Source organism: Burkholderia sp. MSMB1459WGS (assembly GCF_001534535.1).
Classification (GTDB): Bacteria; Pseudomonadota; Gammaproteobacteria; order Burkholderiales; family Burkholderiaceae; genus Burkholderia.
In genome coordinates, this window is record NZ_LPMU01000002.1 from 57,672 (window position 1) to 115,342 (window position 57,671).

Here is a 57,671-nt window from a genome sequence, read left to right on the forward strand (position 1 = left end):
GTGTGGTGGGACGCGGCGCCCGGCAGCGATGCCGCGTCGCTCGCGCACGTATTCCTGTTCGACCTCAATCTGCCGCGCGTCGCGGCTGCGCTCGTCGCGGGCGGTTGTCTCGGCATCGCCGGCGCGCTGTTCCAGTCGCTCACGCGCAATCCGCTCGCATCGCCCGACCTGCTCGGCGTGACGGGGGGCGCCCAACTCGGCCTGCTCGCGGCGATGCTCGTGCCGGCGCTGGCGGGCGTCGCGTCGGTGCCGCTGCTGTTCGTATGCGGGCTCGCCGCCGCCGCGTGCGCGATCGTCGCGGCGGGCGGCTGGCGCGCGACGCCGTTGCGGCTCGTGCTCGCGGGCAGCGTGTGCATGCTGCTGTTCGCCGCACTGTCGACGCTCGTGCTCGCGTTCTTCGAGCAGAACATCGCAGGCGCCGCGCTGTGGACCAACGGCAGCCTGTACCAGCCGGGCGCGACGGGCCTCGCGCTCGCCGTGCGCTGGCTCGTGGTGCCGCTGATCGCACTGCCGTTCGTGATCCGGCCGCTGAATCCGCTCACGCTCGGCGACGATGCGGCGGCCGCGGCCGGCGTGCGCGTCGATGCGACGCGACTCGCCGCGACGATCGTCGCGGTCGCGTTCACGAGCGTGGCCGTCAGCATCGCCGGCCCGCTGTCGTACGTCGGCCTCGTCGCGCCGAACCTGCTGCGCCAGGTGCGCGGCGCGCGCACGGCCCGGCTCGGCGTGCTGGTGCCGCTGTCGGCGCTCGCCGGCGGCGCGCTCGTGCTCGTCACCGACAGCGCGGTGCTCGCGTCGGGCCTCGACGCGACGCTGTCGACCGGCGTCGCGATCGCGCTGGTCGGCACGCCGCTGATGCTCGCGATGATCCGGCGCGGCGCCGCGTGGTCGGGCGTGCTGCACGCGGATGCCGAACGCGCGGCGGGCGGCGGCTCGACGCGGCTCGTCGGCTGGCTCGAACGGCTCGGCTGGCCGCTGCGCACCGCGCTGTTCGTCGCGACGGGCGTGCTGGTGGTCCTGGTCGGCGTGTCGGCCGGGCCGGAGTGGCTGTCGCCCGCGCGCTGGTCGGCCGCGCTGTCCGGTCACGATGCGCTCGCGCGCATGCTGATCGACCTGCGCATGCCGCGCCTGCTGTGCGCGCTGCTCGCCGGCGCGCTACTTGCCGTCAGCGGTGTCGCGATGCAGAGCGTCGTGCGCAATCCGCTCGCGGGCCCCGAAGTGCTCGGCGTCACGCAGGGCGCGGGGCTCGTCACGCTGTTCGCGTTGTCGACGTGGCCGCTGATGGGCCACGTGACGCTTGCCGCCGCCGCGCTGATCGGCGGCGGGCTGTCGCTCGCGATCACGCTCGCGCTGAATCACCGGCATCGCTACGCGCCGCTCGCGGTCGCGCTGACGGGCATCGTGATCGGCGCGTTGTGGACCACGCTCGCGCAGTGGCTGATCACGCAGGAAAGCGTGCAGCCCGCGCGCTTCGTCGTGTGGCTCGTCGGCGGCACGTATGGCCGCAGTTGGGGCGAGGTCTCGATGCTGTTGCCGTGGTGCGTGCTCGCGGTGCCGGTGTTCGCGTGGCTCGCGAAACCGCTCGACATGCTCGCGCTCGGCGACGACCAGGCTGCTGCGCTCGGCCTGCCGGTGGCGGCGCTGCGGCCGCTCGCGCTGACGATCGCGACGCTCGCCGCATGCGCGGCGGTCGCGGCGGTCGGGCCGGTCGGCTTCATCGGGTTGATGGCGCCGCACGTCGCGACGATGCTCGGCGCGCGCCGGCATCGCACGCGGCTGTGGCTCGCGGCGGCGTGCGGCGCGCTGATCCTCGGCGCCGCGGATCTCGCGGCGCGCATCGTTGTCGCGCCGCGCGAAGTGCCGGCCGGCGTGCTGACCGCGCTGATCGGCGCACCGTACCTGCTCGGGCTGCTGGTTCTCGAGGGGCGCCGCGCCCGGCGCGCGGGGCGATGACGCCGTCGCTCGACGGCGCGCGTGCCATGCGCTTTTCGGCGTTCGCGCCGCAACCGTTCGCCGAACACCTCGACGTCGTGTGGCTCGGCATGCCCGAGGATGCCCACGCGACGGGCCGCATCGTCGTGCCCGTCAGCGCGTTGCCCGCGCACCGCGACGCCGTGCTCGGCGCGATGGTCGACCATTACGGCGGCGATCCGACGCAGCATGCGCGTGCGCTGATGTCTCAGTGGAGCAAATACTATTTCGGCCGCGCGGCGACGGCCGGCGTCGTCGCCGCGCTGACGCTCGGTCGGCCGCTCGACATGACACCCGAGCGCACGTTCGTCGCGCTCGATGGCGGGATGCCGGCCGCGCTGTATTTCGCAAGCGACGCGCTCGGTGCGCCGTGCGACGATCCCGAGCCGCGCTATGCGGGGCTCATCGCGCATCTCGGCGCGGTGATCGACCGGCTCGCGGCGATGGGGCGCGTCACGCCGCGCGTGCTGTGGAGCAACGCGGGCAATCTGCTCGACTATCTGCTCGAGACCTGTCGTGCGTTGCCGTGCGCAGCCGATCCCGTCGGCGACGCGAACTGGCTGTTCGGTTCGACCTGCATGCACGGCGAGCCGAATCCGCTGCGCATGCCGGTGCGCGACGCGCTGCCGCGCTCGCCGCTGCTGCCGACGCCGTTTCGCGCGCGCCGCGTGTGCTGCCTGCGCTACGAAATTCCTGGAGAAACGCAACTGTGTGGAAGCTGCCCCCTGCTACTGACGATGGACGACGCGGCGCTGGCCGAGCAGGACGCGATCCGGTGACGCGCCCCGGCCGCCGGCACGCGCTCGGCGCACTCGCCGCGCTCGGCGCCGCGTGCTGCGGCGCGTTGTCCGCATCGGCGGCCGCCGTTTCCGAGGCCGGGGGCGCCGGCGGTACGCAAGGCGCCGTGTCGCTGGCCGGCAATCCCGTCGTGTCGCAGGCCAGCGCGAAGATGCCCGTGCGGCCGCAGCGCGTGGTCGCGCTCGACTTCATGTTCGCGGAAAGCGTGATCGCGCTCGACATCGTGCCGGTCGGGATGGCCGATACGGCGTTCTACCCGGGCTGGCTCGGCTACCGGAGCGAGCAGCTCGCACGCGTGACCGACGTCGGCTCGCGACAGGAGCCCGGGCTCGAGGCGATCGCGGCGGTCAAGCCGGATCTCGTCATCGGCGTCGGTTTCCGGCATGCGCCGATCTTCGACGCGCTCGACCGGATCGCGCCGACGATCCTGTTCCAGTTCAGCCCGAACGTGTCGGAGGGTGGCGTGCCGGTCACGCAGCTCGACTGGATGCGGCAGATCTTCCGGACGATCGGCGCGGTGACGGGGCGCGACGCGCGCGCGCAGGCAGTCGAAGCGCAACTCGACGCCGGCATCGCGCGCAATGCGGCGCGGCTCGCGGCCGCGGGCCGCAACGGCGAGCGCGTCGCGCTGCTGCAGGATCTCGGCTTGCCCGATCGTTACTGGGCCTATACGGGCAACAGTACGTCCGCGGGCCTCGCGCGGGCGCTCGGGCTCGATCCGTGGCCGAAGAAGCCGACGCGAGAAGGCACGCTGTACGTGACGTCGGCCGATCTGCTGCGGCAGCGCGATCTCGCCGTGCTGTTCGTGACCGCGTCGGGGATGGACGTGCCGTTGTCGGCCAAACTCGATTCGCCGGTGTGGCGTTTCGTGCCCGCGCTGAAGGCGCACCGGATCGCGCTGATCGAGCGCAACATCTGGGGGTTCGGCGGCCCGATGTCGGCGCTGAAGCTGGCCGACGTGATGACCGACACGATGTTGAAGCTGCCGGCCGTGCGCTGAGTGCGCGGAGGATGGCACCGGGGGGATGCCGGCAGGGCATCGTGCTGGCTTGACGACGCGTGACTTCCGCTTTTTCCTGTTCGCCAACGCATCAAGCCCCATTTCCTGCGAAACGACAATCCGACAATCGCCGACACACTGCCAGTGCAGCGTGCCGGCGATGTTTCGATCGACCGCCGCGTTACGCGCTCAGCGCATCGACGCCATCCTGCGCACGCACGCGCGCCGGTTGCGTGTCGCTGACGATGCGCCCGTTGTCGAGCTTCAGCAGACGGTCGGCGAGGTCGAAGTAGCGGTCGTCGTGCGTGATCACGATCACGGCCTTGCCGCGCGCGCGCAGCTCGGGCAGCAATTGCTCGTAGAACACGGCCTTGAACGACGGATCCTGGTCGGCCGCCCATTCGTCGAACAGGTAGAACGGACGATCCTCCAGGTATGCGACGACGAGCGCGAGCCGCTTGCGCTGCCCGGTCGACAGCGCGCGCGTCGAGAACGCGCCGTCGACCACCTTCACCTTGTGGTCGAGCGCGAGTTTCGCGACGAGCGCGTTCGCCCGCGCATCGGCCTGTGCGCGCGACGGATCGTCGGGGTCGACGATGCCGAGCAGCGCATCGAACAGATGGAAATCGTTGAACACCGCGCTGAAACGCTGCCGGTAGGCTGCGCGCTCGCGCCAGCCGATCGTGCGGCCATCGACCTCGATCGTGCCTTGCTCGGGCTCGTAGAGCCCCGTCAGCACCTTGGCGAGCGTCGTCTTGCCGCTGCCGTTGCCGCCGACGATGAACACGAGCTCGCCCGGCTTGATCGTCAGGTCGATCGGCCCGATGCTGAACATCCGTTCGTCCCGCTCGTGAAAATACGCGTGCGTGACGCCGCGCAGCGTGACGGCGCCGGCCGGCGGCACGTCGGGCGCATCGGCCGCGGGCGGCACCGTGCGCAGCGCGCCGAATTCGGCCATCACGCCTTCGATCCGCGTGAGCGACACGCGCGCCGCGTTGACGGTCGGCAGGTTGTTCAGCAGGCCGTCGAGCGGCACAAGCATGAACAGGAACACGACGACGTAGCCGGCGGCCGCGGCCGGGTCGGCATGCACGCCGAGCTGCGGCCAGAACGACGCGACGCCGAGGAACACGTAGAACAGGAAGATGATCCAGCCGACCCCGACCGCATACGCGCTGAATGCGCGGCGGCGGTGGTCGCGCACCTCGCCGATCGCGGCGCCGAGCTGGCCGTCGACGAACTGGCGTGCGCGCGCATCGTGCAGCTTCAGCTCCTTCGCGCCGGAGAACAGCGAACCGAGATAGCCGAACAGGCGGTCCTGCGCGTGGCCGGCGGCTTCGAGCGACGCGATCGCGCGGCGGTCGCCGGTGTGATAGCCGAGCGAGCCGGCGACGATCGCGGCCAGCGCCAGCACGCACACGGGCCAGGACAGCCACGCCAGATAGCCGAGGCAGCCGAACACGATCGAGCCGTGCATGACCAGGTTCGGCAACGCGAAGAACAGCATCGACACGTTGGTCGCGTCGTCGGTCAGCACCGACTGCACGGGTGCGGCGCCGATTCGCTCGATGTCGCGCAATTCGGCCGCGCCGACGCGCCGCGCCAGATGCACGCGCAGCCGCGCCATCGTGTCCTGCGACAGGCGGGCAAACAGCGTGCCCGACACGATCCGCGTGACGAGCGCGATCACCGCGCACAACGCGAAGCGCCACGCGAGCGATGCATCGGCCGCCCCCGGTTGCGACAGCGCGCGGTTCAGCGTCGCGACGAGCAGCACGCTCGCGACGCCGTTCAGCACGCATGCGGTGAGCGCCAGCGCGAGCGACACGCGGCTTTCGCGCAGCAGCGCAAGGATCAGGCGCGCCGCGGGGCGGGCGGGGGAAGCGTCGAGGGACGGCGGGGAGGAGGGCTCGTGGGCGGCTGTCATCGGCAACGTCGGTAAAGGGAAGGCGGGCAATAACGCGAAAAACGGCGAATCTGATGCGAACGCAGCGGGCGGGGCCTGCCCCGTTGCGGCGTTCCTCCCTGATAGACGAACGGGCCGCGCAAATATTTAGCCCCGTCGTCAAAAAAAGCGGTCGCACGCACTTTGCGCGCAAAACGGTAAAAAATCGGCCGCGTCGTTCGTCACACCAGTGAAGCCGCCCCAAGCGGCCCCGAGACTTGGCCGAAGCGGCCGGACCGAAGGACTTCACGCACATGACGAGTTTCCCGACTGCGCTGCATCACCGAATCCGCGCACTGGCGCGCATCGCGCCCGACGCACCCGCGATCGCGGTGCCTTTCCAGAACGACCTGCGCTTGTCGCGCGGTGCGCTCGACGCACGTGCATCGCAACTCGCCCGGCGCCTGCGCGCGGCCGGCGTCGGCGCCGAAGTGCGGGTCGGCGTATGTGTCGAGCGTTCGTGCGAACTGTTCGTCGCGCTGCTGGCCGTGCTCAAGGCGGGCGGCGTGTTCGTGCCGCTCGATCCGCGCCATCCGGCCGCACGCCTCGACTGGATCGTGCAGGACGCGCAACTGCGGCACGGCATCGTCGACGCCGCCGGCCGTGCGGCGCTCGGCACGCCGTTCGAACACGCGTTCGACGCGACGGCCGACGCATCGGGTGTCGCGCAGGACGATGCGTTCGATGACGACACGATGACCGTGCACCCGCGTTCGGCCGCGTACATGATCTATACGTCGGGCTCGACCGGCACGCCGAAGGCGGTGGTCGTCGAGCACGGGCCGCTCGCCGCGCATTGCGACGCGCTCGCGGCCGCGTTGCCGATCGAGGCGGGCGACCGTCTGCTGCATTTCGCGTCGGTCAATTTCGACGCCGCGCACGAATGCTGGCTCGCGCCGCTCGCGGTCGGCGCCGGCATCGTCGTCGCGCCGCCGCAGCCGTTCGCGCCGGACGCCGCACATGCGCTGATGGTGCGCGAAGCGGTCAGCGTCGCCGCATTTCCGCCCGCGTACCTGCGCGAATTCGCGGCCGTCGCCGCGCGCGACGGCGTGCCGCCGGCACTGCGCGTACTCGCGTTCGGCGGCGAAGCGCTGCCGCAGCAGGCGTTCGAATTCGTGCGCCGCACGTTCCCGGCAGTCCGCCTGATCAACGGTTACGGGCCGACCGAGGCCGTGATCTCGCCGATGCTGTGGCCGGTCGAGCCGGGCGAAACGCCGGTGCTGGCCGCGGACGACGCGTATGCGTCGCTGCCGATCGGCCGCGCGATCGGCCCGCGCGTGGCACGCATCGGCGGCGCCGCAGCCGATGGCGTGGGCGAGCTGCTGCTCGGCGGCGTCTGCGTCGCACGCGGCTATCACGGTCGCGCGGCGCTCACGGCCGAACGTTTCATTCCCGATGCGCACGGCGAACCCGGCGCGCGCGTCTATCGCACGGGCGACCTCGCACGCCTGCGCGACGACGGCGCGTTCGACTTTCTCGGCCGCCTCGACGATCAGGTTCAGGTGCGCGGCGTGCGCGTGGAGCCGGCGGAAATCGCCGCATGCCTGCGCTCGCACCCGGCCGTGGCCGACGCGGCCGTGGTGGCCGAAACCGCCAACGGGCCGACGCGGCTGATTGCGTGCGTCGCGCTGCGCGCGGCGGCCGACGATGCCGCATTGAAGGCGCACGTGGCCGCGCAATTGCCGGCCGCCTGGCAGCCGCACCGGTTCGTGCGTTGCGATACGCTGCCGTACACGCTGAACGGCAAGCTCGACCGTGCCGCGCTGCGCGAGCGGATTGCCGCCGCGCGCGACACGGCGCAAGGCGCAGGCGATGCGCCGCGCACGCCGACCGAACGGCAGATCGCGGGCCTCTGGCAGACGCTGCTGGGCCTCGACGTCACGCCGTCGCGCGACGATCGCTTCTTCGCGCTGGGCGCCGATTCGCTCGCCGCGATGCAGTTGCAGGCCGCGATCCGCGCCACCGTGCGCGTGAATCTGCGGCTCGATACGCTGTTCGCCGATCCGGCGCTCGCCGAACTGGCCGCAACAGTCGACCGGGCGGAACGCGAGACCGGCGAACCGGTGGCCACGATTGCCGCGCGCCGTGCGGCGGCCGATGCGGCGGCGCCGGGTGCGCAGGGTGCGCCGCACATCGACCGTGCGGCATCGCTCGCGCAGCAACGTTTCTGGGTGCTCGCGCAAACACGCGGCGCCAGCGCCGCGTATCACATCGCCGCACACTGGACGATCGACGGCGCGCTCGACCGCGACGCGCTGCAGCGGGCGCTCGATCACGTGATCGGCCGTCACGAAGCCTGGCGCACGACGCTCGTCGACAACGACGACGGCGTCGTGATGCAGCGGATTCATGCGCATCTGCCGGTGCCGATCGCCGCGGTCGACCTGCGCGACCAGCCGCCGGCCGCCCGCGACGCGCAAGCCGCCCGTCTCGCCGAGCGCGACGCGGCCGAGCCGTTCGACCTCGCGCGCGGCCCGCTGCTGCGCGCGACGCTGATCGCGCTCGCCGACGATCGTCATCGCCTGCTGCTGACCGCGCATCACGCGATCACCGATGGTTGGAGCTCGCGCTGCGCGTTCGACGAACTGTCGGCTGCGTATCGCGCGTATGCCGAAGGCCGCGAACCGTCGCTGCCCGAATTGCCGATCCAGTACGCCGACTACGCGGACTGGCAGCGCGACATGCTGGCCGGCGGCGAGGGCGAGCGCCAGCTCGACTACTGGCGCGGCGCGTTGCGCGACGTGCCGGGCCCGCTCGCGCTGCCGGTCGATCGCCAGCCGGGCGCGGTACGCACGCTGCACGGCGCGCGCGTGTCGGTGCGCCTGCCCGATGCGGTCGCGGCCGACGTGCGGCAACTCGCACGCGACGCACGGGCAACCGTCTTCACGGTACTGCTGGCGGCGCTCGACGCATGGCTGTCGCGCCTGACCGGCGAAACGGACGTCGTCGTCGCGGTGCCGGTCGCGCATCGCCAGCGTCCCGAAACGCGTGCGCTGCTGGGCCTTTTCCTGAATACGGTCGCGCTGCGCGTACGCGTGGCACCGACGCTGCCGTTCCGCGCGCTCGTCGACGCGGCGCGTACCGCGGCGCTCGATGCGGTCGCGCACCAGGACGTGCCGTTCGAGCGTGTCGTCGACGCGGTGAAGCCGCCCGTCAAGCGCGGCGACGAATGGCTGCGGGTGAAGTTCGCGCAGCAGTTCGACGCACGGCACGACAGCGTGCTGCCGGGCGCCACGGCGGTCGCGACGCCGGGCCCCGATCTCGCCGCGCGCTTCGACTTCGCGCTCGATTTCACCGACGACGCGAACGGGATCGAACTGGTCGCGGCGTATGCGACCGACTGCATCGACGCCGATACCGCGCGCGCATGGCTCGACAGCTATGCGGCGCTCGTCGGCGCGGCCGCGCGCGATCCGCAGCACATGACGGCCACGCTACCGTGCGATGCTTCGGCCGCGTCGCGCCAGCCGCGCGACGGCCGTGCGCTGCAAGTCGAACATGCCGATATCGTCGCCGCATTCGCCCGGCAGGCGGCCGCGTATCCGCATCGCATCGCGCTTTCCGACGCATCGACTTCGCTGACGTTCGCCGAGCTCGACGACGCATCGAACCGCATCGCGCGGGCGCTGGCGCAACGCGGCGTGGCCGCCGAGGCGGCCGTCGTCGTCTGCATCGAGCGCTCGGCGCGTTTCGTCGTCGGTCTGCTCGGCGCGCTGAAAGCCGGCGCGCTGGCCGTGCTGCTCGACCCCGCGCAGCCGGCCGCGCGACTCGCCGCGGCGGCGGCCGACTGCGGTGCGCGCTGGGCGCTCGTCGCGGAGCCGGCCGCGTGGCCGGCGGGCATCGACGCGCAGCCGCTCGACGTCGACGCGCTCGTGCAGGACGCGACGCTCGCCCATGCGGCCGGCGTGCGCACCGCGCCGCACCCGGAACAGGGCGCGTACCTGATCTATACGTCGGGCTCGACCGGCGCGCCGAAGGGCGTCGTCGTCTCGCACGGTGCGCTGGCCGACTACGTGCAGGGGATGCTCGACGAACTCGCGTTCGCACCCGACGCGTCGTTCGCGATGGTCTCGACCGTCGCGGCCGACCTCGGCCACACGACGCTGTTCGGCGCGTTGTGCGCGGGCCGCACGCTGCACCTGCTGCCGGCCGCGTGTGCGTTCGATCCCGATCTGTTCGCCGACGAAATGCGCCGTCGCGACGTCGGCGTGCTGAAGATCGTGCCGAGCCACCTGCAGGCGCTGCTCGATGCGCGCGCGCCGGCCGACGTGCTGCCGCGCCACGCGCTCGTCACGGGCGGCGAAACGCTCACGTGGGCGCTGGTCGCGCGGCTGGCCGCGCTCGCACCGGCCTGCCGCGTGATCAACCATTACGGGCCGACCGAAGCGACGGTCGGCGCGATCGCGTGCGACACGGCGTCGATCGCCGCCGGCGCGCGCGATCCCGCGAGCGGCGTGCCGCTCGGCGTGCCGCTGCCGAATGCGCGCGCGCTGGTGCTCGACGCGTTCGGCGCCTGCGTGCCGGCCGGCGCGATGGGCGAGCTGTATCTGGGCGGGCCGGGTGTCGCACGCGGCTATCTCGGACGCCCCGCGCAAACCGCCGAACGGTTCGTGCCCGATCCGTTCACACCCGGCGCGCGGCTGTATCGCACGGGCGACCGCGTGCGGTTGCGCGCGGACGGCCGGCTCGTTTTCCTCGGCCGTATCGACGACCAGGTGAAGATTCGCGGCTACCGCGTCGAGCCGGGCGAGGTGAGTGCGGCCGTGCGCGCGGCCGGCCCGATCGCGCAGGCCGAAACGCTCGCGATCGAGCACGATGGCCGCCTGCGGCTCGCGACGTTCGTCGTGATGCGCGACGGTGCGACATTCGACGAGGCCGCGATGCGCGCCGCGCTCGCCGCGAAGCTGCCCGACTACATGGTGCCCGCGCAATTCGTCGCGCTGGCGCGCCTGCCCGTGACGGCGAACGGCAAGATCGATCGCGCGGCATTGCGCGAGCTGGCGGCCGTGCCGGTCCCGGTCGCGTCCGGCGATGCGCCGCAGGGCGCGGTCGAAACGGTGCTCGCCGACGTCTGGCAAGCCGTGCTGAAGGCGCCGAAAGTCGGCCGCGACGATAATTTCTTCGAACTCGGCGGCGATTCGATCCTCGTGCTGCAGGTGATCGCCCGTGCGCGCAAGCGCGGCGTGCGCTTCACGCCGAAGCAGCTGTTCGACGGGCCGACCGTCGCCGAACTCGCACGCATCGCAAAAACGGACGACACGGCCATCGCCGCCCGGCCTGCAAGCGCAGACGCGACTGCCGTCGCGCTGCCGGCTGCCACGTCGATCCTGACGCCCGCGCAGCAACGCTTCTTCGCGCTCGATATCCCGCACCGCGGCCACTGGAACCAGGCGGTGTCGTTCGATGTGCGCGGCGCGTTCGACGCGGACGCGTTCGCCCGCGCATTCGACGCGCTGCTCACGCATCACGACGCATTCCGTCAGCGCTTCGCGCGCGGCGCGGACGGCACGTGGCACGCGAGCGATGCGGCGAAGCCGTACGACGCGCTGCCGTTCGTCGAAGTCGCCGCCCGTGACGAAGCCGACGCGCTGGCACGTTTCGACGCGCTGCAACGCCGTCTCGACCTCGGCAGCGGGCCGCTCGCCTGCGCGTGCGCGGCACGGCTGCCGGACGGTTCGACGCGGCTCTATCTCGCGATTCACCATGCGATCGTCGACGGCGTGTCGTGGCGGATCCTGCTCGACGACCTGGACACCGCTTATCGCGCCGCATGCGAGCGCACGCCGATCCGCCTGTCGCAACCGGGCCTGCGCGCGGACGCATGGGCCGCGCGGCTCGCCCGCGCCGCAACGGAGCCGGCGTCGCCGTTCGCAGCCGAAGCTGCCTACTGGGCCGGCATGGCGCAGGGCGACGACATCGTGCCCGATCACCCCGACGCAGCGGCGACGAACGCCGACGCGGCAGTCGTCGTGCAGACGATCGACGCGGCATTGACCCGCGCCGCGCTGACCGACGCGCACGCGGCCTATCGCACGCAGACGATCGAGCTGCTCGGCGCGGCGCTCGCGCTGGCGCTGGCCGGCGCGAGCGGCGCCGCATCGTGCCGGGTCGAGCTGGAAGGACACGGCCGCGAGGCGCTGTTCGACGACGCGGATGCCAGCCGCACGATCGGCTGGCTGACGAGTCATTACCCGGTGACGCTGCCGGTCGAAGCGACGGCCCGCGACACGCTGTGCGCGGTCAAGGACACGCTGCGCGCGGTGCCGCACAAGGGGCTCGGCTTCGGCGTGCTCGCGCACCATGGCGATACGGCGACGCGCGCGACGCTGGCCGCCGTGCCGCGCCCGCGCGTCACGTTCAACTATCTCGGCCAGTTCGACGCGCCGCGCGATGCAATGCTCGTCCCGCGTTTCGGCGGCACCGGCGTCGAGCGCGACCCGCAGGGCCCGCTCGGCAATACGCTCGCGATCCATGCGTACCTCGACGCGGGCGGCGACGGTGCGCGCACGCTGAAGGTTCACTGGGTCTACGGTGCGCCGCAATTCGAACGCGCGACGATCGACGCGTTCGCCGAACGCTTCGCGGCCGCGCTGCGCGAACTCGTCGACGCCTGCGCGTCGCGCGTCGCGCATCGCGGCGCCGGCGCGACGCCGGGCGATTTCCCGCTCGCGCAGGCGGCCGGTCTCACGCAGGCCGCGATCGAGCGCGCGCCGCTCGACTGGCGCGCGATCGACGACGTGTATCCGTTGTCGCCGATGCAGCAGGGCATCCTGTTCCATGCGCTGTTCGCGCCTGGCCACGCGAGCTACGTGAACCAGCTCGTCGCGACCGCAACGGCGCTCGACGCCGACCGGCTCGCGGCTGCGTTCGACGCATCCGTCGCGCGTCACGACATCCTGCGCACGAGCGTGATGCCGGACGAAGCCGCGCCGCTACAGTGCGTGCATCGTCATGCGCGCATGCCGGTCGAGCAACTCGACTGGCGCACGCGCGGCGACACGCTCGACGCCGATTTCGACGCGTGGCTCGCGGCCGACCGCGCACGCGGCTTCGACTGGCGCGAGCCGCCGCTGATGCGGCTCACGCTGATCCGCGTGACGGACGGCGCATGGCGCGTCGTATGGACGCGTCACCACGTGCTGCTCGACGGCTGGAGCACCGCGCGGCTGCTCGCCGACGTGCTGCGCGACTACCGCGACCCGGACGCCGTGTCGCCGTTCGCGAGCCGTCCGGCGCTGCGCTATCGCGACTTCATCGCGTGGCTCGGCACGCGCGATCGCGACGCCGACGAGCGCTTCTGGACCGAGCGCCTGGCGCGGCTCGACGCGCCCACGCTGATCGCGGAACGCACGGCCGACCGCGCGGATGCCGAGATGGTCACGTGGCGCGCGACGCTCGATGCCGACACGACGACGCGCGTCGCGCAGACCGCCCGCGCGTTGAAACTGACCGTCAACACGCTGGTGCAGGGTGCATGGGCGCTCGCGCTGCAGCGGATGACGCACCAGCCGGCCGTCGCGTTCGGCGCGACCGTCGCGGGCCGTCCCGACGCGCTCGCGGACGTCGACTCGGTGCTCGGTCTTTTCATCAACACGCTGCCGGTGATCACCGCGCCGGCGCCGCAGCAACGGGCGGCCGACTGGCTGCAAACGCTGCAACGCGAGAACGCGGCCGCCGCCGAACACGCGCACACGCCGCTCGCCGACATCCAGCGCTGGGCGCGCGGGGCGGGCGGAGCACTGTTCGATACGCTGGTCGTATTCGAGAACTATCCGGTGGACGACACCGCGCGCGATGCCGATCCGCGCGCGCTGGCGTTGAGCGGCGTACGCAGCATCGAAGCGACCGATTTCGCGCTGACGCTCGTGATCGAAACCGGCGTCGAACTGACGATCGACTACGGCTACGACACCGCGCGCATCGACGCGCGTCAGGTCGAGACCTGGCACCGCGCCTTCGCCAGCGCGCTCGATGCGCTGGCCCGTACGCCCGACGCGCGGCTCGGCACGCTGTCGATCGCCGACGATGCGACCCGCGATGCGCTGACGCGTGCGCAGGACACCGCGCGTACCTGGCCGGTGGAACGACGGCAGCCGCTGCACCTGCAATTCGGCGACGCGGCACGGGCGACGCCCGACGCGACCGCGCTCGAATACGCGGACGCTCGCGGCCATGTGCAGCGCGCGACCTATCGCGAACTCGACGCCGCGACGTCGCGCATCGCCGCCGCGCTGCGCCGGCGCGGCGTGCAGCCCGATACGCCGGTCGCGCTGTGCGTCGAGCGCTCGTTCGACATGGTGATGGCGCTCGTCGGCGTGCTGAAGGCCGGCGCCGCGTATCTGCCGGTCGATCCCGACTATCCGGCCGAACGCATTGCTTACCTGCTGCGCGACGCGCGGCCGGCCGTCGCGATCACGCAGGCGCATCTGCGCGAACAGGTCGAAGCCGCGCTGGGCGAGGGCGCCGAGACGCAACTGCTGACGGTCGCGGAACTGCTGGCCGACGAAGCGGGCGATACCGACGATCACGCCGCCGCGATCGACGACGCGCAGCTCGCGTACCTGATCTACACGTCCGGCTCGACCGGCAAGCCGAAGGGCGCCGGCAACACGCACGGCGCGCTCGCGAACCGGATCGCGTGGATGCAGCATGCGTACCGGCTGACGCGCGACGACGTCGTGCTGCACAAGACGCCGTTCGGCTTCGACGTGTCGGTGTGGGAATTCGTGTGGCCGCTCGCGATCGGCGCGAAGCTCGCGATCGCCGCGCCGGGCGATCACCGCGATCCGGCGCGTCTGGCCGCCGCGATCCACGCGCACGGCGTGACGGTGCTGCATTTCGTGCCGTCGATGCTCGCCGCGTTCGCTGCGCATCTCGACGATTTCGCGGCTGCCGCGCAATGCGACAGCGTGCGCCTGATCGTCGCGAGCGGGGAGGCGCTGGCGCCCGAACTCGTCGCGAAGATGGCGCGCCTCTTGCCGAACGCGACGCTCGTGAACCTGTACGGGCCGACCGAAGCCGCGATCGATGTGTCGCACTGGACCTGCGGCCCCGACGACGCGCGTGCGGCCGCGGTGCCGATCGGCCATCCGATCGCGAACCTGCAACTGCACGTGCTCGATGCCGCGTGGCAGCCGGTGCCGGCCGGCGCGACCGGCGAACTGTATCTCGCGGGCGCGGGCCTCGCACGCGGCTATCTCGGCCGTCCGGCGCTGACCGCCGAGCGCTTCGTGCCCGATCCGTTCGTGCCGGGGGGGCGCATGTACCGCACCGGCGACCTCGCGCGCCGGCGCGCGGACGGCGCGCTCGACTACCTCGGCCGGGTCGACACGCAGGTGAAGCTGCGCGGCCAGCGAATCGAGCCGGGCGAGATCGAGGCGCTGCTGCGCGCGGCGCCGGGGGTCAACGATGCGGTCGTGATCGTGCGCGACGAGCAGCTGATCGGCTACGTCGCCCGCGGCGGCGCTGGCCCGCTCGACCGCGCGGCGTTGCTCGACGCGCTGCGTGCGCAACTGCCGGCGTACATGGTGCCGTCGCAACTGATCGAACTCGATGCATTGCCCGTTACGCCGAACGGCAAGTGCGACCGCCATGCGTTGCCCGCGCCGGTGCGTGAAGCGACCGAAGCCATCGAACTCGCGACCGATACCGAGCGTGCGCTCGCGGAAATCTGGCAGCGCGTGCTGCACGTGGACGCGATCGGCCGCGACGGCGATTTCTTCCTGCTCGGCGGCCACTCGCTGCTCGCGACGCAGGCCCACGCGCAGGCCAACCTGCACTGGGGGCTCGCGCTGCCGCTGCGCACGCTGTTCGACACGCGCACGCTGGCGCGCTGCGCGGAAGCGATCGACGCGGCCTGCGCGGCACGCGGCGCAACCGATGCGGCAAGCGCGATCGACGCGCTGCTCGGCGAACTGGAAACCCAATAAGGACGACGGATGACGAAGGTTCAACCCGACTGGCTCGCGCTCGCGACGCGTTTCGCGCAACTGCCCGACGCGCAGCGCGCGGTCTTCATCGACAAGCTCGGCGCGGCCGGCATCGACTTCCGCGTGCTGCCGATCCCGCCGCGCACGCCGCGCAGCGACCGCGTGCCGGCGTCGTTCGCGCAGACGCGGCTGTGGCTGCACGCGCGGCTGATCGATGCGCCGGACGCGTACCACATCACCGAGCGCCTGGCGCTGACGGGCCCGCTCGACGTGCATGCGCTGCGTCTCGCATGCGATGCGCTGATTGCGCGCCACGAGGCGCTGCGCACGACCTTCGACGAAGCGCAGGACGGCGTCGCGCAAACGATCCACGCGCCGTTGCGCTGCCCGTGGCGCGAAACCGATCTCGACGCGTTGCCGGATGCGCAGCGCGTGGCGCGCGCGCAAGCGCTCGCGACGGCCGACGAAGCCGAACCGTTCGATCTCGGGGCGGCGCCGCTCGTGCGCGCGCATCTGATTCGCTTCGACGCGACGCATCATTGGCTCGCGCTCACCGTGCATCACATCGTGTCGGACGGCTGGTCGTCGGGCGTGATGCTGGACGAACTCGCGGCGTTCTATCGCGCGTATGCGTCGGGCGAGCCGGTGCCGCTCGCGCCGCTGCCGATCCAGTACGCCGACTACGCGCTGTGGCAGCGCCGCTGGCTCGACGCCGGCGAGCGCGACCGTCAGCTCGCGTTCTGGCGCGAGCGGCTCGATCCGCAGCGCGGCGTGCTGACGCTGCCCGGCGCGACCGCGCGGCCGGCGCGGCGCAGTGCGCGCGGCGCGCGTCATGTGTTTTCGCTCGATGCGCGCATCGGTGCGCGGTTGCGCGCGTTCGCGGCCGCGGCCGGCGCGACGCCGTTCGCGGTGCTGCTCGCCGCGCTCGACGCGCTGCTGGCGCGCGCGACCGGCGACGCACGGATCTGCGTCGGCGTGCCGGCCGCGAACCGGGAGCGCGCGGAAGTCGCGGGCCTGATCGGTTTCTTCGTCAACACGCTGGCGATCGACGTCGACGTGCCCGCGCACGGCGATTTCTCGTCGCTGGTCGCGCGTACGCAGCGCGCGCTCGTCGACGCGCAGATGCATCAGGACGTGCCGTTCGAGCAGGTGGTCGACGCGCTCGGCGTGCCGCGCAGTGCAAGCCACCATCCGCTGTTCCAGGTGATGGCCGCGTACGGCGAACGCCGCGCGCTGCCGGCACTCGGCTCGGCATCGGCCGCGTTGCTGCCGTCGGGCACGCCGTCCGCGAAATTCGACCTGACGCTGTCCGTCGAAGCGACGCCGGACGGCACCTTCGACGCTGCTTTCATCTACGCGCTCGACCTGTTCGACGCGGATGCGATCGCACGGCTGGCTACGCGCTTCATCACGCTGCTGACCGATGCCCTCGCGCGCCCCGACATGCCGATCGGCGATCTCGACTGGCTGCCTGCCGACGAACGCGCGCAGCTCTTCGCGTGGAACGCGCCGGCCGGCGCGACCGCTGCCGAGCCGTTCGTTCCGGTGCATGTGCGCATCGCCGCGCATGCGCACGCGCGGCCCGACGCACGCGGCGTCGCCGATGTCGATCGCGCATTGACGCGCGGCGAAGTCGATAACCGCGCGGCGCGCCTGGCGCGCCATCTGGTGGCGGCCGGCGTGCGGCCCGAGATGCGCGTGGGCGTCGCGCTGCAGCGCTCGGTCGACCTGCTCGTCGCGCTGATCGCGGTGCTGAAGTCGGGCGCCGCGTTCGTGCCGCTCGACCCGGCTCACCCGCGCGAACGGCTCGCGCAGATCGTCGGCGACGCGAACATCGCGCACGTGCTGACCGACGCCGCGAGCGCCGCGTCGCTGCCCGAACTGCCTGCGCTGCGCGTGTGGCGCGCCGATGCGATCGATGCGCTCGACGAAGCCGCGCACGTCGCGTTGCCGGACGTGCTGCCCGGCCACGCGGCCTATGCGATCTATACGTCGGGCTCGACCGGCAAGCCGAAAGGCGTGATCGTCGACCACGCGTCGTTCGCGCTGCATTGCGCGGCGATCGCCGAGCGTTACGGCGCGGGCGAGAACGACGTGTTCCTGCTGTTCCAGTCGGTCAATTTCGACGGTGCGCACGAAGGCTGGTTTTCGCAATACATGTCGGGCGCCGCCGTGTCGGTGACGGCCGACGTGCTGTGGCCGCCCGCGCAGACCTGCGCGATGATGATCCGCGACGGCGTGACGATGACCTACGTGCCACCCGGCTGCGCGGCACAGCTCGCCGAATGGGCGCTCGCGCACGGCGCGCCGCCGACGCTGCGTTCGCTGACCGTCGGCGGCGAGGCGACGTCGCGCGAGGCGTTCGCGATGTTGCGCCGTGCGCTGCCGAACGTGCGCGTGGTCAACGGCTACGGCCCGACCGAAACGGTCATCACGCCGACGCTGTGGATGTTTCGCCCCGGCGACGATCTCGCGAAGCTCGGCGACGCCGCGTATCTGCCGATCGGCACGCTGGTCGGCGCGCGCACCGCGCACGTGCTCGACGCGCGGCTGCATCCGCTGCCGGTCGGCGTGATCGGCGAACTGTATCTGGGCGGCGAGGGGATCGGCGTCGCACGCGGCTACCTCGACCGCCCGGCGCTGACGGCCGAGCGTTTCGTGCCGGATCCGTACGGCGCGCCGGGCGCGCGACTGTACCGCACCGGCGACCTCGTGCGGCGCCGCGCGGACGGCGTATTCGATTTCATCGGCCGCGTCGATCACCAGGTGAAGCTGCGCGGCCTGCGCATCGAGCTCGGCGAAATCGAAGCGCAGCTCGCCGCACATGACGCGGTGCGCGAAGCATGCGCGGTCGTGCACGGGCAGGGCGCGCTCGCGCAACTCGTCGCGTACGTCGAACTGACCGCCGACGCGCAGGCAGCCGCGCAGCCGATCGAAGCCGCGACGCTCGACGCGCATCTGCGCCGCACGCTGCCCGATTACATGGTGCCCGCGCAATTGATCGTGCTCGACGCGCTGCCGCGCAACGCGAACAGCAAGGTCGACCGCGCGCGGCTGCCGGCGCCGGTGCGTATCGAACGTGAGTACGAGGCGCCGCACGACGGCGACGAAGCCGTGCTCGCGGCGATCTGGTGCGACGTGCTGAACCTGGAGCGCGTCGGCCGCGGCGATCACTTCTTCGATCTCGGCGGTCATTCGCTCGCGGCCGTGCGCGTCGCGACGCGCGTGACCGAACGGCTTGGCCGCGACGTGCCGGTGCGTGCGCTGTTCGAGGCGCCCGTGCTTGCGCAATACGCGCTGCAGGTGGCCGATGCGCCGCGCGCCGCGCATGCGGGCGCCGCGGCGCCGGGCGTCGCGGTGGTCAAACCGGACGCGCATGGCGTATGGCCGCTGTCGCCCGCGCAACTCGGCCTGTGGTTCCTGTGGCGCGCGCAACCGGACAGCGCCGCGTACAACATTCCGGTCGCGCTGCGCGTGCGCGGCCCGCTGGATGTCGCGGCGCTGCGCGGGGCGTTCTCGGATGCGGCGGCCATGCATCCGGCGCTGCGTGCGCGGCTCGTCGCTCGCGACGGCGCGCTGCCGGGCCAGCGGATCGACGCGGACATTGCCGTCGATCTGCCGGTGACCGACCTGTCGGCCCACGCCGATGCGCTCTCCCGCGCGGCCGCGCTGACCGACGCGGATGCGCTCGCACCGTTCGACCTCGCGGCCGACGCGCCGCTGTGGCGCGCTCGCGTGTTGCGGCTCGGTGCGGACGATCACGTGCTGTCGCTGACGATTCACCACATCGTGTCGGATGGCGAATCGATCGAGCTGTGGCTCGACGCGGTGCGCGCCCGCTATGTCGCCCGCGTGCAGCGCAGCGCCGTGCCGGCCGCCGAAGCCGTGCAGCCGGCCTTGCCGCTCGTGCTGCCGGCGCCTTGCCATCCGGCGCGTGTCGCGTACTGGCGCGATGCGCTCGCCGATCTGCCGTCGCGCGTGCTGCCGCAGCGTGCCGACGCGCCGGCCGTGCCGCAATGGCGCGCGGCCCGCATCGCGTTCGAATTCGATGGGCAACTGATTCGCGCCGCGCGCGACGCCGCGTCGGCGTCGCACGCCACGCTGCCGATGCTGCTGCACGCGGCGCTCAACACCGCGCTGTTCCGCGCGACGGGCGTGGCCGACCAGCCGGTCGGCGTGCTCGCGTCGACGCGAGCGCTCACGGGCGACGCGGCCTGCGCGGCGCTCGGCCTGTTCATCAACGCGGTCGTCGTGCGCACGCGCATCGACCCGGCCGCGCGCCGCGCGGACGTGCTCGCACGGGTGCGCGACACGGCGCTCGCCGCGTATGCGCATGCCGACGTGCCGTTCGCCGATGTGGTGGCCGCGTTGCGTGCGCCGCGTGCCGCGCAGGCCAATCCGCTGTTCCAGGTGATGTTCAACTACCTGCGCCCGACGGGTGCGGCCGCGCGCGACTGGGCCGGCCTGTCGCTGGCCGAATTCGACGACGTGCGCCATCGTGTCGTGTTTACGCTGGAGCTGGACGTCGTCGAGCATCCGGACGGCCGCGTGAGCGCCGCGTTCTCGTATGCGGACGAACTGCTCGCGCGCGATTTCGTCGACACGCTCGTCGATCTGTATCACGACGAAGTCGCGCGTTTCGCCGGTGCGTCGGAAGCCGTGCTCGGCGCGCCCGATGAGCGCGCGGATACGCGCGTCGCGTTCGGCGCACGCGCCGACGGCGCGACACGGATCCACGCCATGCCGTCGCATGCCGCTGCCGTGCTCGCCGCGCTGTGGTCGGACACGTTCGCGACGGCCGCCCCCGAGCCCGATGCGGACCTGTTCGAAGCCGGCGCGACGTCGTTCGACGTCGTGCGCTTCGTCGATGCCGCAAGCCGTGCCGGCCATGCGCTGACGGTCGCCGACGTGTTCGCGGCGCCGACGCTCGCGGCGCTCGGCGCGCGGCTCGATGCGCAAGCGCAAACGGGACAGGAGGCGCGCCATGCTGGCTGAGGTGCGTCCGGACGGATTCACGATGCTCGATACCTACCGCCTCGCGTTCGCGGACGGCCTGTTCGCCGTGCGCGACGGCGTGGAGATCCGCGTCGCGCACGGCGACGGGATCGGCGCGCAGTTGCTGCGCGCGCAGCTTGGCGACGACGGCGCGCTGCGCCTCGTCGCCTACAACCATCGCGCGGCGCCGGCCGACCAGCGGCGGGCGCTGCTGGCCGCGCTGGCCGCGGCGTTCTCGGACAGCGCGCGCCACGCGGCGATCCGGCTCGACCCGGCCGCCTGGCCGGCGGTCGCGCTCGACGCGCTGCGCGCGAGCGGCGTCCTCGCCGACGGCGGCCGCTGCGTGCGCGACGGCTGGGCGCAACAGGCCGACCTGTGGCGCGTCGGCGCGCCTCCGCCGTGCGCGATGCTGCCGACGATCACCGACGGCCGGCGCCATCCGCTCCGGCCGCCCGCGCCGCGCGGCGACGTCTACGCGCGCGACCTGCCGGCGCTCGGCGTGCGCTTCACGCTGCGCGGCTGGCAGCCGGCGGAGGATGCCGAGCGGCTCGCGCGCTGGTTCGACGAACCGCGTGTGCGCGACGGCTGGCCGGGCGCACGGCCCGCGCCATGCGGCGCGGCAGGCCCGCAGGAAACCGATCCGCACGTCACGCCGCTCGTCGGCTGCTTCGACGGCGAGCCGTTCGCGTATTTCGAAGCGTTCTGGCTGAAGGAGGACGCGCTCGCGCCGCACGTCGCGGCGCGCGACTACGACCGCGGGCTGCGGATGCTGGTCGGCGAGCCGCGCTGGCGCGGCCCGCACCGCGTAGCCGGCTGGCTGCCGTCCGTCGTGCATTACCTGTTTCTCGACGACCTGCGTACCGATGCGGTCGGCTGTGCCGTTCCGGCCGGCCACACGCGGGTTGCCGACCATCTCGCGCGGCACGGCTTCGCGCGGCAGCGCCGTCTCGCGCTGGCCGACGCGCAGACGATGTGGATGCGCACGCTGCGCGAGACGTTCTTCTCCGGCCGTCACGTCTGACGGGCCGGATTCACCGACAAGGGAGCTGAGACATGCAGAGAGAAACCGTATTCGACCTGATCGGCGTGGGCTTCGGGCCGTCGAATCTGGCGCTGGCCGTGCGCCTCGCGGAGCGCGGCGGCGTGCACGCGCTCGCCCATTGCTTCGTCGAGCGCCAGCCGGAATTCGGCTGGCATCGCGGGATGCTGCTCGACGACTGCCGGATGCAGATCTCGTTTCTGAAGGATCTCGTCACGATGCGCGATCCGAAAAGCCGCTACACGTTCATCAACTACCTGTTCGAACGCGGCCGGCTGAACGAATTCGTGAACCTGAAGAATTTCTATCCGACCCGCGTCGAATTCCACGACTACCTGAGCTGGGTGGCCGACGCGTTCGACGATCGCGTCCATTACAGCGAGACCGTGCTCGGGATCGAACCCGTGCGCGGCGAGGGGGCAAGGATCGACGCACTGCGCGTGCTGTCGCGCGACGCGGCCGGCCACGAGCGCCAGCGCGTCACGCGTGCGCTGTCGGTCGGCGTCGGCGGCACGCCGGCGATTCCGGATGCGTTCGCCGCGCTCGGCCGCGACCGCGTGATCCATTCGTCATCCTACCTGACCGACATCGACCGGCTCGTCGCGTCGCCCGACGGCGAGCGACGCCGCGTCGCGGTGATCGGGGCGGGGCAGAGCGCGGCCGAGGTGTTCATCGACCTCGCGCGCCGCTTCCCGCACGTCGACGCGAGCCTCGTGATGCGCGCAGGCGCGCTGAAGCCGGCCGACGACAGCCCGTTCGTCAACGAAATCTTCAGCCCCGAATTCACCGACGTCGTCTATGCGCAGCCGCACGATGCGCGCCGCGCGCTGCTCGAGCGCTATCGCGACACGAACTACGCGGTGGTCGACCGGCCGCTGATCGAGCAGATCTACGAAATGCTGTACCTGCAGCGCATCGACGGCACGCCGCGTCATGCGCTGCTCGCGAACAGCGCGATCGAGGCCGCGGTGCGCACCGCCGACGGCCGCATCGAGTTGACGTTGCGCGACCGGTTGAGCGGCATCACGCGCGTCGAGCGCTTCGACGCGCTCGTGCTCGCGACCGGCTACCGCCGCGACACGCATTCGGCGCTGCTCGAAGGCCTCGCGCCGCATCTGGGCGATGCGCTCGCGCGCGGCGACGTGACGCGCGACTACCTGCTCGCGACGCCCGAGCACTTCGCGCCGCGCATCTATCTGCAAGGCTGCTGCGAAGACAGCCACGGCCTGTCCGACACGCTGCTGTCGGTACTGGCGCGCCGCGCGGACGAAATCTGCGCGTCGCTCGAAGACGGGATCGCGTCCGCGCATGACGAAGGCGCGGCCCGGGCAACGCATGAAAAACGACCGAACAACGGGGTGAGCGCGGGCCGGATGGCTTTCGCTCTTTGACAAAGGCGCGGTCGGAGACCGCATGAAAAAAGTGGAGCAGAAGAAGATGGAGTGGGCAACAGGCACGCGTTTGCGTGCGATCGCAGCCGCGGCAAGCGTGGCGTTCGGTACGGCGGCGGCAGGGCACGCTTACGCCCAGACGGCGCCGGCCGTGAACGCAGGCGCCGCGGCGTCGGCGAGCAGTGCGCAGAACGGTGCGACGGCGAATCCGTCGACGGGCGCGCAAAACGGCACGCTGCCGGCGATCACCGTCAACGCGGCCTCGGCGGGAGACGGCACGGTCGGGCTCGTCGCGAAGCGCAGCACGACCGGCACCAAGACCGACACGCCGCTCAACGAGATCCCGCAGACGATCAACGTCGTCACCGCGCAGCAGATCGAGATGACCGGCGCCACCGACGTGAACGCGGCGCTGCGCTACGTGCCAGGCTTCTCGTCGTACGGATCGGACAACCGTTCCGACTGGTACGCGGCGCTGCGCGGCTTCACGCCGACCGCCTACGTGAACGGGCTGCAGGTGCCGAACACGATCAACCTCGCGAGCTGGCGCGTCGATCCGTACATGATCGACAGCATCAGCGTGCTGCGCGGGCCGACCTCGGTGCTGTACGGCGCGGGCGATCCGGGCGCGATCATCGACGTGCACACCAAGCTCGCCGACGGCGAGCGCGTGCGCGAAGCGGGCGTGCAGATCGGCAACTACGCACGCAAGCAGTTCATGATCGACGTCGGCGACAAGCTCGATCCGGACGGCAAGTATGCGTACCGGTTCGTCGGCGTCGCGCGCGACGGCAATGCACTGACGGGACCGAACAACGATCAGCGCGTCGCACTCGCGCCGTCGTTCCGCTGGCGCCCGGACGCGGATACGTCGCTGACGCTGTCCGCGACCTACCTGCAGGACTGGGGCGACATCTCGTCGAACTTCCTGCCCGCGCAGGGCACGGTGCTGCCGAACCCGAACGGCCAGATCGACAAGGACATCTACGAAGGCGACGGCAACTTCAACTACTACCGCAAGAAGCAGTGGTCGGTCGGTTACCAGTTCGAGCGCAACCTGACGCCGGCCTGGACGTTCCGTCAGAACACGCGCCTGATGCACCTGTCGCTCGACAACGGTTCGGTGTGGGGCAACGGCTTCTCGGACGACACGCTGACCACCGTCAATCGCTGGGCCGGCGTGTTCCAGATGAACTACAGCCGCTTCGACATCGACAACAACCTCGAGGGCCGCTTCGCGACGGGGCCGCTGCAGCACACGCTGCTGCTCGGCTTCCAGTACAACCGCCAGACCGCGACCGACAGCGAATGGATTGCCGCCGCGCCGACACTGAACATCTACAACCCCGTCTATACGCCAGTGACCACGAGCGTGTTCTCCAATCCGGAGACGACCGGTCGCACCAACACGTACACGGCGATGAACACGTTCGGCCTGTACGCGCAGGACCAGATCAAGTGGAACCGCTGGACGCTGACGCTCGGCGGCCGCGAGGACTGGGTCAACATGCGGATGGACGACCGCGCGGCCGGCACGTCGACGAAGGCGGATGTCACGGCGTTCACCGGCCGCGTCGGCCTCACGTACCAGGGCGATTACGGGCTGTCGCCGTACGTCAGCTACGCGACGTCGTTCAATCCGCTGATCGGCGTGAACCTGCTCGGCGGCGGGCTGCCGCAGCCGACGCGCGGCAAGCAGATCGAAGCGGGCCTGCGCTGGCAGCCGCCCGGCAAGAACCTGATGCTCAACGCGGCGATCTACCAGATCAACCAGACCAACGGGATCACGCCGGCGCTGCCGAGCCAGGACCCGGACGGCACGAAGTCGGTGCAGTCGGGCGAGGTGCGTTCGCGCGGGATCGAGCTGAGCGCGACCGGCAAGGTCACGCCGAACCTGTCGGTGGTCGCGTCGTATGTCTACCAGGATGTGAAGGTCATCAAGGCGAACGACAACACGCTGAACAACTGGCCGGTCGATATTCCGCGTCCGCGCCAGATGGCGTCGCTGTGGACCGACTGGACATGGCACACGGGGCCGCTCGCCGGCTTCGGCCTCGGCGGCGGCATTCGCTACCAGAGCGCGTCGGCCGGTGCGGCCGACAACTCGCTGACGGTGTCGAGCGTCACGCTGTTCGACGCGGGCCTGCATTACGACACGCGTAACTGGCGCTTCGCCGTGAACGGGACGAACCTGTTCAATCGCCATTACATCAGCGGTTGCCAATCGACGAACGTCTGCATTTTCGGGACCGACCGCACGGTGATCGCGACCGCGAAATACAACTGGTGACGTCGCGCGCCGCCGCTCGCCGGCCGGCCTTCGTGGCCGGCGCGGGCCGGCCGCGGCGCCTTCGTCCGCTTTTTTCCACGACGCCTCCATGCCGAAGAAAAATCTCGTCTACATCCAGTCGCTGCGCAACGGCGCGGCCGATCGTGCCGGCCAGCCGGTCGCTTATCGGGGCGGCACGCGCTACATGAAGGCGCCGCTCGAATTCCTCGTCGAACGCCTGAACGATTCGCCGCTGGGCGAACGCTACACGCTCCAGGGCGTGATCGTCGACGACGACGACGGGTCGCCATCCGACCGCGCGAAAGTGGCCGATTACGGGTTCGCACGCACGCCGGGCCGCCCGTGGATCCTGCCGGAAGGCTTGACGGTGCAAGGCCGGCCCGTCGACGAACTGTTCTGCACGATCGCGTCGACGTATCGGCGGCTGCCGCGCGACGCGCGCGAGCGCGTGACCGGCAAACAGGCATTCGAGCGCCGCCTGCTCGAGCGCCTGCTCGAACTCGACGCCGACATCGTCGTGCTCGACGGGCTGCTCGTGATCCTCGACGAACTCGTGCGGCCGGGCGCGCGTTTTCACCGGCGCATCGCGAACATCCACCCGGGCATCACGGCCGACGATTCGCCGTACCAGCGGCGCGGCGCGTGGGCGACGCTCGACGCGCTGCACGGCGCACGCGGCGAACGGGTCGACTGGGCCACCGGCGCGACGTCGTCCGTCGACCCCGTGACGATGACGGGCGCGTCGTTCCACTACGTCGACAACGGTATCGATTCCGGCGAGGTGATCTGCGACGTGCTCGACACGCCGATCGCGCCGGACGACACGATTCTCGAACTGCGCTGGAACAACTTCCAGCGCAGCCTGTTTCCGGCGCTCGAACGCGGGCTGCACGTGCTCGCCGATCGCCACGACGCGGGAGCATTGTGATGCAGGACACGCTGACGAAACCGGCCGGCACGGCCGACGCCGTCGAAGGGGAAGTGGCCGCGGCGCTCGACGGCGCCGCGCACGGGCAAGCGGCGGCCGTCGTCGAGCAGGCGCTCGACGCATGGCGGCCCGACGACGCGCCGGACGCGCTGCTCGCGACCTTCGTCGCACTGTTCAACACCGACACGCGGCACGATGCGGCGACGATCTCGGTGCCGCTCGGCGGCGCCGATGCGGCGGCCGTGGCATCGTACGTCGCGCGTGCGGTGCGCGAAGGCGTGATCGACGGCGCGCAGGTCGCGGGCGACACGCTGCGGCTCACCGTGTCGCGCACGACGTTCTGGCAGAATCCGCGGCCGTGGCTGAAGGCGCCCGCGTCGGGCGGGATGCCGCTGCGCTACGCGATCACGAACGGCCATCGGCATCCGGTGCGGCCGCCGTCGCCGGCCGGCGAGATTTATGCCCGCGCGATGCCGCAGGTCGGCATGACGTTCAGCCTGCGCACCGTCGACATCGATGCGCACGCGGACCTGTTCAGCACCTGGATGAACCTCGACCGTGTCGCGCATTTCTGGGACCAGCGCGGCACGCGCGACGAGCATGCGGCGTATCTCGCCGAACGGCTCGCCGACCCGCACATGCACCCGATGATCGGCTATTTCGACGACACGCCGTTCGGCTATTTCGAGTTCTACTGGGCGAAGGAGGACCGCCTCGCGCCGTTCTACGATGCGCACGACTACGATCGCGGGCTGCACCTGCTGATCGGCGACTCGCGTTTTCAGAGCGCCGGCAAGCTGCATGCGTGGTGGAGCGGGGTGCTGCACTACATGTTCGTCGACGAGCCGCGCACGCAGCGGCTCGTCGGCGAGCCGCGCGTCGACCACGTGCGGCATATCGCGTACATGCATCGGCTCGGGTTCTACACGCTGAAGGAGTTCGATTTCCCGCACAAGCGCGCGGCGCTCACCGTGATCGAGCGCGATACGTTCTTTGACACTTTCCGGTTGCCATGAGGGGCGGCGCGCGCAGCGTCGGTGCGACGGTGTGCGCGGCCTTGCGATGCGTATGCATTGGCCGTCCGGTATATGGACCGCGCGGCCTGCGTCATGAAGAATGGATTGCTCCTATCATCGACGACAGGCCGGCAGCATGAATCAGACATCCTCGACCACGTGGGGCGCAACGGTGGATTCGTCTCCCGCCAAATTGACATATGCCAGCATATGTCTACAGTGGGCGCATCGTACTCCCATGGAGTGGCTCATGCGCACCGTTTCCATTTTCAAGAACGCCCGTAACCAGGCAATCCGCATCCCGAAGGACATGGAGTTCGAGGGTGTCACGGAGCTCGAGATCCGCCGCGAGGGCGATACGCTGCTGTTACGGCCGGTCCGTCCCACGTGGCTGTCGTTCGCGAACGAACCGCTGGCCGATGCCGATTTCCTTGCCGAGCGCCCGGCCGTCATCGAATCCGGCCGCTTCGACTTGTCCGGCGACGCCGATGCGCCGACGGAGTCCAAGCGGTGACCACGCTCTACATGCTCGATACGAACCTCTGTTCGTTCATCATGCGCGAGCGGCCGCCCGCGGTGCTGTCGCGGTTGCAGTCGTGCGTCAACGCGCAGCACCGGATCGTCGTATCGGCCGTTACTTATGCCGAAATGCGGTTTGGTGCAGTCGGCAGAAAGGCATCGCCGAAGCATGCCGAGCTCGTGACGAGCTTTGTCGCGCGGCTGGACGGCGTGCTGTCGTGGGATACCGCGGCGATCGATGCAACGACTGCGATCCGCGCCGACCTTGCCGCACGCGACACGCCGATCGGCGCGAACGACGCCTCGATCGCCGGCCACGCGATCGCAGCCGGTGCGGTGCTCGTCACGAACAATGGTCGCGAATTCAGTCGTGTCGCGGGGTTGCCGCTCGAAGACTGGGCAGCCTCGGCATGACGCGGCGAATGCACGACGGTATTGCCGTCGCGCGGCAGCATGTCATGCCCGACGAACGGGCGGATCCGAGAGGAAGCCATCGCGGAACGCATCGAGATACCGGTCGGCATCGTCATTGAATTCACCTGGCAAGAGCGCGAACGCGCGGGCCTGCAGATCCTGCCCGAGCGTCGCGTAAGTCGCTTCGTCGGACAACAGCGCGCGGATCGCATCGCGCGTATGCGGCGACGCGGCGCGCTTCGCGTCACGCGCGAGCAGCGCCGCTGCACCAGCTCCGGCTGAAAGCCATGTCGTTCGAGCAGGTCGGGCGCGACGTCCCAGATGCGCTCGCGATTGCCCGCATCGTGAAAATGCGTGAGCAGGAACAGCAGGTCGTACGCGTCGCTGTTCTGGCGTGCGCGTCGGTCCTTCCACGCGAGCAGCTTCAGCAGCGCGAGCGCCGGCAGGCTCGCCACCGGCACCGTGATGCCGGCGCCGATCGACACGGTCAGCGCGGTATCGACCGCCTCCTGAAAACCCAGCACGTTCAGCACGAAGTCGCCGCCGGGCGGCCATGCAATTTCGCCGGGCGGCGCTTCGAGCGGCCCGAACGGCACGAGGTCGAGTTCCGTGCGAAAGCCTTGCGTACCGCTGTCGAACAGCAGTTTCTGCCGATGCTTCGGCGCGCGGGCGAATTGCCCGGTCGCGACGAGCGTATCGACGAGCCGTGCATGAAACGGCCAGCTGACCGCGCACACCGCGACGTCGACGTCCCGCGTCGCGCGCACCGGCCGGATGCCGTGGACATGCCACATCAGGATGTCGCGTGCGGTCGCGCCGGCCACGACGAATGCCGCGTCGAGTTGCGCGCAGGCCGCGCCGACCGACTGCAGCAGCGCCACCGCCGCCGGCTCGAGCGGGCGGCTCGCATCGACTTCAAGCGGGCGGGTGGGCGAGGTATCGGTCATGGATGTGTTCGGCGGCGGCAAGATTGCGGCTGTCTCCGGACGAGACGAGATCCGCATAGATCAGGAGCGGCGGCACGAGCGGCACATCTTGCTCGCGCCAGTCGAGTGCCGGCGAGCGCGGCCAGAACGCTTCGAGGATTTCGACGTCGCCGTGCGCGTCCGGACGCAGGCGGCCCTGCAGCAGCAGGCGGTTCGGCACGGCGCCGTGCGTATAGACGGTGATCGCGGCCGGCTTCAGATCGTGCGTCAGCAGATCGGCCGCCGGCTCGCCGCCGAGTTGCGCATCGAAGGCCGCGAAATCGAAGCCGCGCCACCAGTCGGGCGCGAGGCCGGCAAACCGGCGACTCGGCAGCTTCGCACGCAAGCGGCTCGGGTACAGCGCGGCCCATTCCTGTACGAAGCGCGGCCAGTCGGGAATCAGGCGCTCGCCGTTGCGGCGTTGCCCGACGAGACCGCGCGCGATCAGATCGTCCATCGCGAGATTGACCGTGCCGAGCGCGACGCCCGACGCGGCGGCAATCTCCCGATACGGCTGCGCGATCAGGCCGGGCTGCGTCGCCAGCGCGAACATCATGGCCAGCCCCTTCGGCGTCGTCGCGCGTGACGCCTGCCGGCGCGGCGTGCGTGCAGGTTTGGGCCGGCCCGCGATCATGACGGTCGCTTCCGGCTGGATCAGACATGCGTTGCCGGCGGTGTCGAGAAACGGAATACCCTGGTCGATCAGGCCGGCGGCCAGTTCGCCGGAAAGGTAGGGTGCGACCAGCATCAGCGGCCGCTCGCCGGGCGCGTGTGCGGTCCCGCCTCTGCGGCGACGCAGTTCCGCGAGCGCGCCCGCCAGCGATTCGATACGAAGGCTCACGGCGGCCGGCATCTCCACCACCTGTCCCGCCACGTCGAAGCGAATCATCGCGTCGGCACGCGCACGGTATGCCGCCGGCACGCGCACGGGCCGCGCGTTGAAGCGCGGGGTTATGCGGCCGAACGCGGCGCACGCTTCGTCGAGCACCTGCTGTTCCGACATCGGGAGAGTGGCGTTCTTGAGCATCAACGAGAATCGCTTGTTCACTTTTTTATCAGCGTACACAAAAAATGTACAAACGTCAAAGAGTGAACATAATCTCGTAAGTCTTTGAGGTAAATGCGGTATTTCAGGCGCATAAATGACCACGACCACCCCTCTTGCACCAGAATTCGCGACAGGACGCCCAATGTCGCACGGCCGGATCGGCCGCGTCAGTCGTCCGGATGGCCGGCCACCATGTGCCCTGAGCCACATTTCCATATAGCAACTACTGGTTGCTACCGCGACGACTTTCCATCTGCCCGGTTGCTGCCGAATCGACTATCGTTGCCTGCATGTTCCTCATTGCACATCAGGAGACGACACCGTGACGCACAGCGTGATTCCCGCAGGCCTCGCCGACGAAATGATCGAGATTCGGCATCGCATCCACGCCCATCCCGAACTGGGTTTCGAGGAATTCGCGACGAGCGATCTCGTCGCCGAACAATTGCAGTCGTGGGGCTACACCGTGCATCGCGGGCTCGGCGGCACCGGCGTCGTCGCCCAGTTGAAAGTCGGCGACGGCAAGCAGCGCCTCGGCCTGCGCGCCGATATGGACGCGCTGCCGATCCACGAAGCGACGGGCTTGCCGTACCAGAGCACGATCGCGGGCAAGATGCACGCATGCGGCCACGACGGCCACACGGCGATGCTGCTGGCGGCCGCGAAACACCTCGCGCGCGAACGCCGCTTCTCGGGCACGCTGAACCTGATTTTCCAGCCGGCCGAGGAAGGGCTCGGCGGCGCGAAGAAGATGCTCGACGAAGGGCTGTTCGAGCAATTTCCGTGTGACGCGATCTTCGCGATGCACAACATGCCGGGCTTTCCGACCGGCAAATTCGGTTTCCTGCCGGGGGCGTTCATGGCGTCGTCGGATACCGTCGTCATCGACGTGCAGGGCCGCGGCGGTCACGGCGCGGTGCCGCACCGGGCGATCGATCCGGTCGTCGTGTGCGCGCAGATCGTGCTGGCGCTGCAGACGATCGTGTCGCGCAACGTGTCGCCGCTCGACATGGCGATCGTCACGGTCGGCGCGATCCATGCGGGCGAGGCGCCGAACGTGATTCCCGATCGTGCGCAGATGCGCCTGTCGGTGCGTGCGCTGAAGCCCGAGGTGCGCGACCTGCTCGAAACGCGCATCAACGAGGTCGTGCATGCGCAGGCGGCCGTGTTCGGTGCGACCGCGACGATCGACTACCAGCGCCGCTACCCGGTGCTCGTGAACGATGCTCAGATGACGGCGTTCGCGCGCGGCGTCGCTCGCGAATGGGTCGGGGAAGCCAACCTGATCGACGGGATGGTGCCGCTCACCGGCAGCGAGGATTTCGCGTTCCTGCTCGAGAAACGGCCGGGCTGCTACCTGATCATCGGCAACGGCGACGGGGAGGGCGGCTGCATGGTGCATAACCCCGGCTACGACTTCAACGACGCGGCACTGCCGACCGGCGCGTCGTATTGGGTCAAGCTGACCGAGGCGTTTCTGGTGTGACGGACGAGGCGAGGCACGCGGCGCCGGGCCGAGCATCGGCCCCGCTTCGGAACGGCGAACGCGCGGCCTCGATCCGAGCGCCGCATCCAGCTATCTAGAACGCGTCCCCGCTGAACAACGCCACGACTGCATCCGGATTCGACGGCCAGTACATGTGCATGTACGTCGCGACGATCGCGCCGCTCCGGTAGACGGCTTCGCCGCTGTCCCGCGCGGCGTCGGGCCGCGCGGCGCGCGCGACCGGTTCCAGCGGCGTCGCGAGCCGCGAATAGTGGAACGTATGACCGCGCATCGGCCCGGTGCGCGTATCGAGCTGCTGCATGCCGAGCGCCGCGAACCGGCGCTGCATCGCCGCATGCCCAGGCAGCAGGCCGAGCATCGGCGTCGTCGAGCCATCCGCATCGGTCAGCGATTCGCACAAATACACCATCCCGCCGCATTCCGCGACGATCGGCCGTCCGGCTGCCGCGTGCGCGCGAATCGTCCGTGCGGTCACGGCATTCCCGGCAAGCGTCGCCGCATGCAGTTCCGGATAGCCGCCCGGCAAAAACAGCGCATCGCAATCGTCGGGCACGGGTTCGTCGGCGAGCGGCGAGAAGAATCGCAGCGTCGCACCGAGCGTATCCAGCAGTGCGAGATTGGCCGGATAGATGAACGAGAACGCCGCATCGCGCGCCACCGCGATCCGCTTGCCGGCCAGCGCGCGCGGCAGCGGCGCGGCCACGTCCGGTTCCGCGAACGCGACGGCCGGCGGCAAGTCGGCCAGCGCCGTCTGCGCGAGCACATCGGCCGCGCGATCGAGCCGCGCGTCGAGATCGTCGATATCGGCCGGCCGATGCAGGCCGAGATGTCGCTCCGGCAGCGCGATGCCCGCATCGGCCGGCACGTGTCCGAGCCAGCGCAGCTCGTCGGGCAACGCCTGTTGCAGCAATTGCGCGTGCCGACCCGAGCCGACGCGATTGGCCAGCACGCCGTGAAACGGCAATCCCGGCTGGAACCGCGCGAGCCCGAAGGCGATCGCCGCGAACGTCTGCGCCATCGCCTTCGCCGAAATCACCGCGACGACCGGCACGCCGAACGCGGCCGCGAGATCGGCGCTGCTCGGCGTGCCGTCGAACAGCCCCATCACGCCTTCGATCAGGATCAGGTCCGCGTCGCGCGCGGCTTCGGCGAGCAGCGCGCGGCAGCCGGCCTCGCCGACCATCCCGAGGTCGAGCGCATGCACGCTCGCGCCGCTCGCGCGTTCGAGCAGCATCGGATCGAGAAAATCGGGGCCGGTCTTGAACACGCGCACGCGGCGGCCGACCCGGCGGTGCAGCCGCGCGAGGCCGGCCGTCACCGACGTCTTGCCCTGGCCCGACGCGGGGGCGCTGACGAACAGCGCGGGGCAGGCCGGCATGCTCAGAACTCCACGCCGCGCTGCGCCTTCACGCCTTGCTCCTTGTACGGATGCTTGACGAGCCGCATTTCGGTGACGAGATCGGCTGCATCGATCAGTGCATCGGGCGCATGCCGCCCGGTGACGACGACGTGCACCGACGCCGGACGCGCGACGAGCGTCGCGAGCACTTCGTCGAGCGGCAGGTATTCGTACTTCAGCACGGTGTTCAGTTCGTCGAGGATCACCATCCGGTAGTCGCCGCTGTCGATCATCCGGCGCGCCTCGTCCCAGCCCTTGCGCGCGGTCGCGATATCGGCGTCGCGATTCTGCGTGTTCCACGTATAGCCGTCGCCCATCGTCACGAAATCGCATTGCGCGACCGCGCCGAGGAAGTCGCGCTCGGACGTGTGCAGCGCCCCCTTGATGAACTGCACGACGCCGAGCCGCATGCCGTGGCCGAGCACGCGCACGGCCATCCCGAACGCGGCCGTGCTCTTGCCCTTGCCGTTGCCGGTGTGAACGATCAGCAGGCCCTTTTCCTGCGTGGCGGCGGCCTGCTTCTTCTCGTGGCCGGCGCGGCGGCGTTCGGCCATCCGCTGATGGGATTCGGAATCGGTCTTCATCGGGAATCGTCCTGTCGAAAGCGAAACAACGGGTTCAGAGCGGGCCGGCGAGCGCGACCGTCACGCCGTCCCGGATGGATTTGGGGCCGAGCAGCCGGCCGTGCGGCGCGGCGAGCTGCGCGCACGGCTCGGCCACGCCCGCGATGCCGAAGCGCGCCAGCGCGGCACCGGACGGGCCGCTCGCGGCCAGTTCCGGGTAGCTCGCGAGTTGCGCCGCATCGAACGCGACGAGCGGCCAGCCACGGCGTGCGCACAGCGTGCGCAGTGCCCGGGCGCGTGCCTTGTCGGCGAGCGTCGCGACGAGCGCCGGTTCGGCGGCCGGGTAGCACGCGAGTGCGGCGCGGATCGCGGCATCGAGTTGCGCGGCCGTGACGCCCGCGCGAAAGCCGACGCCGAGCGCGACGCGCATCATGCGCAGCCGCCGAGCGCCGCACGCACCGCCGGATCGTCGGCGAGCGCCGCGACGCGGCCGATCACGACGATCGCAGGCGAACCGATACCGGCCGCACCGACACGCTCGACGAGCGTATCGAGCGTCGCGAGCAGGTGGCGCTGTTCGGGGCGCGTGGCGCTCTCGATCGCCGCGCACGGCGTATCGCCGGGCAGGCCGCCGTCGCGCAGCGCCGCGGCAATCGCGTCGAGGCGGCGGATGCCCATGTAGATCACGATCGTCATGCGCGTGGCCGCGAGCGCGCGCCAGTCGGGCTCGTCGGCTCCCGCGCCGTGGCCGGTGACGAAGATCACGCCCTGCGCGTCGCCACGGTGCGTGACCGGGATGCCGAGCGCGGCCGGCGCGGCGATGCCCGCGGTGATGCCGTTGACGACTTCCACCGGAAAGCCCGCCGCGCCGAGCGCGACCAGTTCCTCGCCGCCGCGGCCGAACACGAACGGATCGCCGCCCTTGAGCCGCGCGACGCTGCGGCCCGCGTGCAGGTGCGCGAGCATCGCGGCGACGATCGCCTCCTGCGGCGTCGACACATGGCCGCCACGCTTGCCGACGTGCTCGATCAGCGCGTCGGCGCGCGCATGGCGCAGCACGTCGGGGTTCACGAGATCGTCGACGAGCAGCACGTCGGCCGCGCCGATCGCGCGCACGGCCCTGAGCGTCAGCAGGTCGGCGTCGCCGGGGCCCGCGCCGACGAGCCATGCGCGGCTCATCGCGCGCGGCACGGTGCGCACCGTGTCGACACAGTGGAACGGGGAAGGCGGGCGGCACATCGGCGGCCGGCGGGCAGGCAGTGCATGACGGATCGGGCGAAACCCCGCGCGAACGCGGGTGGAATGCGCACCCCATCCGTCCCCCGCGGATCGGGCGTTCGGCGAGCATCGCGCTCGCCCCTTGCGTCGGCCGGTATCCGGGCTGGCCGCTTGCCAGACCGCAGCCTTCCCGCCCGGTCGAAGGGCAGTGGCATCGCGGGCGGCCTGGGCGCACGTGCGGAAAAGCGCGTTGCGCGAGCGGCGTACCGTTGCGGGGACAGCACAGGCCGGGCGGACATCCGCCTCCTGTTTCCCGTTTAACTGCATGCGCGGAATGCGCATGCGAGCACCGAACGCGGCGCATACGATAGCACAGGCGTGCAACGCACGAGCCGCCCGGCGGACCGGTTGCGCGGGGCGTCGGCGCGGCCCGCGAGGTCAGAACTTGTACGCCGCCGTCAGCGTGAACGTGCGTGGCGAACCGGGCACGATCTGCGCGAGACCCGTCGCATTCGCGTAGTAGTCGCGATCGGTCAGGTTGACGGCCGCCAGCGTCACCTCGAGGTCGCGCGTGCGATATCCGGCCTTGCCGTCCCAGCGGACGTATGCGGGCAGTTCGAGCAGGTTGTCGCGATCGGCGTAACGCGCCCCTTCGTACACCAGCCCGAGTTCGGCGAAAAATCCGCGCAGCGGCGCATGGCTGACGAACAGGCTGCCGTTCGACCCGGACACGCCCGCCGACCGCTTGCCCGCGTACTTCGGCTCGGCGTCGACCACGCGTGCGTGTTGCCAGCCGATGCCGCCGCGAACGAACCAGTCGCCCGCGAGCCGGCCGGCGACGCCCAGTTCCAGGCCGCGATTGCGCTCGAGGCCGTTGAGGTCGAAAAAACCGGGCCGAACCGGATCGGCGACGCGGCGGTTGTACAGATCGAGCTGAAACAGTGCGAGCGTCGTGCTCAGCGCGCCATCGCGCCAGTCGCTTTTCACGCCGATCTCGTACTGGCGGTTGTATTGCGGGCCGAGATCGTTGGCGTTGCCGCGCGCGTCCGGCGTGATGCCGATCAGGTCGCCGCCGACCGGCGCGAAGCTCTTGCTGTACGACGCATACACGCTGTGCGCGCCAACCGGCGACCACACGACGCCGAGCCGCGGGCTCCATGCCGTCGTCGTGCGCCGCGCATGCAAAGCGTTCAGCGCGTTGGTCGAATCGACGTCGAAGCGTTCCCCGCGCACGCCGCCGAGCAGTTTCCACGCTCGCCCGAGGTCGATGCGATCCTGCGCGAAGATCGCGTAGTCGCTGACGCGATGGCGGTTCATCGCATACGGGCGCGGCGCTCCACCGGCCGGCGCGAGGCGATCCGGCCCGGTGATCGGGACCGGCGCCGCGTCGGCCTGCCAGAGCGTCGGGCTGCGTTTCTGCCAGCCGTATTCGATGCCGAACAGCAGGTGATGCAAGCCGGGGCCGGTCGCGACTTTGCCGCTCAGCTCGACGCCGGTCTGCACGTTGAGATGCGTCATGTCCTGCAGGTAGCGCGCACGTTGCACGCGCCGGTAGTCGCGCGGCTTCGTGACGTAGCTTTGCGTGACGTAGGTATTGTCGAAGGTGCTGCGCAAATCCAGCACGCCCAGCGTATGGCGCAATTTCCAGTCGCCATCGAGCACGTGCGTGAAGACCGAGCGCCAGTTCATGTTCTCGTCGCGGAGGGTGTCGCGGCCCGCCGCGCCGAAGAAGGTTGCGCGTGGCGTGGACGGCAGCGAAAACGCGACCGGCTTGCCGGCCGCGTCGACCGCGGCGACCGGCGCCGGCATGCCGCGATCGGGCACGCGGTCGTACGTGTCGTATTCGAATTGCAGCAGCCAGCTTCGCCGCGCGTCCTGCCACTTGACGGACGGCGCGACGTACTGGTGCGTGCCGTCGACGTGGTCGCGGAAGCTGCCTGCGTGTTCGCGCCCCGCGTTGAGCCGCATGCTCCATGCGCTCGACAGCATCCGGTTGAGATCGACCGACGCGCCGAGCCGTCCATAACTTCCGGTCGCCGCCGAGACATGTCCGAAGTTTTCCGGCAACGGCTGCTTGGTGATCCGGTTGATGACGCCGCCGCCGCTGCCGCGCCCGTACAGCGCCGCGGCCGGCCCCTTCAGCACTTCGACGCGTTCGATATTGCCGAGACTGCGCACGTATTGCGCGTCGTCTCGCATGCCGTCGAGCAGCAGGTCGCCCGCGGCGGAAAAGCCGCGGATGCGGAACGCATCGAAGCGCGTGTCCGACGTATTGGACACGCCCGGCACGCCGGCCAGCGCGTCGGCAAGCGTGCGGCCGCCATAGGACAGCGTTTGCTCGACCGGCACGCTGTCGATGGTTTGCGGGACGTCACGCGGATCGCTCGCGGTGCGGGTCGCCGTGCTCACGCTTTCGGCGCGCGGATCGTTCGGATGGCGTCGGCTGCGCACCTCGAGCGTGGGCAGCTCGTCGTCGAACTCGGCCGCCGGGGCAGGGCAGGAAGCAACGCCGGCGATCGAGCACAGCGACAGGGCCAGCACAGGAAACCGCCGCCCGGATATCTGTCGTTTCGACATGGAAATTTAAGGATGACTGAGTGATTGCCTCACATGGCCGTCGCGTGATGGTAGGTTTCGTTATCGAGCGAATTTTATCTCACGCAGTTGAAAACGACAATCATTCGCGTTTGCTGCCGGCCGCTCGCCTTGACGCTCCCCGCACCGCCGCCTACACTCGCACGCGTTTTGGTGCTCGCGCGCGCCGCTCCGGCGCACGCAGTTAAACGGGAAACAGGGAGCCTGCCTGCGCCGCAGTCGAGCCAACCTGTGCTGCCCCCGCAACGGTAAGCGAACGCGTCGCGCGCAGCGCGATGCAGCGCCGCTTCGCCGCATGCCCCGCGCATGCGGACGACCGCCACTGGATGCCGCGCGTATCCGGGAAGGCGAAGCGGCGTGTTCGTCAGCCCGGATACCGGCCTAAACGTTGGGGTTCAGCGCCGCGGGGAGGCGGCGCATCGTCCACGGCCGCAGCAGGCCCGACGCCCGGTGTTCGACGCTTCCTCTGCCCATCTGCCGCCGCGCGCACGCGAGCGGCCGGCGCGGCGAGCGGCAGGCGGCGCGGGCGGGGCCGCGGCAGCCGTGTTGGCATTCACGATGTCGACCGTTCGCAAGGAAGCACCATGCCCGATTCGTTGTTCCGCCCGTCCTGCGGCTGTCCGGCCGGACTGCGCGGCGGCCTTCCCGCGTCCCGCCCCATGAATGGCCGCGCCGCCACCGACGCGACGCCCCCGGCCTGATTCCATTTCCGTCACAGGACCTACCATGACCCTACGCAAGCTTCCCGTCACGATCGTCACGGGCTTTCTCGGCAGCGGCAAGACGACGCTGATGCGCCATATCCTGCAGCACGCCGAAGGCCGCCGCATCGCGGTGATCGTCAACGAATTCGGCGAACTCGGCATCGACGGCGAAATCCTCAAGGGCTGCGGCATCGGCTGCGACGATGCACGGGGCGAGGCATCGGGCCAGTTGTACGAACTCGCGAACGGCTGCCTGTGCTGCACCGTGCAGGAAGAGTTCTATCCGGTGATGGAAGCGCTCGTCGAGCGCCGCGCGGACATCGACCACGTGCTGATCGAGACGTCGGGCCTCGCGCTGCCGAAGCCGCTCGTGCAGGCGTTCAACTGGCCGACGATCCGCAACAGCTTCACGGTCGACGCGGTCGTGACCGTCGTCGACGGGCCGGCCGCCGCGAGCGGCCAGTTCGCGGAAAACCCGCAGGCCGTCGACGCGCAGCGCCGCGCCGATCCGAATCTCGACCACGAATCGCCGCTGCACGAACTGTTCGCCGATCAGTTGTCGTCCGCCGATCTCGTGATCGTGAACAAGGCCGACCTCGTCGGCGACGCCGAGTTCGCGCGGATCGAAACCGCGATCCGCGACGAGATCCCGCCACAGGTGAAGATCGTGCGCGCGACGCGCGGCGAACTGGATCTCGCGATGCTGCTGGGCCTCGAATCGGCGTCGGAGGAAACGATCCACCTGCGTCACGACCATCACGGTGCGGCCGACGACGGCGATCACGACCACCATCACGACGATTTCGATTCGGTGGTGGTGTCGGGCGACGCCGGCACGCGCGAAGCGACGATCGCCGCGCTGCAGCGCGTGGTCGAAGCGCACACGATCTATCGCGCGAAAGGCTTCGCCGCGCTGCCTGGCGCGCCGATGCGGCTCGTGATCCAGGGCGTCGGCCGCCGCTTCGACAGCTATTTCGACCGCCGCTGGCAGGACGGCGAAACGCGCGCGAGCCGCTTCGTGCTGATCGGCGAGGATCTCGACGCGGCCGCGCTGCAACGCGCGTTCGACGCCGCGTGCGCGGCCGAGCCGCAACAGGCGTAACGCACGATGCATCTGCTGCGCACCACGCCGGGCGGCTTCGTCGACGATACGCAGGGCGTCGTCCGGATCGACCAGCAGCCGGCCGACATCGTGATCCTGAGCTCGGCCGACACGACGCTGTCGCTGCTCGCGAGCGTCGTGCCGCACTTGCCCGCCGGGTTCCCGAGCGTGCGGCTCGCGAACGTCACGTTCCTGCGGCAGCCGGCGTCGGTCGATTTCTACGTCGACGACGTGCTGCGTCACGCGAAGACGGTCGTGATCGATCATCTTGGCGGCGAAGCGTACTGGCCGTACGGGATCGAACAGGCGGTGTCGCTCGCGTCGAAGCGCCGGCAACGGCTCGCGATGTTCTCGGGCGACCTGCAGGAAGACCCGAACCTCGTCGCGAAGAGCACGGTCGGGGCCGACCTGTGCCGGCTATGGTGGCGCTATTTGCGCGAAGGCGGCGTGCACAACGCCGACGCGCTGCTGCGCAGCATCGCTTTTCACACGCTCGGGTTCGGCGACGAGCCCGAACCGCCACGCCCGCTGCCGGCCGCCGCGCTGTATCACCCGGCGCGCGACCGCGCGAGCGTCGACGACTGGCGGCCGCGCTGGACACCCGGCGCGCCCGTCGTCGCGATCCTGTTCTATCGCGCGCACTGGCAAGCCGCGAACACGGCCGTGTTCGATGCGCTGGCCGACGCGCTGATCGACGCAGGGCTGAATCCGTTGCCGATCGCGGTGACGTCGCTGAAGGATGCGGTGAGCCGCGAGGTCATCGCGCAACTCTGCGACACGCACGGCGTCGCACTCGTCTTGAACACGACCGCGTTCGCGGCCGGCGCGATCGACAGCCCAGAACACGACGTGCTCGCCGGCGACGCGCCGGTGCTGCAAGTGATCCTGTCCGGCGGCAATCGCGACGCGTGGGTGGCCGACAACCAGGGCCTGCACGCACGGGACATCGCGATGCATGTCGCGCTGCCCGAAGTCGACGGGCGCATCGTCACGCGCGCGGTGAGCTTCAAGGGGCTCGCGTATCGCTGCCCGCATACCGAGGTCGACGTCGTGCGTTATCAGCCGGATGCCGAGCGGATCGCATTCGTCGCGGCGCTCGCGCGCGGCTGGTGCCGGCTGCGCACGCTGGACAATGCCGACAAGCGCATCGCGCTGATTCTCGCGAACTATCCGCAAAGCGAAGGGCGCATCGGCAACGGCGTCGGGCTCGACACGCCGGCATCCGCGCTGCGCGTGCTCGCGGCGCTGCGCGACGCGGGCTATACGGTGGCCGATCTGCCGCCCGACGGCGACGCGCTGATCGCGCGGCTCACCGAAGGCGTGACCAACGACACGGCCGTGCATGCGCTGCGCCCGGCGTTCCAGAGCTTCCCGCTGGCCGACTACGTCGCGCATTTCGCGCGGCTGCCGGCGGCCGTGCGCGACGCGCTGAACGCGCGCTGGGGGCCGCCTGAAGCCGACCCGACGCTGCGGCAAGGGCGTTTCACGATCGCCGGCTGGCGCGCGGGCAACGTGTTCGTCGGCATCCAGCCGTCACGCTCGCGCGACGACCACGACTACGCGAGCTACCACGATGCGGAGCTCGTGCCGCCGCATGCGTATCTCGCGTTCTATTTCTGGCTGCGCGATGCGTATCGCGTCGACGCGGTCATCCATCTCGGCAAGCACGGCAATCTCGAATGGCTGCCGGGCAAGAGCGTCGCGCTGTCCAACGCGTGTTGGCCCGACCTGACGCTCGGGCCGCTGCCGCACCTGTATCCGTTCATCGTCAACGATCCGGGCGAGGGCAGCCAGGCGAAGCGCCGCACACAGGCCGTGATCGTCGATCACCTGATGCCGCCGCTCACGCGCGCGGAAAACTACGGTCCGCTGCAGGATCTCGAACGGCAGGTCGACGAATACTACGAAGCGCTGATGGTCGATGCGCGGCGCGCGAAGCTGTTGCGCAAGTCGATCCTCGCGACGATCGCCGAGCATCGGCTGCACGACGAGCTGAGCGTGTCGCCGCCGCGCGACGCGGGCGACGAGGATGCGCTGCTCACGCGGGTCGACGCATGGCTGTGCGAGCTGAAGGAGGCGCAGATTCGCGACGGGTTGCACGTGTTCGGCGCGTCGCCGGTCGAGCGCCAGCGGCGCGACACGCTGCTCGCGCTCGCGCGCTTTCCGGTCGGCGACGGCAAGGGCGAACGTGCCGGGCTGATCGGCGCACTCGCGCGCGATCTCGCGCTCGGCGACGATTTCGATCCGCTCGCGGCCGACTGGGCCGCGCCGTGGACGGGGCCGCGGCCGACCGTCCTGCAGGCGCTCGATGCGTCGCCGTGGCGTCATGCGGGCGATACGCGCGAGCGGCTCGAACGGCTTGCGCAGCATTGGCTCGACGCCGTGTGCCGAACCGAATCTTTCGAGGATCCCGGCATCGACATTCCGCCGCCCGGCGCATGGTCGCATACGCTCGCGGTGATCGAGCGCGTGCGCACGATGCTGCTACCCGCGCTCGACGCCTGCGGCGGCGAGGAAATGCGTCAGTTGCTGCGCGGGCTCGACGGCCGTTTCGTGCCGCCGGGGCCGAGCGGCTCGCCGTCGCGCGGCCGTCCCGACGTGCTGCCGACCGGCCGCAACTTCTACTCGGTCGATACGCGCGCGGTGCCGACGCAGGCGGCGTGGTCGCTCGGCCTGAAATCCGCGCAGCAATTGATCGAGCGCCATCTGCAGGATCATGGCGACTATCCGCGCGCGATCGGGCTGTCGGTGTGGGGAACGGCCACGATGCGCACCGGCGGCGACGACATCGCGCAGGCGTTCGCGCTGATCGGCGTGCGGCCGAAATGGGCGCACGGCAGCCATCGCGTGACCGACTTCGAGATCCTGCCGATCGAGATCTTCGACCGGCCGCGCATCGACGTGACGCTGCGCGTGTCGGGTTTCTTCCGCGACGCGTTCCCGAACCTGATGCACCTGTTCGACGCGGCCGTGCAGGCCGTCGCCGCGCTCGACGAGCCCGAGGCGCTGAACCCGATCCGCGCGCGCATCGAGCGTGAACGCGCGAAATGGATCGCGCAGGGCGTGGCGCCCGACGAAGCGCGGCGCCGCGCCGGCTGGCGCGTGTTCGGCGCGCGGCCGGGCAGCTACGGCGCGGGCCTGCAGGACCTGATCGACCAGCGCCGCTGGCAGACCGACGCCGATCTCGCGGACGCCTACCGCCGATGGGGCGGCCATGCGTACGCGCAGAGCAGCGCAGGCGACGCGGCGGCCGACGTGTTCGGCGAACGGCTGGCGACGATCGACGTCGTCGTGCAGAACCAGGACAGTCGCGAGCACGACATCCTCGATTCGAACGACTACTACCAGTTCCAGGGCGGGATGACGGCGGCGGTGCGGCACCTGTCCGGGCAACAGCCGAGCATCTACCACGGCGACCATGCGAACCCGGTCGCGCCGAAGATGCGCACGCTGCGCGAGGAAATCGCGCGCGTGATCCGCTCGCGCGTCGTCAACCCGAAATGGCTCGACGGCGTGAAGCGTCACGGCTACAAGGGCGCGGCCGAGCTGGCCGCGACCGTCGACTATCTGTACGGCTATGACGCGACCGCACGCGTGCTGTCCGATCACCAGTACGCGCTCGTCGCCGACGCGTACCTGTTCGACGATGCCACCCGCGCGTTCCTCGAGCGGCACAACCCGAAGGCGCTGCACGGGATCTGCGAACGCTTCGTCGAGGCGATGCAGCGCGGGTTGTGGCAGCAGCCGGGCAACTATCGCGAGCGGATCGAAGCGGTCTGGCTCGCGAGCGAACAACTTCAGGAAGGGGGGCGGCGATGACCGATCCGACGACGCACCGCGCCCGCGCGGTTTTTCCGTTTGCGGCGCTCGTCGCGCAGGACGCGTTGCAGCAGGCGCTGCTGCTTGCCGCGATCGACCCGTCGCTCGGCGGCGTGCTCGTCAGCGGGCCGCGCGGCACCGCCAAGTCGACTGCCGCGCGCGGCCTCGCGGAGCTGTTGCCGGAAGGGCAGTTCGTCACGCTGCCGTTGTCGGCGAGCGACGAGCAGGTGACAGGCACGCTCGATCTCGCGCATGCGCTGGCCGAAAACGGCGTGCGCTTCCGGCCGGGCCTGCTGACTCGCGCGCATCTCGGCGTGCTGTATGTCGACGAAGTGAACCTGCTCGCCGACGGGCTCGTCGATACGCTGCTCGACGTCGCCGCGAGCGGCGTGAACATCGTCGAGCGCGATGGCGTATCGCACGCGCACGACGCGCGCTTCGTGCTGGTCGGCACGATGAATCCCGAGGAGGGCGAGCTGCGCCCGCAGTTGCTCGACCGCTTCGGGCTGATGGTCGAACTGGAGAACTGTTTCGACGCCGCCCAGCGTGAGCGGATCGTGAAGGCGCGACTCGCGTTCGATCTCGATCCCAACGCGTTTCGCGCGCGTCACGCGTCCGCTCAGCGGGAACTCGCGGACCGGATTCGCGCGGCGCGCGCCCGGCTGCCGGCGCTGGATTTCGACGATGCGGTCCATGCGCGCGTCAGCGCGCTGTGCATCGACGCGGCCGTCGACGGGCTGCGTGCCGATCTCGTGATGCTGCGCGCCGCGCGTGCGCTGGCCGCGCTGGAACGGGCCGGCGCGGTGGCGGTGTCGCACGTGGAGCGCGTGGCCGAGGCCGTGCTGCGGCACCGGCGCCATGCGGGGCCGCAGTCGTCGCAGCAATCGTCGTACCAGTCGTCGCAGCACGATGGCGAACGCGACGGTCGCGCGCCGCCGGACCCGCGACCCGACGACCGGCCGCGCGAAACGGGCGACCCGAAGGCCGGCGCGTCGGCACCGCAGGGCGACTGGGGCTACCTGCCGCCCGAACCGGCCGGGCTGCGCGACGTGAAAAGCGTGGTGCCGCTGCCGCTAAAAAAACGCTGAGCCATCGAGCCGGCGCCGCCGCGAACGCGATTCGCGGTCCTCGATGGCAGTCAGGCGCCGCCGCGCGCGTGCCGGGCACGGTGCGCGCCGGCACGGCCGTCGCGTGGCCGGCGACGCTCGCCGCAAAACGCGGCGGCCCGCTGCATCGCGATCATCTGCGCTACGGGAAACGCGCGGGCACGCCGCACGCGCTGCATTGCTTCGTGCTCGACTGTTCGGCGTCGATGCTGTCGCACGAGCGGCTCGCGCTCGCGAAGGGGCTGATCGTCGCGTATTTCGATCAGGCCGCGCGCGCGCGTGTCGAAACCGCGCTGGTCTGCTTCGGCGGCAACGGCGCCGTGCGGCGCTTCGGCCCGGCCGTGCCGCGCTGGTGGAATGCGCGCTGGCTCGAGCCGGTCGACGGCGGCGGCGGTACGCCGCTCGCGGACGGCATCGCGGCCGCCGCGCAGTTGCTCGCCCGCGCGGCGCGGCGCGAGCCCGGCAAAGCGCGCTGGCTTTGGGTGTTGTCCGACGGGCGCACGCGCGACACGCCGGCCAGACCCGCGGCGGCCGATCACGTCGTGTTCGTCGACTTCGACGATGCGGCCGTGCGGATCGGGCAGGGTGCGCGGCTCGCCGCGTCGTGGGGCGCGCAGCGGGTGACGGCCGACGCGCTTCGCACCGATCTCGGCGGCCGATGGCCGGCCGGCGGTGCGCTATGATCGCCGCTTCTGCTTCTGCCCACCGGAAACCTCCGCCATGCAAGTACTGGTCGATGCCGACGCGTGTCCCGCCGTCATCAAGGACATGCTGTTTCGCGCCGCGCGTCGCGCCGAGATCTGCGTGACGCTGGTCGCGAACCAGTTTCTGCGCACGCCGCCGTCGCCGTTCATCAAGGCCGTGCAGGTGCCGGCCGGCTTCGACGTGGCCGATGCGCGCATCGTCGAGCTGGCCGAACCCGGCGACCTCGTGATCACGGCCGACATCCCGCTGGCCGCCGCCGTGCTCGACAAGGGCGCACACGCGCTCGACCCGCGCGGCAACTGGTTCAGCCGCGAGAACATCGAGGAACGCCTGTCGACGCGCGCGATGATGGACCAGTTGCGCAGCGCGGGCATCGACACGGGCGGGCCGGCGCCGTTCAGCGCGCGCGACGGCAAGGCGTTTGCGTCGCAGCTCGACCGGTTCCTGGCGCGGCACGGCAAGCCGTGACGGCACACGGCGCGCCCGACCAAGGATGCAGGTTTGCGCCGACGCTGCTATCGTGTGGCGCGAACCCCAGCACAGGAGCGCACGCGTGTCACCGACCCAACTTCTCGTTCCGACCTACACCCAGATGCTGCGTGCGCAGTCCGCGTGGCTCGACAAGGCCGTCGCGCACCGGCAGTCCGCCGGCGACGAACCCGACGCGGCGATGACGCTGAGGCTGGCGCCCGACATGTATCCGCTCGCCGCCCAGGTGCGCTTCTCGTGTTTCCAGGCGATGGAGCCGGTCCACCGGCTGCGCGGCGAACCGCTGCCGGCGGGGTTGCTCGCGTTGCGCGAGGCGGGCTGGAACGCCGATGCGCAACCCGGTTCGCCGGCCGATGCGCAGGCGATCATCGCCGGCACGCTTACCTTTCTCGGCGAACTCGCGCCGGATGCGCTCGATGGCGGCGCAGCGCTGCCGATCACGCTCGAACTTCCGAACGGGATCGCGTTCGACATGACGGGCGAACAGTACGTGCGCGACTGGGCGCTGCCGCAGTTCTACTTCCACGCGATCGCTGCGTACGCGATCCTGCGCCATCACGGCGTCGAGCTCGGCAAGGCCGATTACGTGCCGCACATGCTTGCGTACGTGCGGCCGGGCACGATTCCGCAGGGCTGAGCCGGCCGCTCGGGCAGCCGCGAAGCGACATGACACGGGCACTGTTCATCTGCAGCCGCAACCGGCTACGCAGCCCGACGGCCGAAGCGGTGTTCGCCGCGTGGCCCGGCATCGAAACCGACTCCGCGGGCCTCGCGCCCGACGCGGACGTACGGCTGTCCGCCGAGCAACTCGACTGGGCGGACATCGTGTTCGTGATGGAGCGCGCGCACAAGGCGCGACTCTCGGCGCAATTCGGTGCGCATCTGAAGCACCGGAAGATCGTCTGCCTCGACATCCCCGACCGCTACGCGTTCATGCAACCTGCACTCGTCGCGCTGCTCGAACGCAAGGCCGGCCCATTCCTGCGCGCGTAATCGCCGCGGTCGGAGCCCGACCCGGCATCGGCCTCAGCGAAGCGGCCCGCTCGCGAGCGCAGAGAAACAGTCGAGCCGCAGCAACTCGATGATCTTGCGCGTCGGCACGCTGGCTCGCAGCGTGTCGAGCCGGTCGACGGTAAACCACTTGCAGCGGGCGATCTCGTTGCTCGCGCGCGGCGTCAGGTGCGCCGGCACGTCGGCCACGAACACGTGATGCAGCTTCGTCAGCCCGCCGAACTGCACCGCGTAGTCGAGCGCGAGCCCCTCCAGCCGCGTCTCTTCCGCGAGTTCCCGCTGCGCGGCTTCGAGCGGCGTCTCGCCGCGCCGGATCGTGCCGCCCGGTAGCGACCAGCGCGCCGCGGTGCGCGCGACCAGCAGCACGCTGCTGCGCTGGCGGCACACGATCGTGGCGCGTTCCTTGTTGACGGCGAGGGTATCCGGCCCGGTGCTCATGTTCTGGCAAAACAGGTGCTGAATCGTGGAGGAAAGGCACGTCGGCTGCGCAGGGTCCGGCAGCAGGCGGCGACGGCATGCAAGCCGCCGCGCCGATGTTACCGGCCGTTCATGACAATCGCGTGCACCGCGGTCGCGCCACGGACGCCAGTCACGCGTGCGTGTAGATCCCGCCGCGCGCCGGCTTCGCGCCGCGCGAATGGCGGCGCTTGTGAACCGCACGCCGATGATGAGGCGACGGCGCGGCGACGTGCCGGCGTGCGGGCGCGGGCCGGGCCGCCGGCGCGGCAGCGTGTGGCGCCGCGCCCGGCATGCCGGCTTGTCCTTCGCCGAAGTGGAAAGTCTGGTTTTGCGCGTGCGCGACGCCCAGCGTCGACGCTAGCACGAAGGCCGCCAGCCACAACCGTTTCATGAATGTTCCGCCTTGTATGGGGATGAATGTCGCCCGCCAGCTTAGCCAACGGCGGGGCGCGACCGCAACCGGCGCGCGTTCGGTGCCGTTCCACCTGGTGCACGCCGACGTCGTCCGCGCGGCAGCCGGGTCCATCCGGGCTTGACAACATAATTCGTGGATGTGAATATAAATTCACATACAAGAATTATTCGTCGAATCCGGAGCAACCGCGCTGCACGCGCCGGGCCGCCGGAACCGGCAGTCCGATAACCGGAACCAGGAGCGAGACGCATGGCGGAACACGAGCAGCAGGGCGCGCTGGCGGGATTGCGCATCATCGATCTGTCGCGGGTGCTGGGCGGTCCGTACGCGACCCAGATCCTGGCCGATCATGGCGCGGAGGTGATCAAGGTCGAACCGCCGTCCGGCGACGAAACGCGCACGTGGGGCCCGCCGTTCGACGGCGACACCGCGTCGTACTTTCTCGGCGTGAATCGCAACAAGCTCGGTATCGCGCTCGACCTGACGCAGCCGGCCGATCGCGAGCGGCTGCTCGGGCTGCTCGAACATGCGGACGCGCTGGTCGAGAACTTCAAGATCGGCACGATGGAGCGCTGGGGGCTCGGATTCGACGCCCTGCATGCGCGGTTTCCGCGCCTCGTCCATTGCCGCGTGTCGGGTTTCGGCGCGGACGGCCCGCTGGGCGGGCTGCCGGGCTACGACGCGGCCGTGCAGGCGCTCGCGGGGCTGATGAGCGTCAACGGCGAAGCCGGCGGCGCGCCGCTGCGCGTCGGCGTTCCGATCGTCGATCTCGTCACGGGGCTGAACGCGGCGCTCGGCGTGCTGATGGCGCTGCGCGAGCGCGACGCCAGCGGCCGCGGCCAGTTCGTCGAATCGACGCTGTTCGACTGCGCGCTGTCGATCCTTCATCCGCATACGCCGAACTTCTTCCATTCCGGCAAGGCGCCCGTGCGCACCGGCAACGCGCATCCGAACATCACGCCGTACGACAGCTTTCCGACGGCGGGCGTCGAGATCTTCCTGGCGGTCGGCAACAACGGGCAGTTCGCCGCGCTGTGCGACGTGCTCGGCACGCGCGACTGGCTCGACGATCCGCGCTTCGCGGACAACCGCGCGCGCAGTCAGCATCGCACCGCGCTGCGCACGCTGCTCGAAACGGCGCTGGCCGCGCACGACGGCGCCGCGCTCGCCGAGCAACTGATGCGTCGCGGCGTGCCGTGCGCGCCCGTGCTCGGGCTCGATGCGGCGCTCGACCACCCGCATGTCGCGCATCGACGGATGAAGATCGAGCTGGGCCGGCATCGCGGCATCGCGTCGCCGATCAAGCTCGGCCGCACGCCGGCCACGTACCGGCGTCCGCCGCCCGCGCTGAACGAACATGCGGCGCAGGTTTTTGCGGACGACGAAGGCAACGACAACGGCAACGCCGACGACCGCCGGCGCTGACCGGCATCGCGGCCGCCAGCCGTGCGGTACCGCGGCGCACGGCCGCGCGCCGCGCGCACCGTCATTCGGACATCACGCCGGCCCGCGCGTCGACATGCACCGACATGCGCACCGGCAGAAGAGGAGACGCATCATGCTCGCATGGATCGGCGCGGTCGCCATCGTCGCGCTGTTCGGCCTGATCATCACGAAGCGGCTGTCGCCGCTCGTCGCGCTGATCGTCGTGCCGGTGGCCGCGTCGCTCGCGGCAGGTTTCGGGCTGCAGACCGGCAAGTTCGTCGTGCACGGCGTACAGAACATCGGCCCGATCGCCGGGATGTTCGTTTTTGCGATTCTTTTTTTCGGCATCCTTACCGATGCGGGGATGCTAGACCCGATCATCGCCGGCGTGCTGCGCGTGATCGGCTGCCATCCGCCGCGCATCGTGATGGGCTCGGCGCTGCTCGCGCTGCTGATCCATCTCGACGGCTCCGGCGCGGTCACGTTTCTCGTCACGCTGCCCGCGATGATGCCGCTCTATACGCGGCTCGGGATGGATCGCCGCATCCTCGCGTGCGTCGCGTCGATGGCGGCCGGCGTCAACTTCCTGCCGTGGGTCGGGCCGATGCTGCGCGCGTCGGCGGCGCTGCACATTCCCGGCTCGGCGATTTTCACGCCGATGATTCCGGTGCAGATCGTGGGGCTCGCGTTCGTGTTCGGCACCGCCTGGGTGCTCGGCGTACGCGAGGCGAAACGGCTCGGGCTCGACCGCGCCGGCGCGGCGTCGCTCGCGATCGCGCCGCGCGAGCTGACCGACGCCGAACGCGCGTTGCGCCGGCCGGGGCGATTCGGGATCAACGTCGCGTTGACGCTCGTCGTGCTCGTCACGCTCGTGTCTGGCATCGTCGACCCGATGGTGATGTTCATGCTCGGCACGGTCGCCGCGCTCGTGATCAATTACCCGGACGTCCAGGCGCAGCGCGAGCGGATCGACGCGCATGCGAAAGCCGCGCTGATGATGGCGAGCGTGCTGCTCGCGGCCGGTGCGTTCACGGGGATCATGTCCGGCACCGGGATGCTGAAGGCGATGGCCGAGGTCGTCGTCGCGCACGTGCCCATCGAGCATGCGCGCCACATGCCGTTCGTGCTCGGGCTGCTGTCGATGCCGCTCAGCCTGCTGTTCGATCCCGATTCGTTCTACTTCGGCGTGCTGCCCGTGCTCGCGGAAAGCGGCAAGCTGCTCGGCGTGCCGCCGATCCAGATGGCGCAAGCTGCGTTGCTCGGCCAGATGACGACGGGCTTTCCGGTGAGCCCGCTTACGCCCGCGACGTTCCTGATCGTCGGCCTGACCGGCGTCGAGCTCGCCGAGCACCAGAAATTCACGATTCCGTTCCTGTTCGCCGCCACCGTGCTGATGGTATTCGCCGCGGTCGCGACGGGCGTGTTTCCGTTATGACCGTGCGCGTTGCCCCGACGCCGCGTGCCGGCCGCCCGAAGGCGTTTCTCGTCGGCGCGGCGGCCGGGGCGGCCCGGTGTCGTCGCGAAAGCGACGCGGCCGTTCACGTTTTCCTGGAGAGCAAACCATGCAGTTCGACCTGACCGACGACCAGCGCGCGATCGAAAGCGCGATCGAGAAAATCTGCGAGCGCTTCGGCGACGACTACTGGCTCGAACGCGATCGCGCGGGCGGGTTTCCGGCCGATTTCCATGCGGCGCTCGCCGACGCCGGCTGGCTCGGCATCGCGATGGATCCCGCCTACGGCGGCGCCGGGCTCGGGATGACCGAGGCAGCGCTGATGATGCGCACGATCAGCGCATCGGGCGCCGGCCTGTCCGGCGCGTCGGCCGTCCACATGAACATCTTCGGGCTGAACCCGGTGCAGGTGTTCGGCAACGATGCGCAGAAGGCGCGCTTCCTGCCGCCGCTGATCGCCGGGCGCGACAAGGCGTGCTTCGCGGTGACCGAGCCCGACGCGGGCCTCGACACCACGCACCTGAGCACGCAGGCGCGCCGCGACGGCGATCACTACGTGCTGAGCGGACGCAAGATCTGGATCTCGACCGCGCAGGTGGCGAACAAGATGCTGATCATCGCGCGCACGACGCCGCTCGACCAGGTCGCGAAGCCGACCGACGGGCTGAGCCTGTTCTATACCGACCTCGACCGTTCGCGCGTCGAAGTGCGCGAAATCGAGAAGATGGGCCGCAAGGCGGTCGATTCGAACATGCTGTTCATCGACAACCTGCGCGTGTCGCGCGACGACCTGATCGGCAACGAAGGCGACGGCTTCCGCTATCTGCTGCACGGCCTGAACCCCGAACGGATCCTGATCGCCGCCGAGGCGATCGGGCTCGGGCAGGCCGCGCTGCGCCGCGCGACGCAGTATGCGTGCGAGCGCGTCGTGTTCGGCCGGCCGATCGGGCAGAACCAGTCGATCCAGCATCCGCTCGCGCAGGCGTGGATGCAGCTCGAGGCCGCATGGCTGATGGTGATGAAGGCCGCGACGCGCTACGACGCGGGCCAGTCGTGCGGCGCGGAGGCGAACGCGGCGAAATACCTCGGCGCGGAAGCCGCGTTCCAGGCCTGCCAGACGGCGATCGCGACGCACGGCGGGATGGGGTATGCGAAGGAATACCATGTCGAGCGCTACCTGCGCGAGTGTATGATTCCGAGGCTCGCGCCCGTGAGCCCTCAACTGATCCTGTGCTACATCGCGGAGAAGGTGCTCGGGCTGCCGAAGTCGTACTGACCGTACCGACCCGGCGGCTCGCCCGGCGCGCGGTTTCCCGTTCCGAATCAAGCGCTCGCCATGGACGTCAAACTCGTTGCCCGCACGCTCGACCTGTTCGAGCTGTTCGCCGCCGAACGGCGGCCGCTGCCGCTGACCGAACTCGCGCGCCTGCTCAATGTGCCGGCGTCGAGCTGTCTCGCGATGGCGCGCACGCTCGTGAGCCGCGGCTATCTGTACGAAGTGCGCAAGCGCGGCGGCTACTATCCGACGCGACGCCTGCAGACGGTCGCCGCCGCGATCGACGCGACCGACCCGGTCGTCGACATCGTGCATCCGCACCTCGTCGCGCTGCGCGACGCGACCCGCGAAACCGCCGTGCTCGGCAAGATCCAGGGCGTGTCGGTCACCTACCTCGACGTCGTCGAATCCGAGCAGGCGATCCGTTATACGCGCCAGCCGGGCGAGCTGCGCCCGCTGCACGCGAACTCGATCGGCAAGGCGATCTTCGCGGAACTCGCGAGCGACGTGCAGCAGGCGCTCGGCGCGCAACTGCCGTTCGAACGCTTCACCGACGCGACGGTGGCCGACCTGCCGGCGCTCGTCGCGCAGACCGCGCGGTTTCGCGAGCTCGGCTGGGCGGAGAACTTCGGCGAGAGCGCGCCCGAACTGTCGGCGATCGCGGTCGCGCTGATGCTCGACGGCGACTGGTACGGGCTGTCGGTCGTCGGGCCGACCGAGCGGATTCGCCAGCATCGCGACGCGCATGCGGCGCTGCTCGTCGACGCGAAGGCGCGGCTGCTGGCCGAGCATGCACGCGGGTAGGGCGGCGGCACCCGACGGCGCCGGCAGCGGGCCGTTGCCGGCGTGCGGTCAGCCACGCCGAAAACGGCCCGCCGCACGTCACGCGCCGGCCCGTCGCAACGTCAGGACTTCACCCACACGCCGCCCGCGCTCGGGTTGTCGCCCTGCGTCCACCATTTCGCGCAATACTTCGCGCCCTGGTACGTCACGCACGTGCCGCCCTGGTAGGCGGTCGTCGCCGACCACGCGGGCGTGCCGCCGCCGACCGGCTTCCACACGGCCGCCTGCCCGGGCACGTCGCCCTGCGTCCACCACTGCGCCTGATACGTCGTGCCCTGGTAGGTGACCGTCGCGCCGGCCGTATAGACCTGGCCGGCCGCCCACGGTGCGCCCGGCTGCGGCGTGCCGCCATTCGTGCCGCCGCCGTAGTTCGGGTCCTGCGTGACGCCCGCGCCCCACTTGCCGTCGAGCTTCTTGAAGATCGTCGCGAACGCGTACGGCTGCTGCGCGACGCCCGAGCAGGTCGGCGACGCATACGTGCCGCCCGACGGGCACGCCTGGTCGCGGCCGACCGACCAGTTGCCGAAGAAGCCGTAGCCGTTCGCGACTGCCGCGTTCAGCACGGTCTGCGCATTCGCGAGCGTGAACGTCTCGCCCTGCACGTCGTTGACGCCGATCATCGGCGTGACGCCGACCATCTGCCACAGCTGCGCATTCGTCTTCGGCTGGCCGGCCGACTTGAACGCCGTGTCGAGCTGCGAGTAGAGCGCCTGCGCGGCGCTGATCGCCGCGGCGCCCATGTCGATGTTCGCCGGGCCGTAATCCATCGCCATCACGTTGACCGCGTCGAACGCGGTCTTGTTCGCGATGGCCGCGTTGACGACGTTCACGCCGTCCTGCGTGAGCCCGGTCGGCATCGTCGGCAGCGTCAGCGTCACATGCAGCGGCTTGCCCTTCGCCGCGTAGTCGGCCTGCAGTTGCGCGACGGCCTGGAAGTTGCGCGCGATCGCCGCCGTGTCCTGCTGCGACCCGCCCTCGATGTCGAAGTCGACATGAGTGAGGCCGTACGTGTCGATCACCGTCTGGTACGCGGCTTTCAGCGCGGGGACCGTCGAGCACGCCTGCATCAGCGGCGTGCCGTTCGCACCGCCGAACGACACGGCGACTTCGCCGCCTTTCGCGCGGTAGCTCGCGATCGACGTGGACAGTGCAGTCAGCAGGCCGCCGCTCGCGCCGTTGCCGATCGGCTGCACGCCGCCCCACGACGGCACGCAGCCGTTGCCCGCGACCACGAACGCGAGCGTGAACTGCTGGATGCCCTGGCGCACGCCGATCTGGTCGATCAGCGGTGTCGGATAAAGCGTCACGTCGACATAGGGCGCATAGACGCCGGCACCGTGCGACACGCTCGCCATCGCGAGCAGACAACCCGCGGCAAACGCACGCGGAACGAAACGCGGCAACGCATTGTTGTTCATTCTGTGTTCTCCAAGTGGAAGAGGGATACGCTGGCCTGCGTATCGCCGCCGACGGGGCAGGCACGTGCCCCGCCGGCGGCGTGCCTATCTTGGAGGATTCGCGTCGAATAGGGAATTTAGGTGTTCTTCTTTTTGTTATTCGATTCCCGATACGTAACGAACTTGCCGATTCGATCGCATTTCGAAACGCAGGGCGGGCATTTTTTCCGACCGATCGCGCGACGCGATGCGCATGGACCGCTTCCAGCGAACCGGCGACGCGCCGGCATGCCGATTACCGGCTCGCGCGCATGCGCATTCACGCGAGCGCCGCCGGATGCGGTATGCGCGCCGGCCGGGCGCAGCGGCCGTCAGCGATACCAGCGCGGCGTATAGACCCATTCGCGCGTGTTGCCGATCGCGAAGCGCCGCGTCGTCGACGAGCCGACGATCACCATCGTGCGCATGTCGACCTGGTCGCCGCGTAGCGCGCCGAGGGTCGTCGTCGACAGCGTCGCGCCCGGCCGGCCGATGTCGCGGCCGAGCACGACCACCGTGTCGGCCGTGCGATACGCGCGCACGATATCGAGCGCCCGGTCGAGTTGCCACGGCCGCGCGCGCGAAATCGGGTTGTAGAACGCCATCACGAGATCGGCTTGCGCCGCATGCCGCAGGCGCGTCTCGATCACGTCCCACGGCTTCAGGTTGTCCGACAGCGAGATCGCGCAGAAGTCGTGACCGAGCGGCGCGCCGGCCTGCGCGGCCGTCGCGAGCGACGCCGAGATGCCGGGCTCCACGCGCAGGTCGACCGCGGCCCATTGCGGGTCGCGCGCTTCGTCGAGCGCTTCGAGCACGGCCGCGGCCATCGCGAATACGCCGGGGTCGCCCGACGATACGACCGCGACACGGCGGCCCTCGGCCGCCAGTTCGAACGCATGGCGCGCGCGCTGCATTTCCTCGCGATTGTCGGTGCCGTGCACGCGCTGGTCCGCCCGGAACGGGCCGGCCATGTTCACGTAGGTCGTATAGCCGAGGATGTCGGTCGCGTCCGCGAGCGCCGCGCGTGCGGCCGGCGTGAGCCATGCGGCGCCGCCCGGGCCGAGACCGAGCACCGTCAGGCGGCCGCGTGCGCGGCCGAGCGTCGCGGGATCGATCGGATGCGAGGCGACCGCGCACGCGAGGCCGTGCGATGCCGCACGCATCGTGTGGGCGACGCGCAATGCGCGGGCGAGCAGCGTGGCGGCGTCGGCGGGCATGTCGCGGTCGCTATCGCCATCGACGAAACGCAGCGGCACGTCGAGCGTGCTCGCCGCTTCTTCCAGCGCGGGTTCGCCGATCGCCGACGCCGGCGCGACGATGGCCGCGAGCGCCAGCCGGGCGAGACCCTGCGTATCGAGCGCAGCTGCGATGCGCTCGGCCAGCGCGTGTTCCGCATGCACGGCCTCCGCGGCGACGCCGACCACCACGCTGCGCGGATGAATCACGAGTTCGTCGCGCGCGCCGCGCCACGCATCGGGCGTCACGCGAATCGCGTGTGCGGCCGCGACATCGCGCGGCAGCGCGACCGCGTCGAGCCACGGCGCGGCGCCGTCGATGCGCGTCGACGCGCCCGCGAGCAGGTCGGACACGAAGCGCTTGCCCTGCGCGAGATCGGCGAGCGCATAGCCTTCCGGCGGATTGAGCACGCACGCGCCGAAGCGCAGTTCGCCGCTCGTCGTGATCGCGGGCGCGACGCCGACGCATTCGGCAATTTCGCGCGCGATCGCATTGACGCCCGTCAGCCCGCCGAGCAGCGGCACGACGGCCGAACCGTCCTCCGCGACCGCGAGTACCGGCGGCTCGACGCCCTTGTCGGCGAGTGCGGGCGCGAGGCAGCGGATCACGATGCCGGCCGCGCACAGCGCGACGATCGGCAAGCCGCGCGCATACAGTTCGCGCAGGTGCGCGCCGAGTTCGTCGAACGGCACGTCCGCGTCGACGCGCGACGCGAGCCCGTGCACACGGGCACCCGGGTAGCGCGCCTGGATACGTCGCGCGGTATCGAGCGCGCTCGCGCCGAGAATCACGATCGCGGGCGGTGTCGTCATCCTTGCCATTTTTCCCCCGGCACGACGAGCAGCGAGAAATACGGCGACGCCATCGGATCGACCTCGTCGAGCGGCACGATGCGCTGGTTTGCCATCGTCGCACGCTCGACGTACAGCGCGCGCTTCGCGAGCCCGAGTTCGTCGAGCACGCGCCGCACCTTGTCGAAGTTGCGGCCGAGCTTCATCACGACCGCCGCATCGGCGCGCGCGAGCCGCTCGCGCAGCTCGTGCTCGGGCAGCACGCCCGACAGCACCGACAGGCTCTGGTTGCGATAGACGAGCGGCTGGCCGAGCACGGCCGTGCCGCCGAGCATCGCGCACACGCCGGGGATCACCTCGGTGTCGTAACGCGGCGCGAGACGGTCGTGCAGGTACATGTACGAGCCGTAGAAGAACGGGTCGCCTTCGCAAATCACCGCGACGTCGCGGGCTGCATCGAGATGCGCCGCGACGATCCCGGCCGCGGTGTCGTAGAAATCGGCGATCACCGTCTCGTAACACAGCGGCGGCGGCAGCGCCTCGGTCGTCACCGGATAGACGAGCGGCAATTGCGTCTGCCCGTCGAGCAGGTGCGTTTCGACGATGCCGTACGCGTTGCCTTTCTTGCCCTTCGCGACGAAATACGCGACCACGGGCGCCGCCTGCAGCACGCGCAGCGCCTTGATCGTCATCAGTTCGGGATCGCCGGGGCCGACGCCGACACCGAACAGCCGTCCGCGCGCGCGCGTCATTCGACCTCCGTCGCCAGCGCATTGACCGCGGCGGCGGCTATTGCGCTGCCGCCGCGCCGGCCGAGCAGCGCCACGTACGGCACGCCGCGGCTGTCGGCATCGAGCATCGCCTTCGATTCGGCCGCGCCGATGAAGCCGACCGGGAAACCGAGGATCAGCGCGGGGCGCGGCGCGCCGGCGTCGATCATGTCGAGCAGGTGGAACAGCGCGGTCGGCGCATTGCCGATCGCGACGACGCTGCCCGCGAGATGCGGGCGCCACAGTTCGAGCGCGGCGGCCGAACGCGTGTTGCCGAGGTGCCGTGCGAGGTCGGGCACTTCCGGCTCGCCGAGCGTGCAGATCACGCGATTGGCCGCCGGCAGCCGTGCGCGCGTGATGCCTTCGGCGACCATCCTCGCGTCGCAGAGGATCGGCGCGCCGGCCGCGAGCGCGGCGCGGCCGGCCGCGCCGGCACCGGCCGAGAAGCGCAGGTCGTACACGACGTCGACCATCCCGCACGCGTGGATCACGCGCACCGCGAGTTTCTCGAGATCGGGCGGGACCCGCGACAGGTCGGCCTCGGCGCGGATCGTCGCGAACGACTGGCGGTAGATTTCCTGCCCGTCGCGAATGTAGTCAAGCATCGGTGGTGTCCTGGCTGTGCCGCGCGTCCATGAGTCGGACCGCGGCCTGATCAATCGTCAGATGGCGCGCGAGCGGGGCGCCGAGGCCCGCGGCCGCGTCGCGCCGGTAAAGGTCGTAATGCGCGGGCGCCACCGCGACGAGCGTATGGGCGGCCGGGTGCGGCAGCGCGCAGTGGCGCTCGCATCCGGTCAGATGCACGTCGAGCGGATGGCCGACGCGCGCGGCGAGTGCGCGTGCGTCGCGTTTCGTGTCGGCGCGCGCTTTCGCGCAGCCCGTGCTGCCGGTGCAGGCAACGAGCATCGCCAGCGGGTCGGACGACGCGCACACGAGGCCGAGCGACGCGAGTGCGTCGCGCGTCGCAGCCGCACGCTCGTTCGGCACGCCGTGCACGAACACGCCTTGCCACGGCGTCATCGACAGCGTGCCGTCGCCATCGGCTTCGGCCCGTGCGGCGAGCTGCTCCAATTGCGCCGCGTCGAGCCGCCCGAGCGCGAA

38 protein-coding genes, 1 pseudogene and 2 riboswitches (2 of these 41 cut by a window edge) are annotated in these 57,671 nt (G+C 70.5%); of the genes and pseudogenes, 24 read left to right on the top strand and 15 right to left on the bottom strand.

Annotated elements, in window-relative coordinates:
- The 3 genes in view from fhuB to WT97_RS00470 are tightly spaced (each overlapping or abutting the next) and all read left to right on the top strand, a layout consistent with a single transcriptional unit that may run on beyond the window.
- On the top strand, positions 1-1,953 hold the 3' portion of the coding sequence (gene fhuB, locus WT97_RS00460) for a Fe(3+)-hydroxamate ABC transporter permease FhuB (RefSeq protein WP_060352593.1). The gene continues 138 nt to the left of window position 1, outside the view; only the last 1,953 of its 2,091 coding nucleotides appear in the window; its start codon lies off the left edge, out of view; its stop codon occupies positions 1,951-1,953.
- The gene (gene fhuF, locus WT97_RS00465) at positions 1,950-2,750 is read left to right on the top strand and encodes a siderophore-iron reductase FhuF (RefSeq protein ID WP_060352594.1); all 801 of its coding nucleotides are present in this window, start codon (positions 1,950-1,952) and stop codon (positions 2,748-2,750) included. Before fhuB ends, fhuF begins: the two co-directional genes overlap by 4 nt.
- On the top strand, positions 2,747-3,769 hold the full coding sequence (locus tag WT97_RS00470) for an ABC transporter substrate-binding protein (RefSeq protein WP_059789852.1): 1,023 nt from the start codon (positions 2,747-2,749) through the stop codon (positions 3,767-3,769). The genes fhuF and WT97_RS00470 overlap by 4 nt, the downstream gene beginning before the upstream one ends.
- Positions 3,770-3,950: 181 nt before the next feature.
- Here WT97_RS00470 and WT97_RS00475 read toward each other — a convergent pair whose 3' ends face one another.
- The gene (locus WT97_RS00475) at positions 3,951-5,696 is read right to left on the bottom strand and encodes a cyclic peptide export ABC transporter (RefSeq protein ID WP_059789854.1); all 1,746 of its coding nucleotides are present in this window, start codon (positions 5,694-5,696) and stop codon (positions 3,951-3,953) included.
- Between the two features lie 272 nt (positions 5,697-5,968).
- Between WT97_RS00475 and WT97_RS00480 the strand changes: the two genes are divergently transcribed.
- From WT97_RS00480 to WT97_RS00520, 9 genes are all read left to right on the top strand, one after another.
- Positions 5,969-15,643, top strand: a complete 9,675-nt coding sequence (locus WT97_RS00480) for a non-ribosomal peptide synthetase (protein WP_060352626.1) — start codon at positions 5,969-5,971, stop codon at positions 15,641-15,643.
- Positions 15,644-15,652: 9 nt separating this feature from the next.
- On the top strand, positions 15,653-20,638 hold the full coding sequence (locus WT97_RS00485; protein WP_060352595.1) for a non-ribosomal peptide synthetase: 4,986 nt from the start codon (positions 15,653-15,655) through the stop codon (positions 20,636-20,638).
- Positions 20,628-21,659: a GNAT family N-acetyltransferase gene (locus WT97_RS00490; protein WP_060352596.1), complete on the top strand. Its 1,032-nt coding sequence runs from the start codon at positions 20,628-20,630 to the stop codon at positions 21,657-21,659. The genes WT97_RS00485 and WT97_RS00490 overlap by 11 nt, the downstream gene beginning before the upstream one ends.
- A 32-nt stretch (positions 21,660-21,691) precedes the next feature.
- Complete coding sequence (locus tag WT97_RS00495) at positions 21,692-23,068, top strand: lysine N(6)-hydroxylase/L-ornithine N(5)-oxygenase family protein (protein WP_060035540.1); 1,377 nt, start codon at positions 21,692-21,694, stop codon at positions 23,066-23,068.
- A gap of 22 nt (positions 23,069-23,090) precedes the next feature.
- Positions 23,091-25,358, top strand: coding sequence for a TonB-dependent siderophore receptor (locus WT97_RS00500; RefSeq protein ID WP_060352597.1), 2,268 nt, complete (start codon positions 23,091-23,093; stop codon positions 25,356-25,358).
- 88 nt (positions 25,359-25,446) lie between these two features.
- Positions 25,447-26,286: a N(5)-hydroxyornithine transformylase PvdF gene (locus WT97_RS00505; RefSeq protein WP_060352598.1), complete on the top strand. Its 840-nt coding sequence runs from the start codon at positions 25,447-25,449 to the stop codon at positions 26,284-26,286.
- Positions 26,286-27,302 (top strand): GNAT family N-acetyltransferase, encoded by a 1,017-nt coding sequence (locus tag WT97_RS00510; RefSeq protein ID WP_059498939.1) that lies wholly within the window; start codon positions 26,286-26,288, stop codon positions 27,300-27,302. Before WT97_RS00505 ends, WT97_RS00510 begins: the two co-directional genes overlap by 1 nt.
- A gap of 250 nt (positions 27,303-27,552) precedes the next feature.
- Positions 27,553-27,816 (top strand): type II toxin-antitoxin system VapB family antitoxin, encoded by a 264-nt coding sequence (gene vapB, locus WT97_RS00515; RefSeq protein ID WP_059499090.1) that lies wholly within the window; start codon positions 27,553-27,555, stop codon positions 27,814-27,816.
- Entirely contained in the window at positions 27,813-28,235 is a 423-nt protein-coding gene (locus WT97_RS00520) for a PIN domain-containing protein (RefSeq protein ID WP_060352599.1), read from the top strand. The genes vapB and WT97_RS00520 overlap by 4 nt, the downstream gene beginning before the upstream one ends.
- Before the next feature lie 42 nt (positions 28,236-28,277).
- Here the strand turns inward: WT97_RS00520 and WT97_RS00525 are convergent.
- Both WT97_RS00525 and WT97_RS00530 read right to left on the bottom strand, forming a co-directional pair.
- A pseudogene (locus WT97_RS00525) lies at positions 28,278-29,182 on the bottom strand (nucleotidyl transferase AbiEii/AbiGii toxin family protein).
- Positions 29,151-30,227 carry a type IV toxin-antitoxin system AbiEi family antitoxin gene (locus tag WT97_RS00530; RefSeq protein ID WP_060352627.1) on the bottom strand — a complete coding sequence of 359 codons (1,077 nt, stop codon included), beginning with the start codon at positions 30,225-30,227 and terminating at the stop codon, positions 29,151-29,153. Before WT97_RS00530 ends, WT97_RS00525 begins: the two are co-directional and overlap by 32 nt.
- A gap of 343 nt (positions 30,228-30,570) precedes the next feature.
- On the opposite strand from WT97_RS00530, the gene WT97_RS00535 reads away from it, so the two are divergent.
- Positions 30,571-31,734 (top strand): M20 aminoacylase family protein, encoded by a 1,164-nt coding sequence (locus WT97_RS00535; RefSeq protein WP_060035535.1) that lies wholly within the window; start codon positions 30,571-30,573, stop codon positions 31,732-31,734.
- 94 nt (positions 31,735-31,828) lie between these two features.
- Here the strand turns inward: WT97_RS00535 and WT97_RS00540 are convergent, their stop codons facing one another.
- From WT97_RS00540 to WT97_RS00560, 5 genes are all read right to left on the bottom strand, one after another.
- Positions 31,829-33,133 carry a cobyrinate a,c-diamide synthase gene (locus tag WT97_RS00540; RefSeq protein ID WP_060352600.1) on the bottom strand — a complete coding sequence of 435 codons (1,305 nt, stop codon included), beginning with the start codon at positions 33,131-33,133 and terminating at the stop codon, positions 31,829-31,831.
- Between the two features lie 2 nt (positions 33,134-33,135).
- The gene (gene cobO, locus WT97_RS00545; protein ID WP_034207296.1) at positions 33,136-33,738 is read right to left on the bottom strand and encodes a cob(I)yrinic acid a,c-diamide adenosyltransferase; all 603 of its coding nucleotides are present in this window, start codon (positions 33,736-33,738) and stop codon (positions 33,136-33,138) included.
- A 34-nt stretch (positions 33,739-33,772) separates the two neighbouring features.
- Positions 33,773-34,150 carry a cobalamin biosynthesis protein gene (locus WT97_RS00550; protein WP_060352601.1) on the bottom strand — a complete coding sequence of 126 codons (378 nt, stop codon included), beginning with the start codon at positions 34,148-34,150 and terminating at the stop codon, positions 33,773-33,775.
- Positions 34,147-34,956 carry a uroporphyrinogen-III C-methyltransferase gene (gene cobA / locus WT97_RS00555; protein ID WP_179949738.1) on the bottom strand — a complete coding sequence of 270 codons (810 nt, stop codon included), beginning with the start codon at positions 34,954-34,956 and terminating at the stop codon, positions 34,147-34,149. The genes WT97_RS00550 and cobA overlap by 4 nt, the downstream gene beginning before the upstream one ends.
- A gap of 110 nt (positions 34,957-35,066) precedes the next feature.
- A riboswitch (cobalamin riboswitch) is annotated at positions 35,067-35,304 on the bottom strand.
- A gap of 69 nt (positions 35,305-35,373) precedes the next feature.
- A complete protein-coding gene (locus WT97_RS00560; RefSeq protein WP_060352602.1) occupies positions 35,374-37,512 on the bottom strand; it encodes a TonB-dependent siderophore receptor in 2,139 nt (712 codons plus the stop codon).
- Positions 37,513-37,664: 152 nt separating this feature from the next.
- A riboswitch (cobalamin riboswitch) is annotated at positions 37,665-37,930 on the top strand.
- A 326-nt stretch (positions 37,931-38,256) separates the two neighbouring features.
- On the opposite strand from WT97_RS00560, the gene cobW reads away from it, so the two are divergent.
- The 7 genes from cobW (at position 38,257) to WT97_RS00595 (ending at position 46,448) form a co-directional block, all read left to right on the top strand.
- Positions 38,257-39,336 (top strand): cobalamin biosynthesis protein CobW, encoded by a 1,080-nt coding sequence (cobW, locus tag WT97_RS00565; protein WP_060035525.1) that lies wholly within the window; start codon positions 38,257-38,259, stop codon positions 39,334-39,336.
- Positions 39,337-39,342: 6 nt separating this feature from the next.
- Positions 39,343-43,155, top strand: a complete 3,813-nt coding sequence (cobN, locus tag WT97_RS00570; protein WP_060352603.1) for a cobaltochelatase subunit CobN — start codon at positions 39,343-39,345, stop codon at positions 43,153-43,155.
- The gene (locus tag WT97_RS00575) at positions 43,152-44,243 is read left to right on the top strand and encodes an ATP-binding protein (RefSeq protein ID WP_060352604.1); all 1,092 of its coding nucleotides are present in this window, start codon (positions 43,152-43,154) and stop codon (positions 44,241-44,243) included. Before cobN ends, WT97_RS00575 begins: the two co-directional genes overlap by 4 nt.
- 68 nt (positions 44,244-44,311) lie before the next feature.
- Complete coding sequence (locus WT97_RS00580) at positions 44,312-44,944, top strand: VWA domain-containing protein (RefSeq protein ID WP_060352605.1); 633 nt, start codon at positions 44,312-44,314, stop codon at positions 44,942-44,944.
- 37 nt (positions 44,945-44,981) lie between these two features.
- A complete protein-coding gene (locus WT97_RS00585; protein WP_059789886.1) occupies positions 44,982-45,434 on the top strand; it encodes a YaiI/YqxD family protein in 453 nt (150 codons plus the stop codon).
- Positions 45,435-45,459: 25 nt separating this feature from the next.
- The gene (locus WT97_RS00590; protein WP_060352606.1) at positions 45,460-46,092 is read left to right on the top strand and encodes a DUF1993 family protein; all 633 of its coding nucleotides are present in this window, start codon (positions 45,460-45,462) and stop codon (positions 46,090-46,092) included.
- Between the two features lie 29 nt (positions 46,093-46,121).
- Complete coding sequence (locus WT97_RS00595) at positions 46,122-46,448, top strand: low molecular weight protein tyrosine phosphatase family protein (protein WP_059789888.1); 327 nt, start codon at positions 46,122-46,124, stop codon at positions 46,446-46,448.
- Positions 46,449-46,481: 33 nt separating this feature from the next.
- Here the strand turns inward: WT97_RS00595 and WT97_RS00600 are convergent, their stop codons facing one another.
- Positions 46,482-46,904, bottom strand: a complete 423-nt coding sequence (locus WT97_RS00600; protein ID WP_059498926.1) for an NUDIX hydrolase — start codon at positions 46,902-46,904, stop codon at positions 46,482-46,484.
- A 151-nt stretch (positions 46,905-47,055) separates the two neighbouring features.
- Positions 47,056-47,316 carry a hypothetical protein gene (locus WT97_RS00605; protein WP_059789890.1) on the bottom strand — a complete coding sequence of 87 codons (261 nt, stop codon included), beginning with the start codon at positions 47,314-47,316 and terminating at the stop codon, positions 47,056-47,058.
- A 273-nt stretch (positions 47,317-47,589) separates the two neighbouring features.
- On the opposite strand from WT97_RS00605, the gene WT97_RS00610 reads away from it, so the two are divergent.
- The 4 genes from WT97_RS00610 (at position 47,590) to WT97_RS00625 (ending at position 52,298) form a co-directional block, all read left to right on the top strand.
- Positions 47,590-48,765, top strand: a complete 1,176-nt coding sequence (locus WT97_RS00610) for a CaiB/BaiF CoA-transferase family protein (protein ID WP_060352607.1) — start codon at positions 47,590-47,592, stop codon at positions 48,763-48,765.
- A gap of 133 nt (positions 48,766-48,898) precedes the next feature.
- Entirely contained in the window at positions 48,899-50,200 is a 1,302-nt protein-coding gene (locus tag WT97_RS00615; RefSeq protein WP_060035507.1) for a CitMHS family transporter, read from the top strand.
- A 127-nt stretch (positions 50,201-50,327) separates the two neighbouring features.
- Positions 50,328-51,494 carry an acyl-CoA dehydrogenase family protein gene (locus tag WT97_RS00620; protein ID WP_059498922.1) on the top strand — a complete coding sequence of 389 codons (1,167 nt, stop codon included), beginning with the start codon at positions 50,328-50,330 and terminating at the stop codon, positions 51,492-51,494.
- A 60-nt stretch (positions 51,495-51,554) separates the two neighbouring features.
- Positions 51,555-52,298, top strand: coding sequence for an IclR family transcriptional regulator (locus WT97_RS00625; protein WP_059789892.1), 744 nt, complete (start codon positions 51,555-51,557; stop codon positions 52,296-52,298).
- 101 nt (positions 52,299-52,399) lie between these two features.
- Here WT97_RS00625 and WT97_RS00630 read toward each other — a convergent pair whose 3' ends face one another.
- The 5 genes from WT97_RS00630 to cobG form a co-directional block, all read right to left on the bottom strand.
- A complete protein-coding gene (locus WT97_RS00630; RefSeq protein WP_060352608.1) occupies positions 52,400-53,755 on the bottom strand; it encodes a chitinase in 1,356 nt (451 codons plus the stop codon).
- Positions 53,756-54,105: 350 nt separating this feature from the next.
- Positions 54,106-55,821, bottom strand: a complete 1,716-nt coding sequence (cobJ, locus tag WT97_RS00635; RefSeq protein ID WP_060352609.1) for a precorrin-3B C(17)-methyltransferase — start codon at positions 55,819-55,821, stop codon at positions 54,106-54,108.
- Positions 55,818-56,552 (bottom strand): precorrin-2 C(20)-methyltransferase, encoded by a 735-nt coding sequence (locus WT97_RS00640; RefSeq protein ID WP_060352610.1) that lies wholly within the window; start codon positions 56,550-56,552, stop codon positions 55,818-55,820. The genes cobJ and WT97_RS00640 overlap by 4 nt, the downstream gene beginning before the upstream one ends.
- On the bottom strand, positions 56,549-57,175 hold the full coding sequence (locus tag WT97_RS00645) for a precorrin-8X methylmutase (RefSeq protein WP_060035498.1): 627 nt from the start codon (positions 57,173-57,175) through the stop codon (positions 56,549-56,551). Before WT97_RS00645 ends, WT97_RS00640 begins: the two co-directional genes overlap by 4 nt.
- Positions 57,168-57,671, bottom strand: partial view of a precorrin-3B synthase gene (gene cobG, locus WT97_RS00650; protein WP_306639464.1) — the 3' portion only. 861 nt of this gene lie beyond the right edge of the window; only the last 504 of its 1,365 coding nucleotides appear in the window; its start codon lies off the right edge, out of view — the gene reads right to left on this strand; the stop codon is at positions 57,168-57,170. Before cobG ends, WT97_RS00645 begins: the two co-directional genes overlap by 8 nt.

Excerpts from the sequence above, each read along its gene's own strand:
- fhuF (WP_060352594.1), top strand. The coding sequence starts at position 1,950 with ATGACGCCGTCGCTCGACGGCGCGCGTGCCATGCGCTTTTCGGCGTTC.
- WT97_RS00475 (WP_059789854.1), bottom strand. The coding sequence starts at position 5,696 with ATGACAGCCGCCCACGAGCCCTCCTCCCCGCCGTCCCTCGACGCTTCC.
- WT97_RS00480 (WP_060352626.1), top strand. The coding sequence starts at position 5,969 with ATGACGAGTTTCCCGACTGCGCTGCATCACCGAATCCGCGCACTGGCG.
- WT97_RS00485 (WP_060352595.1), top strand. The coding sequence starts at position 15,653 with ATGACGAAGGTTCAACCCGACTGGCTCGCGCTCGCGACGCGTTTCGCG.
- WT97_RS00490 (WP_060352596.1), top strand. The coding sequence starts at position 20,628 with ATGCTGGCTGAGGTGCGTCCGGACGGATTCACGATGCTCGATACCTAC.
- WT97_RS00495 (WP_060035540.1), top strand. The coding sequence starts at position 21,692 with ATGCAGAGAGAAACCGTATTCGACCTGATCGGCGTGGGCTTCGGGCCG.
- WT97_RS00500 (WP_060352597.1), top strand. The coding sequence starts at position 23,091 with ATGAAAAAAGTGGAGCAGAAGAAGATGGAGTGGGCAACAGGCACGCGT.
- WT97_RS00505 (WP_060352598.1), top strand. The coding sequence starts at position 25,447 with ATGCCGAAGAAAAATCTCGTCTACATCCAGTCGCTGCGCAACGGCGCG.
- WT97_RS00510 (WP_059498939.1), top strand. The coding sequence starts at position 26,286 with ATGCAGGACACGCTGACGAAACCGGCCGGCACGGCCGACGCCGTCGAA.
- vapB (WP_059499090.1), top strand. The coding sequence starts at position 27,553 with ATGCGCACCGTTTCCATTTTCAAGAACGCCCGTAACCAGGCAATCCGC.
- WT97_RS00530 (WP_060352627.1), bottom strand. The coding sequence starts at position 30,227 with ATGCTCAAGAACGCCACTCTCCCGATGTCGGAACAGCAGGTGCTCGAC.
- WT97_RS00540 (WP_060352600.1), bottom strand. The coding sequence starts at position 33,133 with ATGCCGGCCTGCCCCGCGCTGTTCGTCAGCGCCCCCGCGTCGGGCCAG.
- cobO (WP_034207296.1), bottom strand. The coding sequence starts at position 33,738 with ATGAAGACCGATTCCGAATCCCATCAGCGGATGGCCGAACGCCGCCGC.
- WT97_RS00550 (WP_060352601.1), bottom strand. The coding sequence starts at position 34,150 with ATGATGCGCGTCGCGCTCGGCGTCGGCTTTCGCGCGGGCGTCACGGCC.
- cobA (WP_179949738.1), bottom strand. The coding sequence starts at position 34,956 with ATGTGCCGCCCGCCTTCCCCGTTCCACTGTGTCGACACGGTGCGCACC.
- WT97_RS00560 (WP_060352602.1), bottom strand. The coding sequence starts at position 37,512 with ATGTCGAAACGACAGATATCCGGGCGGCGGTTTCCTGTGCTGGCCCTG.
- cobW (WP_060035525.1), top strand. The coding sequence starts at position 38,257 with ATGACCCTACGCAAGCTTCCCGTCACGATCGTCACGGGCTTTCTCGGC.
- cobN (WP_060352603.1), top strand. The coding sequence starts at position 39,343 with ATGCATCTGCTGCGCACCACGCCGGGCGGCTTCGTCGACGATACGCAG.
- WT97_RS00575 (WP_060352604.1), top strand. The coding sequence starts at position 43,152 with ATGACCGATCCGACGACGCACCGCGCCCGCGCGGTTTTTCCGTTTGCG.
- WT97_RS00585 (WP_059789886.1), top strand. The coding sequence starts at position 44,982 with ATGCAAGTACTGGTCGATGCCGACGCGTGTCCCGCCGTCATCAAGGAC.
- WT97_RS00590 (WP_060352606.1), top strand. The coding sequence starts at position 45,460 with ATGCAGGTTTGCGCCGACGCTGCTATCGTGTGGCGCGAACCCCAGCAC.
- WT97_RS00595 (WP_059789888.1), top strand. The coding sequence starts at position 46,122 with ATGACACGGGCACTGTTCATCTGCAGCCGCAACCGGCTACGCAGCCCG.
- WT97_RS00600 (WP_059498926.1), bottom strand. The coding sequence starts at position 46,904 with ATGAGCACCGGGCCGGATACCCTCGCCGTCAACAAGGAACGCGCCACG.
- WT97_RS00605 (WP_059789890.1), bottom strand. The coding sequence starts at position 47,316 with ATGAAACGGTTGTGGCTGGCGGCCTTCGTGCTAGCGTCGACGCTGGGC.
- WT97_RS00610 (WP_060352607.1), top strand. The coding sequence starts at position 47,590 with ATGGCGGAACACGAGCAGCAGGGCGCGCTGGCGGGATTGCGCATCATC.
- WT97_RS00615 (WP_060035507.1), top strand. The coding sequence starts at position 48,899 with ATGCTCGCATGGATCGGCGCGGTCGCCATCGTCGCGCTGTTCGGCCTG.
- WT97_RS00620 (WP_059498922.1), top strand. The coding sequence starts at position 50,328 with ATGCAGTTCGACCTGACCGACGACCAGCGCGCGATCGAAAGCGCGATC.
- WT97_RS00625 (WP_059789892.1), top strand. The coding sequence starts at position 51,555 with ATGGACGTCAAACTCGTTGCCCGCACGCTCGACCTGTTCGAGCTGTTC.
- WT97_RS00630 (WP_060352608.1), bottom strand. The coding sequence starts at position 53,755 with ATGAACAACAATGCGTTGCCGCGTTTCGTTCCGCGTGCGTTTGCCGCG.
- cobJ (WP_060352609.1), bottom strand. The coding sequence starts at position 55,821 with ATGACGACACCGCCCGCGATCGTGATTCTCGGCGCGAGCGCGCTCGAT.
- WT97_RS00640 (WP_060352610.1), bottom strand. The coding sequence starts at position 56,552 with ATGACGCGCGCGCGCGGACGGCTGTTCGGTGTCGGCGTCGGCCCCGGC.
- WT97_RS00645 (WP_060035498.1), bottom strand. The coding sequence starts at position 57,175 with ATGCTTGACTACATTCGCGACGGGCAGGAAATCTACCGCCAGTCGTTC.